Source organism: Budvicia aquatica DSM 5075 = ATCC 35567 (genome assembly GCF_000427805.1).
GTDB lineage: Bacteria > Pseudomonadota > Gammaproteobacteria > Enterobacterales > Enterobacteriaceae > Budvicia > Budvicia aquatica.
Window position 1 is genome coordinate 1 of record NZ_ATYS01000020.1, and the last position, 57671, is coordinate 57671.

Below are 57671 nucleotides of genomic sequence, written 5' to 3' on the forward strand. Positions count from 1 at the left end.
GAAGTCTCTTGATCAGGAGATCTGATCAAGAGACAGGTTTTTCAACGGGGTGACGACGAGAGTGTTCTATGCCATGTAATCCCACTCGAGAGTCATCCCTTTCTCCCGTTATCCCCGCGAAAGCGGGGATCCAGGTTTTAGCTAACAAGCTAGCGCTTGGCCTAAGGACTAGACCCCGTTTTTCAACGGGGTGACGACGAGAGTGTTCTATGCCATGTAATCCCACTCGAGAGTCATCCCTTTCTCCGTCATCCCCGCGAAAGCGGGGATCCAGGTTTTAGCTAACAAGTTAGCACTTAGCCTAAGGACTGGACCCCGTTTTTCAACGGGGTGACGACGAGAGTGTGCTATGCAATGTAATCCCACTCGATCGTCATCCCTTTCTCCGTCATCCCCGCGAAAGCGGGGATCCAGATTTTAGCTAACAAGTTAGCACTTAACCTAAGGGTTCGCCCCATTTTTCAACGGGAGGGACGACGATCGCGTTTCTTTGCTGACCTTCGGTTGGTTTAGATTAACTTCTTACGCACCCTGACGACAACCCATTCGGCCAATAATACAACCACTAAGATACTGACCAGAATGGTGGCAACTAACTGCCATTGGAACAGGTTCATCGCATCGTTTAGTACCACGCCGATACCGCCCGCGCCGACTAATCCTAATACGGCAGATTCCCGCACGTTAATGTCCCAGCGGAACAGTACGATGCTGAAGAATGCCGGAACAACCTGTGGCCAATAACCTTTAACTAAAATGCTGGGCATTGATGCGCCGGTGGCTCTTAGCGCTTCGATGCTACCCATATTGATCTCTTCCAGCGCTTCTGCCAACAGTTTTCCGACAAAGCCGACGGAGCGTAAGGCAACGGCCAGTACACCGGCGATAATGCCGGGGCCAAAAATAGCAACAAACAGCAGGGCCCATACCAGCGAGTTAACCGAACGTGAGGTCACCAAGAAAACCTGAGCTATCCAGTTTAGGATCCTTGAGTGGACCACGTTACGGGCATTTAATAACGCCAGTGGAATCGCCATTATCAGGCAGAGTAAAGTGCCTAAGGTTGCGATGTTTAAGGTTTCCATCAGGGCATGATGAATTGATGTCGGGTAAGCCGCGACATCCAATGGCCACATGCGTTCAAACATATCCATCATTTGAGTTGGTGCGTCATACAGAAACTCAGGAATCACCTCTACCGTTCTGACTGAGGCAATCAGCGAGGCCAGCATAATGAGATATACCAAATAGCGGGCGGCGCGCTGGAGAGGGGTAAAACGCTGATATTTTGGCGGTGTATCAGGTACCGATGGCTTATCCGCCAGAGATAATGACGTCATCATGCAAATACCCTCCGTACCAGATTAGATAAGGCTTCACCCAGTAAAATCAGGGCAATAATTGTAATCAGAATTGCGGTGACGAAGTCATAATCGAAGCGCTGGAACGCTGAGAATAGTGTTCCGCCCAAACCACCGGCACCCACTAAGCCCACCATGGTGGAGTTACGTAAGTTAGAGTCTAACTGGTAGGTTGAAAAACCAATAAATCGGGAGAAAACCTGAGGCAATACCGCAAATAAAATCACGCTGATAAAGCTGGCTCCGGTAGCCCGAATAGCTTCAACCTGCTTTAAAGAGATCTCTTCAATGGCTTCGGCAAACAGTTTGGCAATAAAGCCGATAGACGCAACGATTAGGGTAAGAATACCGGCCAGCGCGCCAAAGCCGACAGACTTAACAAACAGAATTGCGATGATAACCGGGTGGAAAGTCCGGCAGATGGCAATAACAACCCGGGCCGGAATACTGATAACGTTAGGCATCATATTACGCGCGGCGAACAGGCCGACAAACAGAGAAATAACGATACCGGCGGCGCTGGCGATAATGGCAATTTGCAAACTTTCCAGCAAGTCGTTCAGTAATAGTTCCCAGCGGGTAAAGTTAGGTGGAAACATGCGTCCGAGCAGGCGTTCGGCATGCTCCATACCGATAGCAATCCGCTCCATGCTAACGCCCATAATACTAAAGGCATAAATCACATAGGCGGCAACGACAACTGACCCCAGCCTGACCAGCCAGTTAGTCTTAAACGGGTTTTGATGGGTATTTATACCAGCCATGATTCACCTCCATAGATCTCTTTGAGGTGGCTATCGGTGATGCCCTGAGCCGGGCCGTCATAGACTATTCGCCCTCCGCTCATTCCGATAATGCGTTTGGCAAAGCGCTGAGCCAGCTTAACGTCGTGGATATTAACCAGCGTTGGAATACCTTTGCTGGCGGCCAGCGTATCCATCAGTTCCATAATTTCTACCGCTGTCTTGGGATCCAGAGATGAAGTCGGCTCATCGGCCAGTAAAATATGCGGGTTCTGCATCAGGGCTCGGGCAATACCGACTCGCTGACGTTGCCCGCCAGACAGGCTATCGGCACGCTGTGTGGCAAAATCGGTTAGTCCGACGTGATGGAGCAACTCAAAGGCCCGGTCGATATCTTCTTGCAGAAATTTACGCCGCCATGCCTGCCACGCATTCATATATCCCAAACGGCCGGTTAATACGTTTTCAATTACGCTTAGCCGTTCGACCAGATTGTACTCCTGAAATACCATGCCAATTTGGCGGCGCAGGTGGCGTAAGGCTTTGCCCTGAACTTTAACCAGATCGGAGTGTTGGAACAGAATCTCTCCGGTTGTTGGCGTAATTAATCGATTGATACAGCGCAGCAGCGTACTTTTCCCGGTGCCGGAAGGGCCGATAATGGCAATAATTCCCGGTTGCTCAATGGATATATTGATATCTTTTAGAATCGGCTTACCTGCACGGTAAGAGTGATTCAACTGGTTAATGGTTAAATAGTTCTTAGGTTGAACTTGAGGCTGGATTCCGGCTGATATTGTCATAGTAATAGGCCTCCTGCGGGATAGCGAATGGCTATCCCAGACAGTAAAAAGAAAGTAATGTGGGTAAAAGTGAAAGCTTGTCTATCCGAATGCGATTACTGCTTAGCAGGCGCCTCGGCTTCACGTTTCTTTTTCGCTGCGTCAGCGGCTTCTTTCTCGGCTAACTGCTGTAGGCCATTTTTGCTATAGGCAGTGCCGGTGGCTGAAGCGATTTCACGAACCACTCCCCAGTCATCTTTGTAGTTAATGGCATAGAAGCGATCGGCACCGCCAAAGGTTTCTTGCATTTCAGGCGGGAACCGATAGGTGGTAAAGGCATCTTTAATTTTGGCAACCAGCTCAGGATCTAAATCGTAAGCGTAACCAAAGGCTGAGGTCGGGAAGCGGGCGCTGGTATAGATTGTCCGGAAATCGGCTGCTTTAACGCGTCCGGCTTCTACCATGCGCTCATACACATCGGAGGCAACCGGTGCGGCATCGTAGTCACCGCTTAATACCCCCATCACTGATTGGTCATGCTTACCGGAATAAACCACTTTGTAGTCTTCATCCGGGGTAATGCCAATTTTCGGGAACAGTGCACGCGGCGCCAGGTTACCGGAGTTAGATGAAACGGAGGTATGGGCGACAACTTTGCCTTTTAGGTCATCCATAGTTTTATACGGGCTGTCGGCCTTAACCAGCACGATTAAGTTATAACCCTGGAACTCTTTTTCAGTGCCTTTTACCGCGATAGGAACATAGCCAGCCAGGTTAACCGCATAGCCGGTCGGGCCGGTAGAGAACCCGGCGATATGCAGCCGGCCTGAGCGCATTGCTTCGACCTGTGCTGAGTTTGAATGAACGGAATAATAAATCACCTTTTTGCCGGTCTTATCAGATAGATATTTCTGGAAGTCAGCAAAGGCATCCTTATAAACGGCAGGATCTTCTACCGGAGTATAGCTAAACACCAAGGTGCCCGGATTTTTCCACTCTTTAGGATCGGTCGGAGTATCGGCCACCATATCCCGATTTTCATCACAATAGCGATCGTCCAGATCTCCGCGATAGCTACAGGTTGCCGCCGAAACGGATGACATAAAGAGCAGACTGCCGGTCAATAATGCTGAGACGGATAACCACCGGGATAACTGTTTGGTTTTAAGTTTGGTCATTGTTACGTCCTCATTGATGCTATGTAGGGTAAGTTTTTTTGTTCTTGTATAACGACTAGGTCGTTTAGGTGTTCATTTATAACAAAGCAATAACAATGCCAACATAAAATTAACAATAACTGCGCGGTTCTAAAGGGACTCAGTTAGCCGTAAGGGGAAAAATAAGGACAAAAGTGTCCTTATTTTACGGTTCATGAGGACATTATTGTCCTCCCCAGGCTACGGAAGATGCGTTTATTCAAACCATGTTTCTTCATTTTGCGGTAAAGGGTTTTTCGGGTCAGGTTCAAGTGTGTGGCGACATCGTTCAGCTCTCCGGCGCATATTTCCAACGTAGAGATCAATATCTTCTTTTCGTAGGTATCCAGATGGTGTTCAAGATCGGCAATATCGACTACCGGTGCCGGTATTTCTTCATTCAGATTAATGCCGTCACCGGGGATCCCGAGTACGTAGCGGTTTGCCACATTCTTGAGCTCTCTGATGTTGCCCGGCCAAAGGTAGCTTAATAGCTTATTTTGTTGGCTAATTTTCAGCGTAGGTGTCTCCCGTTGATACTGGAGAGCGGCTTGCTGACAGAAGAATTCAAACAGCAACAAGATGTCATTCTCCCGCTCGCGCAGGGGAGGAATATGTAAGTTAGCCACATTGAGCCGGTAGAGCAGGTCGGAGCGAAAGCGCCCTTGGTGGCTGAGGGTAACCAAGTCCATTTTACTGGCGGCCAAAACGTGGATATTGACCGGAATTAGCTGATGGCTGCCAACGCGCTCAATAGTGCGGGTCTGGAGCACGCGCAGTAGCCTAACTTGAGCGACGAGCGGCATACTTTCTATTTCATCGAGAAACAGCGTACCGCCGTTGGCGGCTTCAATTTTACCAATATGTCGTTTTTGGGCCCCGGTAAAAGATCCTGCTTCATGGCCGAATAACTCACTCTCCAGTAAGTTCTCCGGCATTGCTCCGCAGTTAATGGCAATAAAGGGCTTATCAGCCCTTGGCCCGCTATGGTGAATAGCGTCGGCAACGACATCTTTTCCACTGCCTGTTTCGCCATAAATCAGGGTATCAACCTGAGCCTGAGCTAAAACCATCGCCTGCTGGCGGAGATATTGTATTGCCGGTGAGCGGCCAATAATTTTTTGCGTCATATATTCTGCGTGGGCTGACGCGGGCTGGCTTTGGCTATTCATTTGCAAATAGGCCTGACGGCGGTTAAGGGCAAGTTCAGTCTGGCGAAATAGCTGTTCTGAATTAATCGGCTTTTCCAAAAAGTCTTGGGCACCTTCTTTCATGGCCTGAATCGCCAGTGGAATATCCGCATGGCCGCTCATCAGGATCACCGGTAATTGATTATCCAGCTGTTGTACGGCGGCTAAAAGCTGGAGCCCGTCGATATCCGGCATGCGGATATCACTCAAGACGATGCAGGATGAGTGAGTAGCGATATAGTCCAAGGCTTCCTGAGGGCGGTTAAACTCCCGACAGCTGAAACCGGCAATACCCAGCATTTCAGCCAGACTCTCTGACATGCAAGGATCGTCATCAACAATAATAATTTCAATATTCATCATCAATCCTCTGTGTTGTCGCCTGATTCCGGTGGCGGAACTAATCTCAGCCTGAGAGAAAAACAGGTATAAGCACTGCGGCTACTGACCAGTCGGAGGTGTCCGCGGAGATCCTGCATAATGTTGTAACTAATCGATAAACCGAGTCCCAGACCGTTGCTGGCGGTTTTTTGTGAAAAGAATGGATCAAAAATGCGGCCGGCATGCTCAGGTGCGATCCCGCAGCCATTATCTATTACCAGTATCTCGACCCAGTGTTCAAGGCGTTGCCAGGCAATAATAATTTTTGGCTGAGCAACTGACGAGATGGCATCAATCGCATTAGACAGCAAATTCACCAGAACCTGCTCAAGGCGTATTGCTTCGGCCGAAGCCCAAATGTCATTCAGCGATTGATCCTTCTGCTCAGGATTAACCGGCTGAATCTGTAGGTCAATTCCCTGCTTGCTGACCTGAACCAACTCAATTGCGGCACATAGCACAGTTTTCAGGTGAACCGGAGAGAGGTTGTTATCAGCCTTTCTGGCAAAGCTTTTAAGGTGATGAGTGATATGGCTGACTTTATCCAGCAGTTGCCTAAGCTGGTCGATTTTGCGCTTTATCTGGGTAGCATCATTTTGTTGCAGGTAGTGGTTCAGGCTAAAGATATAGTTGCGCATTGCCGCCAGTGGCTGATTAATTTCGTGAGTAATCGAGACACTGAGCTGACCTAACGCAGCGAGTTTTCCTGCCTGAACCAGTTCTTCCTGAGCCAGCGCTAGCTGGTGTTCAGCCTGGCGGCGTTCATCAGTTTCTTGCTGTAGCTGCCAGCGGGTTTGCTCTGCCCGCAAAGCAGATTGCTGAAATATAGCCAGATCCTTAGCCATTGAACTAATTTCGTCGTTGCCCAGAATAATAATCGGGGTATTCAGCTCGCCTTTGGCGATGCTTTTCATATTGCTCTGCAAAGTGCGAATCCGATTAATAATACTGCGACGGACATACAGCCATGACAGCGTAATAACTAAAATAAGGCTGACCAATGACAGACCCAGCGTTAAGCGGCTAGCCTGAGCTACTGATTGAGTGGCGGCCGACAGTTCAGTATCAATAAGCCGGTTGACCTGCTGGCTGTAATAGCTGATTTGCTTGGCGAGTTGTTGCACATAGCGCTGGTTATTGGTCATCAGAAATGAGAGTTGATAGGAGAGATCCAGTTCCTGATTTTTATAGCTAAATAGCTGGCCCTCTCTGGAGGTTAAAGCCAGTAGCTGAATCAATTGTTGGTATTGCTCGGCAGACAAGCTTTTGTCAAAGGAGGCCTGACCTGCAATTTTCTTACCCATATCTTCTATGCGCAGAAAGGTGTAGTCGAGTTCGTTAAAGCTTTGGGCTGCGGCTACTTTTTCAATAAAGCCGGCTAAAAAAGCCAATTCTAACTGCCAGCGCTGGCGTTCAGGCTTCCCCTGATTAAATTGCTCCAGCCAAGGCTCAAATTGCAAATTCAAGCTTTGAGTTTGCTGATGGGTTCCGGCTATGGCTGATGCTTTCAGCGTTGCCACCTGATACAGCACCATAATAGTTTGTCGGATCTGGGTATTTAATTCGAGAAAGTAGCGGTCTCTGTCGGGGAGTTGGCGCATCCACTCATCCATTTGATTTAGCGTATGCAGTAACTCATTTTTGACCTGATCCCGTTCTTGTTGATTTTCGGCCATCAGCAGTGCAGAGGCTAGGCTAACAACCTGCCGGCTCTGGTCATTTAACTGGGTGGCGGCAAACAGCGCCCCGATATGATTCTGATGTAGGGTAGTAAGGCGGGATTCTAAGTCCGCATGGCTACGCAGGCTTAAGCCTGTCGCCATAAGGGTCATGGTTGCCAATAATGAAAATGCAAACAGCAAGCGCCCGCCAATACCAATACGCCAGTTCATAAACCGCCATAGAAAATAATGTCTGAATGTTACAATACTGGCGTATATGTTGTTTGTTTGTAAAATGAAGGGCGCAAATAGTGATAGATGAATCGTGTCACCAATGTGTTATTGGGCTGTGATCCAATATGCGATACCAATAAGAGGTACTGCTTTGATGCTTCTTGGCTATTTTGCAACCACGGTAGGGTATGTATCGCCAGACTGCGGGCAATTAATCAACGGATGAGTTAGCGGAAGAATGTTAGATTCTGGAAATGGGCTGCAAAAATAGTCGAAGTGAAACGTTAACTATCCTTATCCGTACTGATTAACCCCGATACTGAATGCCGTTTTACTAAGGTTGGATTAAATAAGTTAGTGACGTCCGGCAGCAGTTTTCCCTGTGCCAGCGCCAGCGCAAGTTCCGCCGCCTGAGTCGCCATAGAAACGACCGGATATCGGACGGTCGTCAGGCCGGGCCGGAGGTAGCGGGCAATCAGTACATCATCAAAGCCTATCAGCGACATATCTTGCGGAACCTGGATATTGTTATCGCTGAGCACTGAGAGTGCACCGGCAGCCATGGTGTCGTTGTAACAAACCACCGCAGTAATTTTTTGATTTCTCTCTAACAGTTCAATCAAGGCCTTTTCGCCACCGACCTCATCAGGCGAGCCGTAAGCAATACGTTTTTCCGTAATGGCAATTTGATGCTCGGTTAGTGCATCCCGATAGCCTTGCAGGCGGTCTTCGGCGTCAGAAATTTTATGGTCTGAACAGATAATGCCTATATTGCGGTGGCCCTGTTGAATCAGATAATTAGTTGCCAGCCGGGAGCCATAACGATCGTCTAATGCAACGCAACGACTTTCCAGCCCCGGCAGAATCCGATTAATCAGCACCATGCCGGGAATTTGTTGCATCAGCCCGCGTAATTCATCGTCTGACAAGGTTTTTGCATGGACTACCAGCGCTTCACACTGATGGCGGATAAGCTGCTCTATTGCCTGGCGCTCTTTGTGTTCATCGTGGTAACCGTTACCGATTAGCAAAAAGTTCCCGCTGGCGTAAGCCACTTGTTCGGTCGCTTTAACCATGGCACCAAAGAAGGGGTCTGATACGTCACAAACAATAAGACCTATCGTGCCGGTAGTTTGGCGGGCAAGCGCTCGGGCATTGGCATTAGGATGGTATTGCAGGCTTTCCATCGCGTTAAGCACCGCTTCACGGGTAACGCCTTTGGCTTTTGGTGAGTTGTTAATGACGCGAGATACCGTGGCAACAGAAACACCTGCCAGCTTAGCCACATCTTTGATCGTCGCCATAATGATTTCCCACCAAAATAAAAGTAAACGATTACATTGCTAAGTCTCACGGAAAATAAGGGTATTGGCAATATGTGAAAGCTAGAAATGAGAGAAAATACACGAATTACACGGTTAGTTACACTTTGTCGGTCAATGTTTCGTTTTGGCACTGGCTGGATTTGATTGAGTGAACTAAATTCAGTATCCCAGAGGTATTTATTGGTGAATATCCAACGTTCGCGTTGGAACCATTTACTGGATTACACCGACCTACGCGGATGCGTAGGTTTTTTTTTGCCTGTGAGGTGTTTTGGTCGTTTTTTATTCATTTGAAACGCGAATAATGCACTGTGAACAAGAAATAGATTGTCTTAGATAGTGAATGGATGCTATCAACGCATATCGCGCTGGCTATAGGGAAATTTCATATGATGGTCCGGTTTCTACGTTTTGTTTTTCGCCTCTTTTTTCGCGTTAGCGTCAAAGGTGATTTATCCAGTTTTAGCAAAGAGCGTTTATTGATAACGCCTAACCATCTTTCATTTCTCGATGGTGTTCTGCTCGGGCTTTTTCTGCCCATTAAACCTGTTTTTGCTATCTATTCCAACGTAACCGATCGTTGGTTTATTCGGATTATTCGGCCTTATATTGATTTTGCGCCGATGGACCCGAGTAACCCAATGGCAATTAAGTCCCTGATTCGACAAATCGAAAAAGGCCGCCCGATTGTTATTTTTCCGGAAGGACGAATCACAGTTACCGGTTCACTAATGAAGATTTATGACGGTGCTGCTTTTATTGCGGCAAAGTCGGATGCAACCGTTATTCCGGTCTGGCTTGAAGGTGCCGAGTTCAGCTTCTTTGGCCGTTCCAAAGGAATTTTTAAGCTACGCCTGTTTCCTAAAATCACCATTCACGTTCTTCCTGATACTAAAGTGTCTATGCCTGAAGCCCCGACGTCTACTGAGCGCCGTAAATTGGCCGGTGAGCATTTACATCAGGTGATGATGGATGGCCGTATGGCAACCCGTAAATCCAAAACGCTGTATGAAGCCTTCTTGGATGCTAAGTCCTGCTACGGCGGGGGCCAGACCATCATTGCTGATATCGCAATGAAGAATGACACCTATCGCACATTGCTAAAAAAATCTCTCGGCCTGAGTCGGATTATTGGCAAAGTCAGTGAGCAGGGTGAGCATGTTGGCCTGCTATTACCCAATACTATTGTTACGGCTGCCGCTATTTTTGGAACTTCTCTCAGCGGTCGAATACCGGCAATGCTTAACTATACCGCGGGTGTTAACGGTCTGAGCAGCGCACTGAAAGCGGCTGAAATTAAAACTATTATTACCTCCCGCCAATTTTTAGAAAAAGGTCAACTGACCTATTTAGCCGAGCAGGTTACAAACGCTAAGTGGTATTACCTTGAAGATATGAAAGATATGTTGACCCAGGAGGATAAATTCTGGGTCGTCAAACATCTGTTTTTCCCGCGTCAGGCAATGGCACCCCAAAAACCAAGTGATGCAGCCGTTGTGCTGTTTACCTCTGGGTCTGAAGGCAACCCGAAAGGCGTGGTTCATTCTCACAATAGCCTATTAGCTAACGTTGAGCAGATTCGCACCGTGGCTGATTTTACGCCAAAAGATAAGTTTATGTCGGCGTTGCCTCTGTTCCACGCTTTTGGTTTAACCGCGGGTCTGTTCACTCCGTTAATTACCGGTAGCCGGATATTTCTCTATCCTAGCCCGTTACATTACCGAATTGTGCCCGAGCTTATTTACGACCAAAACTGTACGGTGATGTTTGGTACTCCGACCTTCCTGAATAACTACGCCCGTTTCGCTCATGTCTATGACTTTGCCCGCTTACGCTATGTGGTAGCCGGCGCGGAGAAGCTGTCAGCGGCAACCCGTGAAGTTTGGCAGGAGAAGTTCGGTATTCGTATTCTTGAAGGCTATGGCGTGACGGAATGTGCTCCGGTGATTGCCATTAACGTGCCGATGGCGGCTAAGTCTCATACCGTGGGTAAAATACTGCCGGGAATGATTGCCCGACTGATTAAAGTGCCCGGAATCGAAGAGGGCGGCCGGTTGCAGGTTAAAGGCCCTAACATCATGAAAGGCTATCTGCGGGTTGAGAAACCCGGCGAGCTTGAGCCGCCTGTTGCTGAGAATCAGCAAGGCGAGATGGAAGAAGGCTGGTACGATACCGGTGATATCGTCACCTTTGATCAGGAAGGCTTCTGTACCATTAAAGGTCGGGTTAAACGCTTTGCTAAAATAGCCGGTGAAATGGTTTCGCTGGAAAGCGTTGAGCTGATTGCGAGAAAAGTCGCTCCGGATGCCGATCATGCAGCAACCGCAGTGACCGATCTGGCTAAAGGTGAATCGCTGGTGTTATTTACCACCTCGCAAGCGCTGGCGCGGGATGTATTATCTAAAGCAGCACAGGAGCTCGGATTGCCGGGGCTGGCTGTTCCAAGAGATATCAGAGTCATCAGCGCACTGCCATTATTAGGCAGTGGTAAACCGGACTATGTCACCCTGAAACGGCTGGCAGAAGAGCCAACGGAGTAAAGGCGTAAATATGACAACCATTGATGTTACACCTAAGCCGCTATTGAGTCGGGGCATGGTCGCGGTAACCAGCGCTCAGTTTTTTTCGGCATTTGGTGATAGCGCCCTGTTTTTTGCTACCTTAGGCATACTGATTCAGGAAAAATACCCGCTGTGGAGCCACTCCACGCTACAGATGTTATTTATTGTGGCTTATGTGGCGTTGGCTCCGTTTGTCGGGCAAATTGCCGATAGTTTTTCCAAAGGCAGAGTCATGATGTTTGCTAACGCCATTAAGTTATTAGGTGCGGCAATTATTATTGGCGGGCTGGATCCTTTTGTCGGCTATACCTTAGTCGGGATTGGGGCTACGGCTTACTCTCCGGCTAAATACGGCATTCTTGGCGAGATCACTCATGGCGATCAACTGGTTAAAGCTAACGGTCTGATTGAGTCTTCGACGCTGGCAGCCATTTTAGTTGGTTCGCTGATGGGGGGCTGGCTGGTCGATATCAGCCCTTACTTTGCGTTAGCGATGTGCTGTGTGGTCTATGCGGCTGCCGTTATCTCTAACTGCTATATTCCACGGCTGAAAGCTGCACGCCCGGGCGCACGCTGGAATCTGGTTGAGATGATTAAGCGCTTTGCTACCGCCTGTAAGGTGCTGTGGCAGGACGACGAAACACGCATGTCATTAGTCGGTACCAGCCTATTTTGGGGCGCGGGAATTACCTTACGCTTCTTACTGATCCTTTGGGTACCTATTGCGCTGCATATGGAAGGGTTACTTACCCCAACGCTATTAAATGCGATGGTCGCGGTGGGTATTGTGATCGGAGCAGCGGCTGCGGCTAAGTGGATTACGCTAAAAACGGTTAACCGTTGTATTCCGGCAGGCATCCTGCTGGGCATTGGCGTGGTGTGTTTTATCCTACAGGAAAGTTATGTTCTCTCTTACGTGATTCTTATGCTAGTCGGTGTGTTCGGCGGCTTCTTTATTGTGCCGCTAAATACCTTATTACAGGATCGAGGTAAACAGACGGTCGGTGCGGGCAATGCCGTTGCGGTACAGAACTTTGGTGAAAATACATCAATGTTACTGATGCTTGGCCTATATACGCTGGCCGTTAAAGCCGGAATGCCCGTTGTTGTCATTGGTTGTATCTTCGGCAGCCTGCTGGCACTGTCAATCGGCGGACTGTGGATCGTTCAGTTAATGAAAAAGAAGAAAATAGCTTAATGAGTTATTTCTAAGTCGCTATCCCGATGCTTGTCGGGATAGCGACTATTTCGAGCGGTGAATTCCGCGTAAGCAAACGTATAAACATAGCCCGCTTTCGTCGCTATAAATCAAAATATCTCGCCAACAGTGCCCGAGTAAATTCCTTCTTAAGGTAAAACCCCCTTGGCAGTGTCATAATCGGTTGCCCCTGTTCGCCTATGGCTTCGGTCAGGACTCTGCTGTTTGCTGCCTTAGGACGAATCTGAAGGACTTCTCCATGGCGTGCAGTGATAGATTCGACTTTGCCTAAGACGATCAGATCCATCAGCTCTTCCCAATCGTGACGAAGCTGCCGTTCTTCTTGCTCATTCGGACTCCAGAGCAGGGCGGTCCCGATCCTTCGTTCAGCGAGTGGAATACTTCTCTCTCCTTCAACCGGTACCCACAATACCCGACACAGTTTTTTCCTCAGGTGGGAGCTTTCCCATGTAATGCCGTTATTACCCGTTAGAGGGGCTACGCAAACAAAGGTGGTCTCCAGCGGGTTTCCTTTGGAATTAACCGGGATGGTTTTTAATTCAACGCCCAAATGAGGAAAGTCCTGTTCGGGTTTGCTACCTGCACTGGCACCAAGATAACGCTCTAGCAGCATGCCAACCCAACCCTTATCTCGCTTAAGATCTTCGGGGATCGGCATTCCGGCCAGGCTGGCCAACTCCTTCATGGTATATCCTGCCAGCGCGATTGCCCGCTGGTACAGCTCTGGTTCGCTGTCTGGAATAGTTAAAGGTAATAAATCATTATGCATGGCTAACCCATTCTTAACTGGTCTAAATACATACAATAAAAAATACAGGATAGATCTTTAAAATTACACTAGTGGATAACTAAACTAATTATGTGATTTATAAGATGAATTTATCATTCTAACCGCTATTTAAATTTGCCGCACTGGATTTTATATTTAATAAGCCACCGACAGTGAACAGGATCTTACACCATGTTATCCACAGATATCTTGGATAAGTGTACAAAAGTGGGATCACTGGTTCAATTTACAGCCTTGACGTGAGGCTATATTTGGGCATTAGCCACGCTGGTGTTCAACTTTTTACCATTATCTGTGGATAAAAACGACGGTGAGCATTTTTTACTCATGAAGGATCCGTTTAGAGATCTAAGTCACGTTTCTATAGGCTGTGTATAACTATTTTCGTGGTTATTATATTGAAAAATATAAATAATATTTTTATATCATTAGCAGGGGGAGATAATGTTATATCGGGTTCTACCCATATTGTTCTCCGGTTCTTCACATAGATACCCACAGTTAAAGTGAATAACATTGGGTGAAAATAGCGTAGCCTGTTTATAACTTTTAATTTTTGTACAAGTTATTCTTTTTGCAATTATCATCAGTCGATGTAAAGCAGAGGTTTACCGCCTGTACGTTGTGTGAAACAATCAGGCTATCTTTAAGATTTATGCTTATTTGAGGTAGTCCGGTGATCGATGATGATGGCTACCGCCCGAATGTTGGTATCGTAATCTGTAATAAGCAAGGACAAGTGTTGTGGGCTCGCCGTTATGGTCAGCACTCATGGCAATTTCCACAGGGGGGAATAAACCTCGGTGAAACGCCAGAACAAGCAATGTACCGTGAGCTTTTCGAAGAAGTTGGACTGAGTCGAAAAGATGTGCGGATCCTAGGTTATACGCGAAACTGGTTACGATATAAGTTACCTAAACGTTTGGTGCGTTGGGACACAAAGCCCGTATGTATTGGTCAAAAGCAAAAATGGTTTTTGTTACAGCTACTGAGTAGTGACGCAGATATCAATATGCAACGCAGCAGTACGCCTGAGTTCGATGGCTGGCGCTGGGTGAGTTATTGGTATCCTGTCCGCCAGGTTGTCTCATTTAAACGCGATGTTTATCGCCGCGTGATGAAAGAGTTTTCACCAATAGTGATGCCATTGCAGGAAGTTAAGCCACAAAAAACGCATCCGGCTTATCGCCGTAAAAAAGGATAGCGTACTTCCCGGCAGGTAAAATGATTGATCCGTTAGCCTCACCTAAAGCGTGGGGCTAACTTATTTTTAACCATCTGCGGTATATGGGAGCTTAAAGCCCATGACTGTCAGCAGATGTCTTAAAAAGTAAATGATTGTGAATACGGCAAGTGTGACGCCTATTGTCGGTTTTGCTATGCTATCATGACAAAATCTATGCGTTTTTTAACGTAAGACTAATCCCTAATTTAACCCCAAGCCAACATTGAAATGTACTGTGGTGATTGATGAATCCTAGCTTTTTGGAATTTCCTAAATTTGATCCGGTTATCTTCTCATTAGAGCCTGCGCTGCCACTATCGCTGCGCTGGTATGGCATGATGTATCTGGTCGGATTCGTTTTTGCCTTATGGTTGGCAAACCGACGCGCTAAAATGCCGAACAGTGGCTGGACTAAAGATGAAGTTGAGAATCTTCTGTATGCCGGCTTCCTCGGTGTATTTGTTGGCGGTCGTCTTGGCTATGTACTGTTTTATGATTTTCCTTCCTTTTTGGCTAATCCGCTTTATCTGTTTAAAGTTTGGGAAGGTGGAATGTCGTTCCACGGCGGCCTGTTAGGGGTGATTGCCGTAATGTTCTGGTTTGCTCACCGCACCAAACGCACATTCTTTCAGGTTTCTGATTTTATGGCTCCGCTGATCCCTTTCGGCCTCGGTGTTGGTCGGTTAGGTAACTTTATTAACGGCGAACTGTGGGGACGGGTTACCGACTTCTCATGGGCGATGTATTTCCCGACGTCGAGAATAGCTGACCAGCTATTTGTTGAACAGAACCCACAATGGCTACCGTTTATGAAAGACGGTATGTTGCCTCGACACATGTCACAGCTGTATGAAATGTTCTTGGAAGGCATAGTACTGTTTATTATTCTCAACCTGTTTATTCGTAAGAAGCGCCCGATGGGAAGCGTATCCGGGTTGTTCTTAATCGGTTATGGCTCATTCCGCTTTATCATTGAATTCTTCCGTCAGCCGGATGCTCAACTGGGGCTATTTAGCATTTTCAGTATGGGGCAACTGCTCTCTTTACCGATGGTAATCGCTGGTATTTTGATGATGGTTTGGGCATATCGCTGCCCTAAATCGAAGCAACAACAGGCATAAAAAACTATGAAACAGTATCTGGAATTAATGCATAAAGTCCTGAATGAGGGCGCGAATAAATCAGATCGTACCGGAACGGGTACGTTATCCATCTTTGGTCATCAGATGCGTTTCAATCTGCAGGATGGGTTTCCTCTGGTTACCACTAAGCGTTGTCATTTACGCTCAATTATTCATGAACTGTTATGGTTTCTGAAGGGCGAGACTAATATTGCCTACCTGCACGAAAATAACGTCAGCATTTGGGACGAATGGGCTGATGAAAATGGGGATTTAGGCCCGGTCTACGGTAAGCAATGGCGTTCATGGGGTGCCGCAGACGGTAGCCATATTGACCAGATTACTAAAGTTGTTGAGCAGTTAAAGAGCGATCCTGACTCCCGCCGGATTATTGTTTCAGCATGGAACGTGGGTGAACTGGACCAAATGGCGCTGGCACCTTGCCATGCATTCTTCCAGTTTTATGTTGCTGATGGAAAGCTGTCTTGCCAACTGTATCAACGTTCGTGTGACGTGTTCCTTGGCCTGCCGTTTAACATCGCCAGCTATGCGCTATTTGTTCATATGATGGCTCAGCAGTGCGATCTGGAAGTCGGCGATTTTGTCTGGACCGGCGGTGATACTCATCTGTATATGAACCACATGGATCAAACTCATTTACAGCTGAGTCGTGAACCACGTGCGCTACCTAAGCTGGTGATTAAGCGTAAACCTGAATCAATTTTTGATTATCGTTTTGAAGATTTCGAAATTGAAGGTTACGATCCGCATCCGGGTATTAAGGCTCCGGTAGCCATTTAATTACGCTTTATCCGCTAGCTACTGAATCCCTGATATGGCCCCGTCTATCGGGGTTTTTTTTAGCTTTTTTAACGTAGTTTAATTCAATTTCAGCGTAAGTTTCATTTGCATAATTAATATCGGAATAACTACACCAACGCTTAAGTCATCATAATTTTGCAGGCCAGCCCGCAGCGTTTTGCAACGGGCTAGTGGCTTAATAAAATGATTTAGCCTTGGCTTGCATAAATACCTTCCTGTTTTACGCCTGCGTAATTACTTTCGTTATCCTGCTGTGATGACAATAAACACGGATAATAATGAAAGCGGAATGACGCTAATCGAAATGATGTTAGTCATCGCGATTATGGCCATCTTAACCAGCAGCGGCTTAAATAGTTGGCAAAATTACCAGCAGAGAACTTTGTTGGAACAGGCCAGCGCAGGCGCATTAGCCTTTATGGCTCAGGTTCAATTTGCTGCCGACTGGCGAAATAGCGCCTATCGGTTACGTATTGGACGGCGCGGAAACGTCGGCTGTATTAGCGCAGGATTACAGGCTGAAAGCAGCGACTGTCACTCAGAGGTCGGTCTGATCTTTAGATTACCGGATCCGGGGCTGAGTTTGGAGATTGCCCAGTCTGATATTGGGCTGGGTTTTTATGGCCTGCGCAATACTGCCGGTAGCGGGCATTTAGTGGTGTCTAATCAGGCCGGTCGGGTGCGGTTAGTTATCTCAGCGAAGGGGCGATTGCGCCGCTGTAGTGAGAAAGTCGCCGGCCAGTCGCCTTATCTGCCGGGTATTGTTTCATGCTGATATCAGTTAAAAACAGTCAGCAGCAGGGTTTCTCTTTGCTGGAGATGTTGATTGCTATGCTGCTAAGCAGTTTGATGATGGTTAGCGTAGCGGCGATGTATCCGACTTTACAGCATCAGAGTCAATCCTTATACCGGCTATATCGCCTTGAGCAATCTATGCGGCAGGTATTGAGAGCAATAGGGAAGGATATGCAAAGAGCCGGGTTCTGCTATGCGCAAACTGCGGTAGGCGGTGGTAAAAGCATCAGGTTGAGTGCCCATCCTCAGTCTCCCCCAAACTCCTGCCTGTTAATTGAATATGATTTAAACCATAACGGTACCATTGAACCTCCCGGAACGGATAGTGCTGAGCAATTCGGCTATCGCTGGCTGGCAGGTAGTATTGAACAGTATCGTGGAGCCACTGGGTGTAGCGGAACCGGATGGGACAAATTGTTAGATCCGGCAGAGATCGTCGTGACTGAATTTCAGGTAATCCGCACAGATAGGGGTAATCAGCATTATTTCACCCTAACGCTGGCCGGTTACTGGCATAAATGGCCTGAATTACAACGACGGATGAGTACCCGTATCAAAGTGAAAAACCAGATATGAGTTTATATCCTTCAGTCGGTCTGCTGCGACAGCAAGGTTTTAGTACGATTGCCATGGTAATGATGCTGATGTTATTCGGCATGCTGATGCTGAACGGACTTAGCGGTCAGCTAACTACTCAGGTCAAAATTTATGGCGATGAGCGGCGCTATCTTAAAGCTTATAATCAGGCTCTTTCATCACTGGCATGGGGATTCTCACTGCAATGGCCGGCTGCTAAAGCTGGCTGGCAGTGTCAGCGATTAGCCAGTGACGGTTTATCGGCCTGCCTTCGTAGCACCGATAACAATGGAGTATTAATTCGCGGTTCTGGCACTTTAGGATTCGGCGAGCCTGATTTGGCGTTATTTCAACGAGGTCGCCAAAACGAAGGCGGGGACCCGGCTATTAATTTTATCCCACTTACCCATGGATATACTGATTTTTGCCCTTTGGCTTCACCTGCTGACTGTGAACCTTCTCTTGAATCAAAAATTAACGTTAACGGTTCGGGAGGCGGATGGTATCGATAGGTTGGATAAATTCGAAGCTGGCAGAGCCTGAATCGAGTGCCGGTTTCAGCCTGTTGGAAGTGTTGATTGCCATGGTGCTGTTTTCGATTTCTTTACTCGGACTGTTAAATTACCAGCAGGTTCTGATTGCTCAATTTAACCATTATGCCAACGCTCAGCACGCATGGCGTTTGGCTAATCAGGCGTTAGATATTTATCCGGCAGCTATTGAGAATGAACAAAAACTACAGGCAGGGTTATGGATGCTGAATGTTAATGCCATTTCTATGCCGTCAGGATGTGAAAAAGTTATTGCTCAGGTCACCGCCCCGGGCAATATTGATGTCACTTTAGTCAGGTGGATTTGTCGCTAAAAGCAGATACCGTTGCTGGTATATAAAGTCTTTAGCCCCTTGTAAAGACAGGGCTATTGATGGTTATTAATATGGTTATCGATCGGAGAACAGATTCTTAACCATGTGTGGCTGGGAGCGCCAATACTGTTTAGGCGCTGTAACCTGAGCACCTAATGCCGCTGCCGCATGCCATGGCCAGCGGGGGTTATAAAGAATTCCTCGCGCCAACCCGACCATATCGGCTTCACCGGTTGCGATAATGGCTTCTGCCTGTTCCGGCTCGGTTATCAGGCCGACGGCAATCGTCGGCATACCGACTTTAGCTTTAATCTGGCGGGCAAACGGAACCTGATAGTTAGGGCCTACGGGAATATGTTGTTGGACGGATAATCCACCGCTGGACACGTGGATATAGTCGCAGCCCAGTTCTTTAAGCTTATGGCACAGGATAAGGGATTGCTCTAAGTCCCAGCCGTTTTCAACCCAGTCGCTAGCTGATATTCGTACTCCGACCGCTTTATTCGCCGGGAAGACTTTTCGAATGGCAGAGAACACGTCCAACGTCAGGCGCATACGGTTTTCCAACGAGCCGCCGTACCGATCTTCACGGTGATTAGAAATAGGCGACAGGAACTGATGTAACAGGTAACCGTGGGCCGCATGAATTTCGATGAGGTCAAAACCCATTTTGTCAGCTCGTTTGGCTGAGTGAGCGAAGGACGCAACAATAGAATCTATGCGTTCTTTGGTAAGGGCTTCGGGCTGAGCCGAATTGCTATCAAAGGCAATCGCTGAGGGTGCAACCGGCTGCCATCCTCCATTTTCTGGTTTTACTGCCGGGCCGGATATCCATGGTGCCGGCATTGATGCTTTACGGCCTGCGTGAGCTAACTGGATACCTAACGGCATAGAGGAATACTTTTTTATTCCCTGAATAGTTTCTGACAGCGCCAGTTCTGTTTCATTATTCCACAGCCCGATATCCTGTGGTGAGATTCGTCCTTCAGGTTCTACCGCAGTAGCTTCTACAATCAATAAACCGGCACCAGAAACGGCTAACTGTCCTAAATGCATGGCGTGCCATTCGGTAGTTTTGCCATCGATCGCCGAGTATTGGCACATTGGTGCAATGATAATTCGGTTCGGAATAGTGACGGGACCTAGCTTAATCGGGGTAAATAACTGGCTCATATTTGACACCTCGTTAGAGTAAATGGTGGCCGATATCGATAGATTAAAGCGTTGCATGCCAAATGGCTGAAATACATTCAGCACACAATAATGTCGGATATTAAAAATAATATACCAGCATCATTAAGTGAAAGGGGCAGCCCTTCGTGCTATCTCACCGTAAAGTTTCAGGTGACTGCGAGCCGAATTATTTTGGCTGGAGATTAAGGCAGGCTGGCGAGGAATAATTTCGTCATTAATCGGTTAAAACAGGTATCCTGCTGTATTGCTTTACAGACCAGTCCATAAGATTGAAAATTGTCTTATAATTTAATCCGATTCGGCGCTTTCTAGCACCGAACGGACCGATATAACTCAGGAGCCCGGATGTTCACGGTTTATCACTCAAATCAGCTCGATTTGCTTAAAACGCTGACTACGGCACTTATCGCCGGTAAACCGCTGTCCGATCCTTTTGCCAGAGAAATTATTCTGGTTCAAAGCCACGGCATGGCCCAATGGCTACAAATTGAACTTGCCAACGAATTGGGTATTGCGGCAAATATTGAGTTTCCTTTACCGGCTTCCTTTATCTGGCAGATGTTTACCAAAGTGCTGCCGGGAATTCCTCAGGAAAGCGCATTTAGTAAAGATGCCATGACGTGGAAGCTGATGTGGCTCTTACCACCCATGCTTGAGCAGCCTGAGTTTTCGGCATTAAAAGGCTACCTGAGTGATGATGAGGATATGCGTAAGCGCCATCAGCTAGCCGGCCGGATTGCCGACCTTTTTGACCAGTATTTAGTTTATCGCCCGGAGTGGTTACAGCGCTGGCAACAGAATGAGCTGGTGAACGATCTTGATGATGCCCAGATTTGGCAGGCACCGCTATGGCGGGCATTGATTGATTACACCGAACGCCTGCAGCAGCCGGGCTGGCATCGGGCCAACTTATATCAACGCTTTATTGATACCTTGAACCAGCCGGATTTTTCCGCTGAGGTGCTACCTCACCGGGTATTTATCTGTGGTATTTCGGCGCTTCCGCCGGTCTACTTACAGGCCCTTCAGGCTCTGGGACAACATATAGATGTGCACCTGATGTTTACCAATCCCTGCCGCTATTATTGGGCGGATATTCAGGACTATGCCTTTTTAGCTAAATTGCAGGCACGTAAGCGTAAACATATTAAAAAAGGCCAGGATATTGGCCTGTTCCGGTCGCCGGAAACTGCGAGCTCGCTGTTTGATGAGCAGGGCAATCAGCAACTCAATAATCCGCTGCTGGCAAGTTGGGGTAAGCTTGGGCGCGATAATCTCTATCTGCTGGCTCAGCTCGATAAAATGCAGGAAGTCGATGCGTTTGTTGATATCGAATCTGACAGCTTATTGCATCGTATTCAATCAGATATTCTCTCGCTTGACGACCGGGCATTAATCATCAATAGCCCTGACTCCCCGCTGGACAGCTGTGATAAACGCATTCTTGATCCAGATGACCGTTCAATAAGTACTCACGTTTGCCACAGTGCTCAGCGCGAAGTTGAAGTTCTCTACGATCAACTGCTGGCGATGCTCGATAATGACCCGACGCTGACCCTGCGGGATATTATTGTGATGGTGGCGGATATCGATAATTACACGCCTTATATTGAAGCGGTATTCGGCAATGCTCCGGCGGATCGCTATCTTCCTTATGCGATTTCAGACAGAAGCGCCAGTCAGGCTCATCCGGTATTAACTGCGTTTTTAAGCCTGCTGGACCTACCGGATAGCCGGTTTACTGCCGAAGATATTCTCACCTTATTGGAAGTTCCGGCTCTGGCGATGCGTTTTCAAATTGATGAAGACGGGCTGCGCATTTTACGTCAGTGGGTTGAAGATTCAGGCATTCGTTGGGGCTTAGATGACGATATGGTCAGCGATCTTGAACTGCCGCCAACCGGCCAGCATACTTGGCAATTCGGCCTGACCCGGATGTTGCTTGGCTATGCGATGGATAGCCAGCGTGGCGATTATCAGGGCGTTCTTCCCTATGATGAATCCAGCGGTTTAATTGCCAGCCTCGCCGGTCAATTAGCCGAGTTTCTGATGCAGCTAGCCATTTGGCGCAACAAGCTAAAACAATCTAGAACGCTGACTGAATGGTCGCCGTTCTGCCGTGAACTGGTCGATTCATTCTTTATTACTGATGTTGAAACTGAGCCGGTATTAGCCCTGATTGAGCAACAGTGGCAAAAACAGATCGGTTTTGGCCTGGAGGCCCGTTATCAGGACCTCATTCCGTTAACTATTTTGCGCGATGAACTCTCTGCCCGTTTAGATAATGAACGTATCAGCCAGCGCTTTTTGGCCGGGCCGATTAACTTTTGTACGCTGATGCCGATGCGTTCTATTCCATTTAAAGTGGTTTGCCTTTTGGGAATGAATGACGGCGTTTATCCGCGAACATTACCGCCTTTAGGGTTCGATTTAATGGCTCGGAAACCGCTGCGCGGCGATCGAAGCCGGCGTGACGATGACAGATATCTGTTTCTTGAAGCATTGATTTCGGCTCAGCAAAAGCTCTATATCAGCTTTATCGGCCAATCGATTCAGGATAACAGCCCGCGCTATCCTTCGGTGCTAATCAGTGAATTATTGGAATATATATCGCAGAGCCATCGACTGCCTGACGACCGGCATCTGGACTTAGAGCAGAGTGCTTTGAAGGTATATCAGCATTTGCTTTGCCAGCACGCTCGCGTGCCGTTCAGTGAGCAGAATTTTGTTAGCGGTAGTGAGCAGCAGAGCTATGCCAGCGAGTGGCTACCGGCAGCCGGTAGAGCGGGTATTCCTCATGCAGAGTTTAGTACCGACCTGGATGAGCTGGAACTGAAACGGGTTGAGCTTGAGGATCTGCGGCGCTTTTACCGTAATCCGGTCAGGGCATTCTTTCAGCAACGGCTGAGAGTGAACTTCTCTCTGGATGAGACTGAATTGCCTGATGAGGAGCCTTTTCTTGTCGACAATCTGCAACGCTATCAAATGAACGTGATGCTGCTTAACAGCTTGATTGAAGATCAGGATCCTGCCGCTTTGTTTTCCCGAGCACGGGCCGCAGGAGAACTGCCTTTTGGGGCATTTGGTGAGCTATTTTGGCAGGGGCAAAGTGAAGATATGGCCGAACTGGCCGAGGTGGTTAAACAACATAAACTGCCCGCTCAAAGTATTGAGTTTGAGCATAATATTGCCGGTCTTGAAATAACCGGCTGGCTACATCAGGTTCAGGCTGACGGAATATTACGCTGGCGGCCGGCGGAGTTGTCGGTTATTGACGGCATGCTGTTGTGGCTTGATCATTTGGTGTATTGCATCAATGGCGGCAGCGGTGAAAGTCGTATGTTCGGGCGAAAAAATAGTGAATGGCGCTTTGCGGCCATGCCGACAGAACAGGCGGAAGAGATATTTGCTGAATGGTTAAACGGATATGTGCATGGATTGAGTACTCCGCTATTACTCTTACCTAAAAGCGCATGGGCATGGCTAACTAACTGCTATGATCAGAGTTCTGGTCGCATTTTGTGGGATGAAGAAATACAGCAAAAGGCCAGACAAAAGCTGATTCAGGTCTGGCAGGGCGGGCAGCAGGTTACCGGTGAAGGTGAAGACCCTTATCTGATGCGATTATTCAGGGTGATGGATGATAAACGTTACCAACAGATTATCAGCGATAGCCAACCCTATTTATTTACGCTGATTCGCCACAAGTTAGAAAATCAAAAATCTGGCTAAAAAAATGAACCCTGAGTTATCGAGCTGTCCAATGTTGATGTAGATCTCAAAATGGAGGTGCTGTGTTATACCTCCCGATTAGAGTCAGGTGTGATAACGTATTATTTTGCCTGTTAAAAGTTGTCATTAAGTCATTCCAAAAGGAAAGCCAATGCGAAAGTTGCATGCCTATATCACCGGTATCATATTTATTTTGTCTTGCTGGATCCCTGCGGTTTCCGCCGAGCAGGGCTGGCAGCCTGTTAGCGAAACTATTCAGAAGAGTGAGCGCGATACTCGCCAATATAAGGCGATTAAGTTAGATAACGGTATGACTGTGCTATTGGTGTCAGACGATTTAGCCAGTAAATCTCTTGCCGCATTGGCTTTGCCGGTAGGCTCCCTTGAGGATCCGGACAGCCAGCTTGGTTTAGCTCATTATTTGGAACATATGGTTCTGATGGGGTCTAAACGCTATCCGGAACCTGACAGCATCTCAGAATTTCTTAAAAAGCACGGTGGCAGCCATAATGCCAGTACTGCTTCTTACCGTACTGCGTACTATCTTGAAGTCGAAAATGATGCGCTGGCCCCGGCGGTTGATCGTTTAGCTGATGCCATCGCAGAGCCACTATTAGATCCGGTCTATGCCGATCGTGAGAGAAATGCGGTTAATGCCGAGCTCACCATGGCTCGTTCCCGTGACGGTATGAGAATGGCTCAGGTCGGTTCTGAAACCTTGAACCCGGCTCACCCGACGGCACGGTTTTCCGGTGGTAATTTAGAGACTCTGAAAGACAAGCCGGGAAGTAAATTACATGATGAACTGACGGCTTTCCATAAGCGTTACTATTCTGCCAATCTAATGGTTGGCGTGCTATACAGTAATGAATCTTTAGATAAGCTGGCTAAGCTTGCGGTAGATACTTTTGGTCGGATTGGTAATCATGATGCCAGCGTTCCGGCCATTACTGTTCCTGCGGCTACTGATAAAGAGAAAGGGGTGATTATTCACTACGTTCCTGCTCAGCCCAGCAAGCAACTGCGTATTGAATTCCGTATTGATAATAATATTGCTGATTTTCGTAGTAAAACAGATACCTATATCAGCTATTTGATAGGGAATCGCAGTGAGAATACCTTATCCGACTGGCTGCGTAAGCAAGGTCTGGCCGATAGTATTGGTGCTGGTGTAAACCCTGTCGTCGATCGTAACGGCGGTGTATTCAACATTGGCGTTTCTCTGACGGATAAAGGTTTGGCTAATCGTGATCGGGTGATTGCGGCCATTTTTGATTATCTGAAAGTGATACGCAAAGAGGGGATCCGTAAAGATTATTTTGATGAGATCGCTCACGTACTGGATTTGGATTTCCGTTATCCATCAATTTCCCGAGATATGGATTATGTCGAGTGGTTATCGGATACCATGTTAAATATTCCGATTTCTAACGTTCTGGACTCTGATTACTTAGCCGACCGTTTTGATCCCAAAGCCATTGCTGCACGTTTGGATGAAATGACGCCGGAAGCCGCTCGCATCTGGTTTGTCAGCCCGGATGAACCTCACAATAAAGAAGCTTACTTTGTTAATGCCCCATATCAGGTTGACCGTATTTCACCGCAGCAAATTTCTCGTTGGGTATCTGAAGAGAAGCGGCTCAATCTGAGTTTGCCAGCGCTTAATCCTTATATCCCTGATGACTTTAAATTAGTCCCAAGAACTGAAGCTAAAGACGGGCCTATTCAGGTATTAAATCAGGACAACATCAGAGCCTGGTATACCCCAAGCCAGTATTTTCCTTATGAGCCAAAGGCGAATGTGATTTTCGCCTTACGTAATGCTGAAGCATCAAACAGTGCCCGTAATCAGGTGATGTTTGCTTTAACCGGTTACTTAGCCGAACAGGCTTTGGCCCAAATCAGCTATCAGGCATCGGTCGGCGGTATCAGCATTTCTTCCGGTTCGGCCAACGGGCTACAATTTAATGTCAGTGGCTTCAATCAACGAATTCCACAATTGATGAGCGCTTTTTTAGAACAGTATCAGAAATTTGCTCCTACCAATGAGCAGCTTGTTCAGGCTAAGTCGTGGTATCGGGAACAATTGGATGCAGCTGAAAAAGGCAAGGCTTATGAACTGGCTATACAACCGATTCGTGCCGTGTCGCAGGTACCTTATTTTGAGCGGGAAGAACGCAGAAAGGTACTTGATAGCATAGCGGTTAACGACATCGTTCAATACCGCAATCAGCTATTAACCCAAGGAACGCCAGAGATGTTTGTTCTTGGCAATATGACGCCGCAACAGGTTAAACAGCTTGCCCTGAATCTTAAACAGCAGTTAGGCAGTGTCGGCACTGAATGGTGGCATGGCCAGAATGTGGTGGTTTCTCAGCCTCAGTTGGCTAATCTGATGAAAGACGGTAGCAGCACCGATTCGGCGCTAGCCGCGGTTTATATCCCTATCGGCTATGACGAAGTTCAAAGCATGGCCCGCAGTAATCTACTGACCCAAATTATTCAGCCGTGGTTTTATAATCAGTTGAGAACCGAAGAGCAACTGGGGTACGCGGTGTTTGCCTTCCCGATGAGCGTTGGCCGCCAGTCCGGTATTGGATTCTTACTGCAGAGTAATAACCAGACGCCGGCCTACCTTGAACAACGCTATCTCAACTTCTATCAAATGGCAGATAAGCGTTTGTCTGAGCTGAAAGAGGCTGATTTTAATCAGTATAAGCAGGCATTAATTAATGAGCTGGAACAGCGCCCGCAAACGCTGGATGAAGAAGCCGGTTATTACAGCAACGACTTTGGTCGTGGAAATACGCGTTTTGATACCAGAGCCAAAGTATTGGATCAGGTAAAGAAATTGACTAAGGATGATATTCATACCTTCTACCGGCAGGCTATTGTTGAGCATAACGGTCTGGCCGTTCTCTCCCAAATTATGGGGCAGGGTGAACTGAAAGCCGCATTTGCACAACCTAAAGGTTGGACCGAATATCCGAATGCATCAGCACTCCAGAAAACTCTGCCGGTTAAGGTTCAGAACTAATGACCGAGCGGTTGCCCGCAGCGCTTAATCCACTCACGCTCCCGCTGTACGGGGAGCGTCTGATAGAGGCTTCTGCCGGAACAGGAAAAACTTATACTCTGGCGGCACTCTATTTACGGCTGCTGCTCGGGCTAGGCGGAGAAGCCGCTTATCCAAGGCCTTTGTCCGTAGAGGAAATTCTGGTTGTTACCTTTACCGAGGCGGCAACGGAAGAGCTACGCAACCGGATAAGAGAGAATATTCATCATCTGAGAATTGCCTGCATTCGCCGCCAGAGTAGCGATGCTCTTTTAGAACATCTTCTGACGGAAATTCCGGACCTGGGTGATGCCTCTGCCTTGCTATTGGCCGCTGAACGTCAGATGGATGAAGCGGCTATTTATACCATTCATGGTTTTTGCCAGCGAATGCTTAGCCATAATGCGTTTGAATCGGGTATTTTGTTTGAACAGTCTTTAATTCAGGATGAGTTACCGCTGCGCCGTCAGGCTACCGCCGATTTCTGGCGTCGCCATTGCTATCCGCTACCTCTGCCGGTTGCTCAGGCTATTTGTGCCGTATGGAGCGGCCCTGAAAGCCTGTTGGCTGATCTATCTCCTTACCTGCATGGTGAGGCTCCTCAGCTGCGGCATCCGCCGTCTGAAGATGATATTTTACAGCGGCATCAGCAAATTATTGAACGAATCGAGGATGCAAAACAGCAATGGCGGCAGTCTGCTGCCGATCTTGAGTCGCTAATCAGCACTTCTGATGTTGATAAGCGTAGCTATAGTTCAAAACATTTACCCAACTGGCTGAATAAAGTCACGCTTTGGTCTGATGAAGAGACGCAGGGCTATCAGCTACCTAAAGAACTTAATAATTTCCGCCAGTCAGTTATTGATGAAAAAACCAAGAAAGGAACGCCGCCGGTTCATCCTCTGTTTACCGTTATAGAGCTGCTTTATGCCGAGCCTTTAACGCTGCGGGATTTAATTTTGGCTAAGGCACTCAGCGAAGTGCGCATGTCGGTACAGCAAGAAAAGCGTCGCCGGGCTGAATTAGGGTTTGATGATCTATTGAGCCGATTAGATATGGCGCTGCAGCGGCCTGATGCCGATGCTTTAGCTGAGGCGATACGGCAGCGTTATCCGGTTGCTTTGATTGATGAATTCCAAGATACCGATCCTCAACAATATCGGATTTTCCATAAGTTATACGGCGGGCGGCAAGACACCGGGTTGTTGCTTATCGGCGATCCGAAACAGGCTATTTATGCTTTTCGCGGTGCGGATATTTTTACCTATATGCAGGCCCGGAGTGAAGTAAGCAGTCACTACACCATGGATACCAACTGGCGTTCATCATCAGATATGGTGAACGCCGTTAACACTTTATTTCAACGAACCTCTTCTCCGTTTATTTTTAGTCAGATTCCGTTTGTGGCGGTAAAACCGGCCGAAAAAAATCAGCGCCTGAGTTTTGAGCTGCACGGTGTGAGCCAACCGGCAATGGGGATTTGGTTACAGCCGGGCGAAGGTTCCGGACAAAATGAATACCAGCAGTTGATGGCTCGCCAGTGTGCGGCACAAATCAGAGATTGGCTGGCAGCCGGTCAACAACAGCAGGCTTGGTTAGTCCGGGGTGATAAACGAGAACTCGTCGTTGCGGCAGATATTGCCATTCTGGTGCGGACCGGGAAAGAAGCCGCGCTGGTTCGTGATGCCCTGAGCGCGTTAGCTATTCCATCCGTTTATCTTTCTAACCGCGAGAGCGTATTTTCCACCGCGGAGGCTAAAGACGTTTTATGGCTGTTGCAGGCGGTGCTGACGCCGGAAAAAGATCGCGCCTTACGTAGCGCTCTGGCTAGCGGGCTGCTTGGGCTAGATGCCCGTCATATTGACGCCATCAATCAGGATGAGCGGCAGTGGGATGAATTAGTCGAAGAGTTCAGCCAATACCGTGAGCTATGGCTGAAAAGGGGCGTATTACCGATGCTCCGGGAAGTCATGTCTAAGCGGCAACTGGCCGAAAACTTATTAGTCACCTTGGGCGGCGAACGACGTTTAACCGACGTTATGCATATCGGCGAGCTGCTGCAAGAAGCCGCGCTAAAGCTGGAAAGTGAACACTCACTGGTACGCTGGCTGGCTCAGCAAATTGCCCAGCCAAACGTTCAGGCTGATAGCCAGCAACTGCGCCTGGAAAGCGATCGTAATTTAGTTCGTGTCGTGACGATCCATAAGTCGAAAGGGCTGGAATATCCTTTGGTCTGGCTGCCTTTTATTTGTGGCTTCCGGCCTCAAAGCCAGGCGTTATATCACGATCGTGAGACTTTTTCGGCCACGCTGGATCTCCAGCAAAGTGAGGACGCACTTACATTAGCAGAAGAAGAGCGGTTAGCTGAAGATTTACGTTTACTCTATGTTGCTCTGACCCGCTCAATTTACCATTGCAGTATTGGCGTCACGCCGTATTACTCCGGTGGGCGTAAAAAAGGCCATTCAGATTTACACCGCAGTGCGATTGGCTATTTATTACAGCAGGGCGTTGCCGGTGATTCTGCGCTGTTGGCTGAGTCATTGGCCGCGCTGGAACAGCATAACGGCATTCAAGTTTATCCGATCGCTGAGACGGATTCTGCCATCTGGCAGGATATTATCACTTTGCCAGAAAGCCTGAGCGCTCGGACATTTAGCGGGCATCGTCAGGATAATTGGCGGGTCACCAGCTATTCAGGGTTACAGCAACAGGGGGCGACTCATCATTATGATTTACTTCCGCGTTTTGATACTGATGCCGCCGGTGAAAAGAATGATAATAAGCAACCATTAATGAGCCCGCATACTTTCCCTAAGGGGGCTTCTCCCGGTACTTTCCTGCACGACCTGTTGGAGTCGATTGATTTCAGCCAGCCAATAGATGATGAGTTCCTTAGTGAGCGCTTGGTTATTCAGGGGCTGGACAGCGGTTGGCTGCCGGTTTTGAAACAGTGGTTGGAAACAATTGTTAGCGCCCCCCTTGAGAAGAGTTCAGGGATTAGCCTGAAGGGTATTTTAGCGCCTAACCGACAGGCTGAACTGCAATTTTACCTGCCTATTGGCCCGGCGCTGGAAGCCGCTAAGCTGGATGCTTTGGTTAAACGTTATGACCCTCTGTCTGTGCGATGCCCGGAGCTTAATTTCCGTCAGGTTCGCGGAATGCTAAAGGGATTTATCGATCTGGTTTTTTGCTGGCAGGGCCGCTATTACCTGTTGGATTATAAATCTAACTGGCTGGGTGAAAGCAGCGAATCCTATACGCCTGAGGCCATGAGTCAGGCAATGTGTGACCATCGGTATGATTTGCAATACCAGCTTTACTCTCTGGCTCTTCATCGCTATTTACGCCATCGGATTGCTGATTATGATTACCAACAGCACTTTGGCGGCGTGTTTTATCTCTTTCTTCGAGGCTTAGAGCAGGATAAACCTGAACAGGGTGTTTTCCATTGCCGGCCTGAATGGGCGTTAGTTGATGGTTTAGATCGTCTTTTTGCCGGAGAGAAGGAACCAGCCAATGTTTAGCCTGTTACAGAAAGCCGTTGAGGTTAATCTGCTTCGTCCGCTGGATATTCAACTGGCCCGCTTATTGGCCTCTGACAGTGAGCCCTGCTTGGCACTATTGATTGCTAAGTTAAGCGCTGAGGCCGGGGCTGGCCATGTCTGCCTGTCTTTAGGTTCACTGAATGAATTTTCACTGTTTGACGGACGAAATACTGAGCTGGCCGCTGAGATATGGCATAGTGCCGGTTTGCCGGATCACGGTGATTTTTTAGCTGCGGTTGCTGCTTCTCCTGCGGTGAGTGACGGTGGCCTGCCAACGCCTTTGGTGCTGTCCGGCGATCGTTTGTATTTGCAGCGCATGTGGCAGGACGAAGGCTTGATCGCTGATTTCTTTATGCTCCAGAGTCGGCCTGTTGATACTCAGGCTATCGGATTGACTGAACAAGCATTGCGTCATACGTTAGACCATCTATTTGAGCTTCAGCCTGATGATATTGACTGGCAAAAGGTCGCGGCTGCAGTCGCAGCCAGCCGTCAGGTATCAATTATTTCCGGCGGCCCGGGCACCGGGAAAACGACCACCGTGGCCCGCTTACTTGGGGCACTGATTCAATTAGCCGGGCAGTCTAAACTCAGAATTGCGCTTGCAGCACCTACCGGTAAAGCGGCGGCTCGCCTGACGGAGTCTCTTGGTAAAGCCAGCCAAAGCCTACCGTTAAGCGATGAACAGCAACGACAAATGCCAACTGAAGCCTCGACTCTTCACCGCTTGCTTGGCGTCCAACCGAATAGCCGCCGTTTGCGTTATCACAAAGATAATCCGTTACATCTGGATGTGTTAATTGTTGATGAAGCTTCAATGGTCGATTTGCCGATGATGGCGCGTTTGGTTGAGGCTTTACCCGCACACGCTCGGCTAATTTTGCTAGGCGATCGCGATCAGTTAGCATCGGTTGAAGCCGGTGCGGTGTTGGGGGATATCTGTCGGTTTGCAGAACAGGGCTATAGCACAGCCAGAGCCGGTCAGTTATCTGCTCTGACCGGATATGATATTCAAGGCTATGATTTACCCGATGCCGTTCCGGTTCGGGATAATCTGTGCTTGTTAAGAAAAAGCTATCGTTTTCATGAGCATTCAGGTATCGGGCAGTTGGCCATGGCGGTTAACTGCGGTGATGGTCGTGGCGCGATAGGCTGCTTTAGGCCTGACTATAACGATCTTGAGTGGCTGACAATGAGCGACAGCAATGATTATTTGCAGCTGCTGGACGTCTGTACTGAAGGTTATCGACAATATTTGAGTCAGATAAAAAATTCAGATCCGTTATTGATTTTGGCGCTGTTTAATCAGTTTCGTCTGCTGTGCGCATTGCGAAACGGTCCTTTTGGCGTTGAAGGGTTAAATACCCGCATTGAACAGACGCTACAGGCCAAGAAGCTGATTAATAAACTACCCGGACCGGGCGGAGTTTGGTATCCGGGGCGTCCGGTCATGGTGAGTCGCAATGATGCTTCTTTGGGGCTGTATAACGGGGATATCGGCATTACTCTGCGGGCTGATAATGGTGAAATTCGGGTTTATTTTCAACTGCCGGATGGTTCTGTAAAGGCGGTCCAGCCCAGTCGTTTACCTACTTGTGAAACGGCCTATGCCATGACGGTACATAAATCTCAGGGCTCTGAATTTGACCATACGGTGCTGGTTTTACCCGATAGTTTTTCTCCGCTGCTGAGCAGGGAACTGGTATATACCGCAATTACCCGAGCCCGTAACAGGCTAACCTTATTCGCGAATGAAAATATTTTTCTTGGGGCAATCAGAACGCCGACAGAACGCAGAAGCGGGTTGGCAGATCGTTTAGCGGTTAGGTTGATGACAACGTAGTTTTATTTGATCTCAATGGACTCAGGGCTTATGTTTTCTGGTTAAACAGGACCGACAGGTTGGTCCTGTTTAACCGTTATGGCGGCGTTATTATTCTATTGCTGCGTCGACTTCATCAATTTGCAGGCCCAGGCTCTCTAAACCACCTCCGGATAGATACCACAGGTCAGGCGTCAGGTAGATAATTTTGCCTTTACGGAATGCATTAGTGGCTTTGATCTTTTCATCATCCATCAGGCTGCGGTCTACTTTACCTTCTCCGATAGCCTCATTTCTATCGATGATAAAAATAACGTCAGGATTCTTTTCCGCAATGTAGTCCGGAGTGGCTGCCTGACGCTCATCACCCTGATTTTCATCTGCTTTTTTTACGCCCAGAACCTGATGGATAATAGAGGCGTAGCCATTAGAGGTGGACGCGCCGAATTTGCCGTTATAGTGAACCAACACCAGTGCCTTTTGACCTGAAGCCTCAGCTTTCTTTCTGACGTCAGCAATTTTCTTATCCAGAGCGGCCAGACCGTTTTCAACCTCGGACTGTTTTCCGAAGATTTGCCCGATAGTCAGAGCGTTCTTTTTAAATGAATCCAGATAAATTTTATTGTTGATGCTGAGATCAAGGGTTGGAGCAATCGCATTCAGTGAGTCAAAAGATTTACTTTGGCGTCCGGTAATCACGATCAGGCCGGGGTTGAGTTGTTTGATAGCGTCGAGATCTGGCTGTTTCATTGACCCGGCATCAGTAACCTTGTCAGTAGCATATTGCTGGAGATAGTGAGGGACATTCTTTTTAGGCAGGGCGGTAGTGACTTCAACGCCGATGGTGTCTAGGGTATCTAAAGTGCCAAAATCAAAAACAACAACGCTGGCCGGGTTTGTTTTAACTTCAGCGGTGCCTTTAGCATGAGTAACGCTAATTTTATCGGCCTCTTTTACCTGAACGGGAGTCGCCGGCTCCTGAATTGTTGTTGGTGCAACCGTTGCGTTGTCCGCGGGCTTTTGGTCACAGCCTGCCAGAACTGACGCTAACGTGGTTACAACGGCAAGAGATAAGATTTTCTTCATTACATTACCTTTTATTAATAGGGCTGTATGTTATTTATCTGTTGCAGTTTACCCGTATTAATCAATGAGATTCAATGTAAATGAGTATTGTTATCATTATAATTTGCATGAGTCAGCGATAAAAGAGTGAAAAAAGAAAAGTAGGGGCGGGTCTGTAAGGCTTACCGCAATAAATATTGGGTAAGCCTTTTTTGAGTTCTGGCGTTATTACACCGGAGTGACGAGAATTTTTGACCGACGCTGATAGTTATATAAGGCCTGTTTCTTCATCGGTAAATCATCAATATCTGCCGGCATAAAGCCCCGCTCCTGGAACCAATGTATGCTGTGAGTGGTAAGAACAAACAGCTTTTCCAGCCCCATCAAGCGTGCCTGACCGCTGACTTTTTCTAACAGTATTTCACCTCGCAGCGAGCTGCGATACTCCGGATGAACGGCTACGCAGGCCATTTCACCGATTTTTTCTTCCGGGAAAGGGTAGAGAGCCGCGCAGGCAATAGTCATATTATCACGCTCAATAATGGTGAATTTATCAATCTCCATTTCAAGCTGTTCTCTGGAACGACGAACCAGAATACCCTGCTGCTCTAGCGGGCGAATGAGTTCCAAAATTCCCCCGATATCATGGATGGTTGCCCGCCGCACTTGTTCAGCACTTTCCATAACGATCTGAGTACCGATACCATCACGGGAAAATAGCTCCTGTAACAGCGCTCCGCTGTCTTGATAGCTAATTAAGTGGCAACGACGCACTCCGCTGCGGCAAGCTTTTACCGCGCCGCGCAGGAAGCGTACGGTACCTGAATGGTAATCGCCGATAGCCTCATGATTCTCGAGATATTTTTGAGCATCGTTAGGAAATAATTCAGGAAGAATTTTGCCATTCTCATCTTCCACTCCCTGAGAAGAACAAAAACCAATCATTTTTTCAGCTTTAAGCTTAATGGCTAGCTGAGTGGCAACTTCTTCAGAGGTCAGATTAAAGCTTTCTCCGGTTACTGATACGGCAACCGGCCCCAGCAATACTATCGCACCGCTGTCTAGCTGGCGGTGAATGGCTTCTTCATCTATGCGACGGATACGACCAGAATGGCAGTAGTCAACGCCATCGTCGATGCCCAACGGCTGAGAGATGACGAAGTTACCGCTGACTACATTAATATGCGCTCCTTGCAGAGGCGTATTATTCAGACTCATTGACAGGCGGGCGGTAATATCTAACTGTAAGCGACCCGCAGCCTGCTTGACTAATTCAAGCGATTCGGCATCGGTAACTCTTGTATGTTTATGATAGATCGCCTGTTTATTATGAACGGCTAAATTAGCATCGATTTGTGGTCTGGCACCATAGACCACAACCAGCCGGATCCCCAGGCTGTGTAACAGACCGATATCATTAATAATATTGCTAAAATTCTCATGCTCAATGGCTTCTCCGCCCAGCATAATGACAAAGGTTTTGCCGCGGTGCGCATTGATATAAGGAACTGAATGGCGAAAGCCCTCAACCAGCTCAATACTACGTTCCTTCATGATAAACCTCTTGCATAATAATTCGTATTTTTTGTATTTTTATTCTATTTGGTGCTCGGAGGCAAGAAGAATATTTAACCGACACCGATTTATTGTCATTATCACTTACGTTAAATAATCAGCAACCTTGGTAATTTAACGTCTAATTTAAGCAGTAAGTGCTATTTTTCCCGATTTTGTGCTTCATGTTAGGGGTTAATTCCGAATAACATGCATGTTAAGCGTGACACGGTCGCTTCTCTTCGGTAGAGTTTTACGCCAACTTTCAATTTTGTTTTACCGTATCGCTTCAGCAGTACGCTTATTTCGGAGAATCATGTCTAGCTCTAAACCCGATTATTTACGCCGTCGTTTATTGCAAGGAGCCGCCGCGACGTGGTTGTTGAGCGTAAGTGGTGTCGGTGTGGCTGCGGCAACGTCCAGCGTTATTGCCGTTCGGGTATGGCCGTCTTCGACTTATACACGTATTACTCTGGAATCCAGCACCCCGCTGAAATATAAGCAATTCGCCCTGGCTAACCCTGACCGTATCGTGATTGATATTGAGAACGTACAGTTAAATAGCGTATTAAAAGGTATCGCGGGCCAGGTTCAGACCAGCGATCCCTATCTTAAAATGGCGCGTATCGGGCAGTTTGATCCCCAAACTGTACGTTTGGTGTTAGAGCTAAAACAAAATATTAATCCTAATCTGTTTACCCTTAAGCCTATTGCTGAATTTAAGAATCGGCTGGTGGTGGACTTATACCCTGCAAATAGCAATGCGGATGAAGCGGACGATCCGTTATTAGCCTTGCTGAAGGAATACAATAAAGGCGCGCTGGAAAAAGATCAGCCGGCTCAGGGCCCGCAGGCAGGTAAGGTCGGGCTCGATCGTCCGTTGGTGATTATGCTCGATCCGGGTCACGGGGGTGAAGATCCCGGTGCCATTGGCAAACGAGGTACGCGTGAAAAAGATATTGTATTGCAGATAGCCCGTCGGCTGCGGACTTTGATACAGAAAGATCCGAAAATGAAGGCCTATATGACCCGCAATGAAGATGTGTTTATTCCGCTTAAGGTGCGGGTAGCAAAAGCCAGAAAACTGCGGGCGGATCTGTTTATTTCTATTCATGCTGATGCATTCACTAATCGTTCGGCCAACGGCTCGTCTATTTTTGCGTTATCAACTAAAGGTGCGACCAGTACCGCAGCTAAATATTTAGCTCAAACTCAGAACGAAGCCGATGAGATCGGTGGTGTCAGTAAGAGTGGCGACCGTTATCTTGACCATACTATCTTTGATTTAGCCCAAACGGCGGCGATTAATAATAGTCTGAAGTTTGGTAAAGAAGTGCTTACCCGTATGGGAAAGGTCAATAAACTGCATAAAAATAAGGTTGAGCAGGCCGGTTTTGCGGTATTAAAAGCCCCGGATATCCCATCGATACTGATAGAAACCGCTTTTATTTCTAATCTGGAAGAAGAGCGTAAGCTGAGAACGGCAAAGTTCCAGCAGCAAATTGCTGAGTCCGTCTTTGCCGGGATCAAAGCTTATTTCGCCACGATCAAATACTAACTTCTTTATCAGTCAATGATAAACAGACGGGCACCGGTTTTGGTATAGGACTGGTGGGCTTCTGCGTTGTCTCCTACCTGATAGCTGGTTCCGGGCGTTAATGTAAACTTACGGCCATCTTCCAGCGTTGTTTCTAATTCGCCTTCCAGACAGAAAAGGACGTGGCCTTTTTTACACCAGTGATCGGCCAAATAGCCCGCCGTGTATTCAACGATGCGTACCCGAATCTGATTTTGCTGCTCGCCAAAATAACGGGTTTGCCAGAAAGCCATGCCTGTTTCGCCGGCATGTTCAGTTTTTTCAACATCAGCCCATTGAGTGATATTAAAAGGGAAAGGGGACATTTTCATCAGTATCGCCTGATTAATCTGGAGTAGGATTATTCACATTAGCAGATAAGAGAGGAATGAAAAGGGCAGATTTCAGATATAAAAAAACCTTGAAGGCGATGCCTGCAAGGTTCAGTAGTATTGGTTGCGGGGGCCAGATTTGAACTGACGACCTTCGGGTTATGAGCCCGACGAGCTACCGGGCTGCTCCACCCCGCGTCCGAAACTACGTTTGCTGTACTCTTTGCTCTATTTCTTACTTGTTGCGTTTCTTCAATACCGTAGCAACAGTATTAAATTGGTTGCGGGGGCCAGATTTGAACTGACGACCTTCGGGTTATGAGCCCGACGAGCTACCGGGCTGCTCCACCCCGCGTCCGAAACGACTTTTACTTCTACTCTTTCTACAGCGCTATCCGATTAATATTGCAGCTACAAGATTAAATGGTTGCGGGGGCCAGATTTGAACTGACGACCTTCGGGTTATGAGCCCGACGAGCTACCGGGCTGCTCCACCCCGCGTCTGTAGGAGGCGCATAATACTCTCTGTGTCACAGGTTGCAAGTGATTTTTTCCGTAAAGTTATAAAAACCCCCTATATTTGTTAATTCCGGCAATCTTTCTATCATTTACGTTGAATACTTCATTTATGAGGTCTTTCCTTTATACTTATGGGCTTGGTATTGCCCTGCAGCAATAGAGAGTTAACAAAAGTGAGTGGCGAAATGAAAGGATGTTGGGCTAAATATGTACTTGGCGGGATAATTATAGCGTTACTTGCCGGATGTGAGTCGCGCCCCACCGATAGGGGGCAGCAGTATAAAGACGGTAAGTTAACTCACCCGTTTGAACTGGTGAATAACCCTAACGCAAAGAACAAGCCGGTTAACGGTCAGGATTTCGCCCAGCAGGTTTCTGAAATTAGTAAAGTGTCACCTTCGCTGTATGCCAAACATCGTGATACCTATCAGGCCATATTTAAGTGGATGGTATCCGGTGCTGAAGGCGCTCAGTTAGCTCAATATAAAATAGATGCTTATCAGATGGAGGGCGTTGATAACTTTGGTAATGTTCAGTTTACCGGTTATTACACTCCGGTGATTCATGCCCGCCATACTAAACAGGGCGAATTTAAATACCCGCTGTATAGCATGCCGAGAAAGACTAAGAAAATGCGCCGTCTTCCCGATCGTGCCGGAATTTATGCCGGCGCGCTGGATGGCTTAGGCCTTGAATTAGCTTATAGCAATTCATTGGTCGATAACTTTATGATGGAAGTACAGGGCAGTGCTTATGTCGATTTTGGTGACGGTACTCCGCTAGTCTTTTTTGCCTATTCAGGGAAAAATGGCCGGGCCTATCATAGCGTTGGTAAAGTATTAATCGATCGTAATGAAGTGCCGCGTGAGCAGATGTCGATGCAGGCAATTAAAAAATGGACTGAAGAGCATAGTGAATCTGAAGTCAGAGAACTGTTAGAACAGAATCCATCGTTCGTTTTCTTCAAGCCAAGGCACTCAGCCCCGGTTAAAGGTGCCAGTGCGGTTCCTCTAGTGGCTAAAGCCTCCGTTGCTTCGGATAAAACATTAATTCCACCGGGAACGACTATTCTGGCGGAAGTGCCATTGTTAGACAATCAAGGCAAATTTACCGGTAAATATGAGATGCGGCTGATGGTTTCATTAGATGTTGGTGGTGCAATCAAAGGTCATCACTTCGATATTTATCAGGGAATTGGTGATGATGCCGGCCATGCAGCCGGTTTCTATAATCATTATGGCCGGGTTTGGGTTTTGAGTACCCCGCCGGACGCTGCAAGTAGTTTGTCTGTCGCTAAATAAATTTTGAGCAAGAACCCTGCCATACCAACCGGATCCTTTTGTGTTGTATGGCAGGTAACCCGTAGTATTAATATCCGCATTGAATGCTGCATCCGTCATTTTCAGGTATGAGGTCACTATGTCTGTCGGCTACTCCGAGGCTTATTTACACCGTTTTAGCGGCATTGCCCGACTCTATGGCCAGCCGGCTTTAATGCTGTTTTCTCAGGCCAATGTCTGTGTTATTGGCATTGGTGGCGTAGGTTCTTGGGCTGCAGAAGCGTTGGCGCGTAGTGGTATTGGTCACATTACTCTGATTGATATGGATGACGTTTGCGTGACAAATACTAACCGCCAGATTCATGCGTTGTCTAAAACGGTAGGGCAGCCGAAGGGGGAGGTTATGGCTCAGCGGATAACCGAAATTAATCCGGAATGCCAAGTTACCTGTATTGATGATTTTATTACCCCGGACAATGTCACTGAATATATTACGGATAAATTTGATTACGTGATTGATGCCATTGATAGCATCAGACCGAAAGCAGCGTTGTTGGCATATTGCCGTCGCTATAAAATTCCGGTTATCACTACCGGCGGCGCCGGCGGCCAGATTGACCCGACACAAATTCAGGTGGCTGACTTAGCCAAAACTATTCAGGATCCGCTGGCGGCTAAGCTGCGTGAACGCCTGAAAAGTGACTTTAATGTAGTGAGAAATAGCAAAGGGAAGTTGGGTATAGACTGCGTATTTTCGACTGAGCAGTTGGTGTATCCACAGCCTGATGGCAGCGTCTGCGCCGCAAAAAGTACCGCTGACGGCCCTAAGCGAATGGACTGTGCCTCTGGTTTTGGTGCCATCACCATGGTGACGGCTTCATTTGGATTTATTGCCGTTTCTCATGCACTGAAGAAGATGCTGGCTAAAGCTGAACGGCAGAAAAAAACGCCTTAGCCGCTGCTGCTTTTATTGGCAGGATTCAGCCGCTTTTTTTATCGCTGAAACCAGGGACTCTAAGCCTTGGGAACGGGATGCGCTGAGCTGTTGATGAATGCCTAACTGCTCAAAAAGTTTTAACGGATCGAGCGCGATAACTTCCACCGGGGTTTTACCCTCTATTTGGGTGAGCAAAATGGCTAAAATGCCTTTAACGATTCGCCCTTCACTGTCCCCGTAAAAATGCAGAGTGCCGTTATCCATTAACTGATAACCCAGCCAGACTCTGTTTTCACATCCTCTAAGTTCGAGCTGTTGTTGCTTAAGCTCCTCGGGCAGAGCCGGTAACTGCTTAGCTAATTGAATTAACTGGCGATAGCGGTCTTCCCATAGCGTTTTATGACTAAACATCTCAACAAGTTGATCGGTATTAATATCGGACCCAAAAGGATGAGGGGCTAGGATCTGCATGATTACTCCAACAAAGACAGCGCACGGATTAATGATTGGTAAAGTTTATCAACGTCATCGGGTTGGTTATAGGGGGCAAATGACGCGCGTAAGGTGCCACTGACGCCGATCGCATCTAATAGCGGCTGAGCACAGTGTTGGCCCGAACGGATGGCTACGCCTTGCTCTGACAGCAAGGTGGCAATGTCACTGTGATGGAAGCCTGCAATATTAAAGGCCAGCAGGCTGCTGTTTTGTGCCCGATAGCTGATAAAACCAGGAATAGTTGCCAGTTTCTCATAGGCTAATTGTGCCAGTGAACAAGCGTAATGTTCAGCCTGCACAATATCCTGAGTATTTAGCCATGATAACGTCGCGCCGAACCCGATGACTCCGGCAATATTTGGGGTACCTGCCTCAAAACATTCCGGTACTGACTGAGCTTCAAAACCGTCAAATGAGGCTTGAGTCAGCATTTTCCCACCGCCTTGCCATGGAGCCATTTCTGCTAACAAGGTACTTTTTCCATAAAGGACGCCAATGCCGGTGGGGCCGTATAGTTTATGGGCGGAAAAAGCGTAAAAATCGACGTCTAGCTGTTGAACATCGGGTGGTGAATGAACCACTCCCTGAGCTCCGTCTACGACGACGATAGTGCCGTTTTTATGCGCCAGTTCGATGGCAAGTTTTAGGTCGGGGCAGCCGCCGGTAACGTTAGACATATGGCCAATGGCCAATATTTTAGTTTTACCGGTCAGCAACTGTTCAAGCTGCGTTAAGTCTGGCAAATAACGTTGGTCTAGCGGGAGCTTAATTACTGTTGCACCGGTTTGCTGTGCCACCATTAGCCATGGAATCAGGTTGGAGTGATGCTCAGACTCACTGACGAGTATTTCGTCGCCGGCTTTCAGCCGCGGGCGGGCATAGCTTTGCGCCACTAAATTAATCGCTTCGGTCGTTCCTTTGGTCCAGACTATTTGTTGATGGCTTGCAGCATTAATCAGCTCTCTTACGCTTTCTCTGGCACTTTCAAAGCGATCTGTCGCATTTTGTGCTGCACTATGGGCACTACGATGGACCGTAGCACCATTATGAGCATAATATTCACCGGTTGCCTGAACCAATGTTAGTGGCTTAAGGGCGGTTGCTGCGCTGTCAAGATAACAACCGGCCTGATGTAATGCAGGGAACTGATGGCGAAACGCAGTGGGATCAAAAGATTTCATGGTGTCATACTTTAATGAGTGACCGGCAAATAGTCGCCGTGAATGATAAAGATTGTACTAGCCGCGAGAGCAAAGAACAGTGCTAATTTGGCACTATTTTAATGTATATCCGTCATACTCCAAGTAGCAGGGCGTTGAGCTAATGGGGTAACCTGAGTTATGCCTTAGTATATTCATCAGGGTTATTGGGTTCATCTCCGGGAGGTTGCTTGCTGCCCTCCTGCAATTTAGATTATTCTGGGTATCGTTATCAGTAGGCAATCAATGCAACGCACGATTTTTATCGGATTTATTCTGTTTAACCGTAAGGAATGTTTTATGAAACGTTTTATTGTTATCACCTCAGCGCTGTTATTCACCTTAGGGCTAGCGGGATGTTCAAGTCATTATGAAATGACGATGGCCGACGGTACCAAGATCATCACTGTGGGTGAACCTTCTCTTGACCAGAATTCCGGAATGTATACTTATGAAACCCGTTTTGACGGTGAACAACAGGTCAGTCAGGATCAGGTTAAAGAGTTTGTTAAACAGCCTTACTAAGCTGATATGCCAAACTATACCCGTGATATTTCAAACGGCCTCTTTGTTGGCTCAGCCTCGATGCAACTTGAATTATTTGGGGTAGAAAGATAAAAAAAAGCACCGCATTCGCGGTGCTACTGAAATCACTATGGACAGACAGGGTAAATGTTCAGAAAATGTATAAATCATTAATCCAATGTCATCATTGGGGTAATGATTGCACCCAACAAGTGTCAGGTAATTAGCAAACACAACATCACAACCACAAAGCCAAAATGCGCCCTTCATTCAAAAAAAACACATTCTTCGTTCCGGCTTATGGAGTGCCATCACTATAGGTATTTACTGGTATATACTCAACGGACAATTTATAATGTATCGCATTAGAAAAACTAATGATTAAATAGCGAGATGCGATCGCTCTGTAGCCCATACACCGGGATGTACTGTCAATTATATGAAACGATTACCCCCATTAAATGCGTTACGGGTGTTTGATTCCGCAGCCCGCCACCTTAGCTTTACTAAGGCATCAGAAGAGCTTTTTGTGACACAGGCCGCAGTTAGCCATCAAATTAAGTCATTAGAAGATTTTCTCGGACTGAAACTTTTTCGTCGGCGTAATCGCTCTCTCTTATTAACGGAAGAAGGGCAAAGTTACTATTTAGATATTAAAGAGATTTTTATTGCGCTGAATGAGGCGACCCGAAAGCTTCAGGCCCGCAGCGCGAAAGGGGCCCTGACGGTAAGCTTACCCACCAGCTTTGCCATTCAGTGGTTGGTGCCGCGATTGTCGGGCTTTCATGAAAGTTATCCCGGCATTGATGTACGAATTCAGGCAATCGATCGAGACGAGTGGAAATTGTCAGACGATGTTGACGTGGCGATTTTTTACGGCCGGGGAAACTGGTCAGGATTACGGGTTGAACCCTTATATGCTGAATATTTGATACCGGTGTGTTCGCCAACGCTGATGATGGGGAATAATCCGCTAAGTTCGCCAAAGGCGCTAGAGCACCATACGCTACTCCATGATGCATCGAGGCGTGACTGGCAGGCATATATTCGCCAATTAGGCGTACAGCATATTAACGTTCAGCAAGGGCCTATTTTTAGCCATACCGCCATGGTTGTTCAGGCTGCGGTTCATGGTCAGGGCGTGGCGTTAGTCAATAATATGCTGGCGCTGGCTGAGATAGAATCGGGTCGTTTGGTCTGTCCGTTCAATCATGCTTTAGCCAGTAAAAATGCTTTTTATCTGGTTTGTCATGACAGTCAGGCTGAACTGGGTAAAATAGCGTCCTTTCGGGAGTGGATTTTAGCCCTTGCTTCCAGTGAGCAGGAGAGCGTCCATTTACGTTACGAAGAGTAAATATCAGCAAAAATGAAAACATTCACTGTGGAAATTGGGTTTTATCAGTAGAATTCACACCAGTTTCTCTTAATTCAGAGATGACAGTAATAAGGTTAGTGATGATGACGGGTCGTTTGATTTTAATTTTTGCCGCAGTTAGCGGTTTTATCTTTGTTGCCCTTGGCGCATTCGGAGCCCATGGCCTGAGTAAAATACTTGATGCTCAACAAATGGCATGGTTGCGTACCGGCTTGGAATATCAGGGATTACATACTCTGGCTATTCTGGCGTTAGGCATTGCAGTTCAGCATCAGGGCAATATTTGGTTTCAGCGCAGCGCAACTTTCTTAGCGCTAGGGACAATTTTATTTAGCGGTAGTCTTTATTGGCTGGCGCTATCAACCACAAAAATGTGGGTGTACATCACGCCAATCGGAGGCTTCTGCTTCTTAATTGGCTGGGCACTTCTGCTAGTTGGTGCTTTGCGCCAGAATAAAAAGGTTTAACCGTGAATAAAATAGCATTGTATTGCCGTCCTGGATTTGAAAAAGAGTGCGCGGCAGAGATCACGGAGAAAGCCGCAGNGCTTGAAGTATATGGTTTCCCGCGGGTTAAAGATAACAGTGGTTACGTCATGTTTGAGTGCTACCAGCGTGAAGATGCTGAGCGCCTGATTAAAGAGTTGCCTTTTAACTCGCTAATTTTTGCCCGCCAAATGGTATTGGTTGGTGAATTATTACGTAATTTACCGGTTGAAGATCGGGTTTCGCCGATTATTGGTATGATTGACGGTGCGGTGGAAAATGCCGGCGACCTGCGGGTTGAAGTACCTGATACCAATGAAGGTAAAGAATTATTGAATTTTTGCCGTAAGCTGACGGTGCCGCTACGTCAGGCACTGCGAGCACGCAATATTCTGTTATCTAAAGAGAACAGCCATCGTCCGGTGATTCACGTATTCTTTATTGCCAGCGGTTGTTGCTATGTCGGTTATTCATTTAGTAATAACAATTCGCCGTTCTTTATGGGTATTCCGCGCCTGAGATTCCCTTCTGATGCGCCAAGCCGTTCAACGCTCAAGCTTGAAGAAGCATTTCACGTGTTTATTCCCGCTGATGAATGGGATGAACGTTTAGCCAGCGGTATGAGGGCAGTTGATTTGGGCGCTTGTCCAGGCGGCTGGACCTATCAACTGACTAAACGCAGCATGATGGTTGATGCCGTAGATAATGGGCCGATGGCACAAAGCATTATGGATACCGGGCAGGTGGTTCATCATCAGGAAGATGGTTTTCGTTATGAACCGACTAACCCTAATATCTACTGGGTTGTTTGTGACATGGTTGAGAAACCATGGCGGGTCTCGAGCTTAATGGCCGATTGGTTAATCAAAGGCTGGTGTCGTGAGGCTATTTTTAACCTGAAACTGCCAATGAAAAAGCGTTATGAAGAAGTTTGTCAGAATCTGAAAATGATAGAAGATAAGCTGAAAGAAAACGGGATTAACGCTCAGATTAGTGCTAAACAGCTCTATCACGATCGTGAGGAGATTACGGTTCATGTGCGGCGCATTTGGGCTTCAGTTCCCGGCCGCCGGGATGAACGCGACTAATCCGCTAATTATGGCCTCATTACTTACAGTAGTGGGGCCATTAATTTAATGATGACTTTGAACGCTAATTTATTGCTCCGCTTGCACTTTATTTATCCTCAATTGCTGAAGATTACCTTCCAGATGTATATCCCGCTTTAAGGTCGCAATATCACGGCACAAATAGGCCAGCGCTTTATGTTCGACTAACTTTTTTCGCCACTTCTCTGGCACGCTGTCTATCTGTTGGTAAATTTGGTCTAGAGAACCATACTGGCTAAGCAATGTTGACGCCGCTTTAGGGCCAATTCCGGCGATGCCCGGAATTTTACTGCTGCTGATACCGGCTAATCCCCAGAAATCTGTCAGCTGTAGGGGAGAGACGGAAAACTCTTGCTCTACAAAGGGCATATCTAACCAGCGCTTTTGAAAATAATCACGAATGCGTAGCGTCGGGGCCAGAAGCTGGCAGTAGCCTTTATCGGTTGACACAATGGTTACCTGATAACCTAATTGGCTTACCTTATGGGCCAGCGTAGCGGCCAAATCGTCCGCTTCATCGCCAATGGATTGCCAGCAGGCCACTCCGGCCTGTTCAAATGCTTCTCTAAGCTGTGGCAACTCCTCGGCAAGCGTATCCGGCATTGGAGAACGCCCGGCTTTATAGTCAGGATAGCGCTGATGACGCCAGCCGGTATTACGTTTTTCATCATCAAATACGGCAACGGCATGGGTTGGCTGGCTATGCTGTATTAACTGCTCTAAAGCACGTATACAGGTTTGCTGGCATGGAGAACCCTGAACCGCATGAATTCGGCGAATCAGATTTAGTGCATCAACAATCAGTAGGTGAATAGACATAATGAGTGGTGGAGCATCCTGTGTCTGCCGAAGACAAGCTCCGGCAGGATTAAAATAAACAGGGTTACCAGCGGATTATGAACAGATCTCATAACACGGGGTGTAAGCCGTGCCGGGGAGCTTCATCCTATGCTGGGCAACAAATCCCTGTAGCAGGCTATCCATGTGTTTCATCATTGCCGGATCGCCATGGATCTTAAAGCGGCCATATTGTTCAATCGCCTGAATACCGACGTCTTTAACATTACCGGCAACGATACCAGAGAATGCCCGGCGTAGTGCGGCTGCCAGCTGTTCCGGTGGTTGGTTCGGGTGCAGATTGAGATTTGCCATATTTTCATGGGTTGGCTCAAACGGATGCTGAAGGTCAGAGGCGATTTTGATTGACCAGTTAAAGCTATAAGCATCACCGTTAGCTCTGCGACTCTCTTTAACTGCTGACATACCGTGCTTCATTTGGCGAGCGACTTCTTCCGGATCGCCAATAATGATGCTGTAGTGCTTACGGGCGTCATCACCTAAAGTATTTTGAATAAACTTATCCAGTACGTGGAAATAGTCCGCACTCTCTTTTGGTCCGGTCAGAATCAGAGGGAGCTTCTGGTCTTTATTTTCCGGATTCATCAAAATACCAAGCAGATAGAGTAACTCTTCTGCTGTACCTACGCCGCCCGGGAAAATAATAATTCCGTGGGCGATGCGCACAAAGGCTTCCAGACGTTTTTCGATATCCGGCATGATAATCAGTTCATTAACTAACGGATTCGGCGGTTCAGCGGCAATAATCGAAGGTTCGGTTAAACCGATAAATCGACTGTCTTTATAACCCTGTTGAGCATGGCCAACGGCAGCGCCTTTCATCGGTGCTTCCATCGCACCAGGACCACATCCGGTGCAAATATTTAATTCACGCAGGCCTAGCTGATTGCCGACTTTTCGGCCATACAGATACTCATTTTCATTAATAGAGTGACCGCCCCAGCAAACCACCATGTTGGGTGCTTCTCCAACGTGTAATGCGCGGGCATTACGCAGAATCGAGAAGACTAAATTGGTTAAATGAATCGGGCTGTCCGGGCTAAGTTGCTGAGCTTTGTATGCCTGTGAGAGCTGTCCGTTCACAAACAGAATATCGCGCATAACGGCAAATAAATTTGCCTGAATAGAGCGAATCATTCGACCATCGACGAATGCTTCTTCCGGTGGGTTAATCAGTTCTAGCTTAACGCCACGTTCCCGGCGGAGTACGTTAATATCAAATGACTTATAGCGTTCAAGCAGCTCTTTACTGTTGTCTGTTTGGCTACCTGCATTCAGCGCGGCCAGTGAACAGTTACGGTATAAGTGATAAAGGTTGCTGCTGGCCGTTCGTTTTAAGGTATCTACTTCAAGCTGTGATAATAGATCCATTGAGCCTAATGGCGGACTAATATGTGTAATCAAACCAACTCCCTGATACTGATAAATAGGTCAGTAAGAACCCATTATTAAATCAAAACGCCCTGAGGCGAGATATAGATGAATAGTCAGATAAGTGTAATCACTGATTTTATCTGTTTGTACTACTTTACTGATGTTATGGGAACCATGAACAGTAAATTTATGCTTTTTACCTGCATTTACATAAGGATTGCGAAGTAGCACGTAATATTATGATTTTATAATGCATATTCTGTTCTAGACGATTAAATCACTCGTTTAATCATTGCCTGACTAGCCTTTCAACCGTCGGCCTAAAGGCTTCATTGGTTCTGTAAGGATTGATATCGAGCCCGCCTCGTCGGGTATAGCGTGCATATACCGTTAAATGAGTCGGGTGGCAGTAACTCTGGATATCATTAAAAATACGCTCTACGCACTGTTCATGAAATTCATTATGGTGGCGAAATGAGACCAAATATCGTAGCAGGGCTTCCCGATTTATCTTTGGCCCCTGATAGCTGATTTGGACCGAACCCCAGTCGGGCTGATTGGTGATCAGGCAGTTTGATTTCAGTAAGTGGCTGACTAACTGCTCTTTAACCAGCAACTTGGTGTCAGTAACCCCATGACAAAGCAGTTTGTCATCGAACTGGTAATTGTCGATCTCGATGGGCTGATCGTCGATACACTCACCGGCAAAAGCCCCGATGGACTGGCCTTCTAGTTGATCTAAACGGAATAGGGTTACGTTTACTTTGCCTTGTGCGCACTGAGATAAGTCACGCGATAAAACATGATTCACCTGTTCCCAGTTATCAAAACGCGTCTGATTAAAGCTATTCAGATAGAGCTTAAAGCTTTTAGATTCGATTAGATTGGCACTGTCCGATGAAATCCTGACTTCGCCAACGGCAACCTGTGGCAGACCGCGAGAATTCAGCCATGATAACTCGTACAGGGTCCATATATCTGCGCCGTGAAAAGGAAGGTTATCCGGGGTCAGCCCCAGTGGTTCACGGTTTAAACTACGAGGAACAGCCTGTAATAATGTGGCATCGTAGTTATCTATGTAAGCCGTTTTCTTGCCTAAGGTCAGATTCGAAAGCGCCTGATGGTCCTGATAATGGGAAGTCATACTATTACCCCGATATTGTATATATCTATATAATCGTAAAAATTAGCTATAGTGTAACGCAATCTTTGAGAGAAATATGACATATCCAGTAATCTCCGCATTAACTCAGTTTACCTCCTCCTTTATTGATTTGTGGCAAAAAGAGACCGGGCACGAACCGGCCAGTGACGAGCTTTATGGCGTTGCCTCTCCCTGTATTTTGACAACCCAAGACGAGGAGGTACTTTGGCTTCCTCTGCCTTTTGAGTCAGAGAAAACGCTGGCAAACGTGGCTCGTGCCATCGACATTGTCTTAAGAGATGAGTGTACTGCTTTCTATACTGAGCAATATGCGGGTGATATGGCTGGCAGTTTTAACGATCTTGAACTAACGTTAATTCAGGTCTGGAGTGACGAGGACTTTATTCGCCTTCAGGAAAATCTGATTGGTCATTTAGTGACTCAGCGCCGGTTAAAGTTATCACCTACGCTGTTTATTGCGACCACTGACTCAGAAATGGATATGGTTTCGGTATGCAACCTCACGGGTGAAGTGATACTTGAACATTTCGGAACTAAAAAACGTGAAGTACTGGCTCCTTCTTTGGCGGCATTCTTACAAGACTTACAGCCCCGCATAAAGAAAGCCTGATTAAAACTTACTTTTTGAACCTGATTTAGTCGATTTTTTTGATCCCTGAATCAAGTTTGCTTGCCAAACCTTCATTTTAAGATGCCCGTCTTACACGAAATGACCGACTCCTTGTAGGATATGTCTCACAAGCGCTGTGAGACATCACGCTTATTGCGTAAGCCTTCAATTTTAAGAACTCTTATTTATCAATGCATTGATCCGTTTTTTTGTGGCTTACGCCCGATTAAATTGGATGTGAGTCTCTGAGGTATATTGTGAGCATCGGGAAAATAAGCGATTCTATGTTCAAGGAAACGGAGCACTAAACCAAGGGATGTATCAGGACGATACAGGCTTTAGGATAAAGCAAAAGGATTAGCTTAGGAAGAGCTCTGGATGTCATCAGGAAGATGACAGGATAGTTTAAGGTTGAACTTACGGACACCTCCAGGACGGAGATAGAAAAGCTTGTCAGGATTGATAGGTGAGTCAGGAAGATTATCAGGGACAAGCTATCAGGATGATGGCAGGACAGTTCAGGATGAAACTAACGGACATCTCCAGGATGGAGAATCAGTACTTACAAGGCTGTGAGTCGTCAGGAAGACCAACAAGGATAGACCATCAGGATGATGGTAGGACAGTTTAAGGATTGAACTTACGGACACCTCCAGGACGGAGAATGAGAACCTACTAGGATAGTAGGGGGTCAGGAAGACTAGCAAGGATAGGCATCAGGATGATGCAGGGATGATGAGTCAGGACGAAAGTAGGACGCCGCAAAGGATAGCGTGGTTAGGATAACCAATAGGACACTGTTTTCAAGGATTGAGCAGGGAAGCAAACGAGTAGCTGGATTGCTATAAAACGAACAGGGCCCACTGTGTAAACAGTGGGCCCTTTTTCCTTTCTATTTTTATTCTCGTCAATTTTTACCCCTTGAGGCCAAGCTGGTATGATTACCCACTATTCGGGGCCTAGATTGCTCTAAAGTATTTTATTCGTTGATGGGAGAAGTATGAGCTTAGAAAATCAGGTATGGCAGTTGTTAACAGAGATAGAGCAACTGATGCAGGAGTCGACACTTTGGAACCCGGTACCTCCGGCGTTGACCGCCTTTGATAGTCATGAGCCTTTTTGCATTGATACCATGGAGCCTGAAGAGTGGCTACAGTGGGTATTTATTCCTCGCATGCGGGCAATTTTAGAAAGCGAGCAACCACTTCCGACTAATATTGCCATTACGCCCTATTTTGAAGTTTCATTTGCTAAGCGGTCTGGGGATTTCCAGCCCCTTATTGCTGCACTTCAAAACATCGACCAAGTGCTTAATAAAGAAAATAATCAATGTTAGATATCCTATATCAAGATGAGCATCTGGTTGCGGTTAATAAGCCTAGCGGTTGGTTAGTGCACCGTAGCTGGTTAGATAGGAATGAAAAAGTCGTCGTGATGCAAACGGTGCGTGATCAAATCGGTCAGCACGTTTTTACCGTGCATCGTTTAGACCGACCCACATCCGGCGTTTTGTTGATGGCGCTGTCGAGCGAGGTTGCCCATCAGCTTTCACAGCAGTTTGAACAGCACCAGATCAATAAAATTTACCATGCGGTGGTGCGCGGCTATGTGAATGAGTCAGGGACGATTGACTACGCCTTAGTGGAGGAACTGGACAAAGTTGCTGATAAGTTTGCGAAAGAAGATCGGGAGGCTCAGCAGGCTGTCAGCCACTACACGACATTGTCTCAGGTTGAAGTCCCTATTCGTGTCGGGCGATATGATTCTGCTCGCTATAGTTTAGTTGAGCTCAGCCCTGAAACCGGGCGTAAGCACCAGTTACGCCGACATATGGCTCATATTTCTCACCCGATTATCGGTGACAGCAGGCACGGAGATCTTCGTCATAATCGTGCCTTAGCGGAACATTTTGACTGCCAGCGCCTGATGTTACATGCGAGTCATTTAGCCCTAAATCATCCGGTAACCGGAGAGCGGTTAGTGATTTCTGCGCCTTGGGAACAACGCTGGCAGCATTTAATGAATCATTTTAACTGGCAAGAACAATGCCCTGCGTATCATGAGGTTGAATTTATTCGGCCAATAATACAGGATACAGAGCTTAGTTAATCCCCTTTTAGACGCAGAGAGAAACCTCATGGCAAAGATTGGAATTTTCGTTGGAACCGTTTATGGCAATGCGCAGATGGTTGCTGAAGAAGCGCAAGCAGTGCTTCAGGATCTTGGCAATGAGGTAACGGTATTTGATGAGGGAACGCTGGAAGAGTGGAAAGCGTATCAACAGGCATATGTGCTGGTTGTCACATCAACTACCGGGCAGGGCGACCTTCCTGATTCTATCGCCTCCCTGTTTTTTGATATAAAAGAACAGCTGGGCCATCAACCTGAGCTGAAGTACGGTGTGATTGCGTTAGGTGATAGCAGCTACGATAATTTTTGCGGTGCGGGTAAACAGTTTGATGCTTTGCTGCAAGAGCAAGGGGCGAGCCGCTTGGCTGATGTTTTACTGATTGATGCAACAGAAGTGCCTGAGCCTGAAGTTTTTGCCGCCGGCTGGATTGAGCATTGGGGCTCATTAGTAAAATAAGTATTTTTCAGGCAGCCAAAAATCATTAACTATGGCTGCCTAAAATATAAAACCCGATAGGGCGACTCTGCGCTTATCAGGTTTTATCTCCGTCATACTTCAAGCCGCATCTTTATTAGCTGCACCCAGCGACCTGAAGCCTATTTGTCTTTATGGGTAAGCTTTTCCAGATCGGCTTCTATTTCTGCAATTTTATGCGTTACCACTTGCTCTAAGTGGCGCAGGTCAGCAAGAATTTTTTGTTTGATATCCACTTCAATCTTTTCACCCTGACAAATCTGGTCTAATTCTTCTATTACGTAACGCAGATTAGGGCTGATTTCATGCACTTCTTTATACGATTTTTCAGCACCCGGATTGGCTAAAATAGTTTTACGTTGGCGCGGGTATTTAAATTTGACGCTTTTAGCAAAGAATTCACCTTTTTCTTTCCGAAAATAGATCTTCAAAATATCATTGCTGGCTTCCTGACGCAGACTGTAGCGATCAATCTGCTTTGGATTCGTAATGCCGAGACTGATGAGGTTATCGTACATAAGAATTCCTTCCTGATTTATTCAATGATTAAGGTGAAAAGCCAATAAAGTGGCGGTTAACGCTGCTCGATTATTGTCTTGCTCCGGCGCGCGTCATACTATGCACTTGGTACATTATCTTTATAGATAACGATTAATTAATCATTATAGCAGTAGATATTCAGGGAAGATGAAACCCCGAATACAATAATACTGAAAGACCTGTTGACTAGATTACATATTATTGACGTTGCTCACAGGGTTAACTCAATACAGGAGTTAAAGATGGAACCACAAAAGTCGGTGCCACCGGTTTTACCAAGGATGATTGATAATAAGCAGTTACCCTATTTCAAATACCATCCGAATCCAATTGAGACCGGTGCTTTTACAATCAGTACGCCTATTACCTGCGATTGTTGTAAGCAACAAACCTCTGTCTACTATACCAACCCCTTTTACTCGGCAAACGACGTTGAGTTCCTTTGTCCATGGTGTATTGCCGGCGGACAGGCGGCAGAAAAATTTAACGGTGAGTTTCAGGACTATTGCGGCATTGAAGGTATTTCAGCTAGCCCTGAACAGCCGGATTCTATCCATTTTGAGCGGCAGGCGATTGATGAGTTAGTTTTAAGGACGCCCGGCTACCGAGGGTGGCAACAGGAGGTCTGGCTCTCTCATTGTGGTGATTTATGTGCATTTGTTGGCTATGTCGGTTGGGATGAAATCAAGGATAAACTCGAGTTTTTTGTCGACCTGGATCGGGATTGTGAAGCGCTTCATGCGGGTAAGGAGGACCTACCCAAATACCTACGTAACAACGGTTCTTGTCAGGGATATCTATTTCAGTGTCTGCACTGCGGTAAATATCGGTTATATTTTGATTGTGACTAACGGGAGGCAAGGATGAAAAATAAGCTGCGTAAAATCCATGTGGATGACATTGATTTCTTCTGGCGGGTGGTATGGGATGATGATGCGGCTAACGGAGACTTTCTTTTTTTACGGGTATGGATTGCCGGCCATAAGGCAAAACCATGGATTACGGTTCACTATCAATACCATAATCCATGGTTTTTCTATGGTGAAATTATTACTACCCCAGAACCGATGAGACAAACTCATTTTCAGCTTAATGCCCTGATGCCGAAACAGGTGGCGGAGATTATACGAGCGGCAATGAAGTGGCTGGATAAGGAGTATTCCGACAGCTTAAAAATAGACGATACCCGTTTCCATGTTGATCGAGAAGGGCAATTGCATCGGGGGCTTTCGAAACAGGCATGAACAAAGAAACGGCAAGAATACTGATTAATCTACTAGAAAAACAAGGGATTGAATTCATTAAAGGGTTATCTGATGAAGAGGTGACTATTATTCATCATGATTTTGACATTCAGTTTCCACCAGACCTGATGTTATTTTTGCAAACGGCATTACCCGTTTCCGGCAAATTTATTAACTGGAGAGCGGGTTTAAGCTCAACGGTGAAAGAAATGGAGATCCGGGACCGGATAAACTGGCCTCTGGAAGGTATGTTCTTTGATATCGATAACAATGGCTTCTGGCCATCTGAGTGGGGGAATAAGCCGGATGATTTGCAACAGCAGCAAGAGATTGCTGAATATCATTACCGACAGTGGCCTAAGTTAATTCCTATCTATTCTCACCGCTATATTCCTTCGATGCCTAATGAAGACGGTAACCCGGTATTTTCAGTTTATCAGACTGATATCATTTATTACGGTTATGACTTGGCATCGTACTTTAAACATGAGTTTAGGCTAACGCTGCCAGCAGATTTAACATTGCCGGAAAGCCCAAAGCCAATTGATTGCTGGGATTATTTTTTAGAGTGATTTTACCCACGGCGACCGGTTAAAAATATAATGATAAATATCGAAAAGAAGTCGGATATTACTATTCCCTTCACCCAGATTGGTGAATGCGGATGGGAAACTCGGGTGCGAGCCATTTTGCTCTCTGTTGCCGAAAACTGGGAATGTTCACTGCCGGAAGTGAAAACTGAGCGCGAGATTGGAAGCCTTGAACAACGATTAGGAACTGCGCTTCCGCTCAACCTGAAGCTGTTTTATCAGACCTTTGGCATTGCTGATATCGGTGAACAACTGCAGAGTTTTGATGAGATGGGGTGGTTAAAGGATACCTGGGGAGCGATGGCTGAATATGGTCCTGACTTTAGTGAGCAGGATTTAGCCGCGTTGCCCTTTATGGTCACATTTAGTGATTATCTTGGAAACGGAAATATGTTTTGCTTTCATAGTGAAACCAAAGAAATTTACTATTTTGATCATGACTCAAAACCCTATCTGACGAAGATGTTTCACTGTATTGATGACTATTTAAAAGGGTGTTTAGTTTTTTGTCAGTCTCAACTTTTTGCTGATATTAGCCTTGAAAGAGATGCCGAGAGGTGGGCAGAAGAAATGCTTAATGAGCTCTATGGTGAAGACGTTGTCAGGAAATGGTATTACTGACATTGTGATTTTTTTATTGTCTAAAACCAATATCAAAAACAGCGGAGTGTGGTGCTAATCATGGATAAAAGAGCTAAAAAAATTTTATTTAGCACCTATTGGAAAAACGGTTGGATAGATAATAGTCAAAGAACAATAACCCGCGATGATTTTCAATATGCTAAAGAAAAAGGGCTGATGTTTGATCCTTTGACGACAACTCACGACCGTTGTTTGCACGATATTATCGCAATGCTATCTGATATTACTGTTGATCTGGTGGCAACAGCCTTTCTCAGTAGCCTTTCAAGCCGGCGTTTAGATCTGCGATCCGGCTTAGCCTCTTATTTTATCGCAAAGCAACTGACACCACATGTTTATACCCCGGTTTTAAACGGTCAATCTTACGATCTGGACGGAAATATTACCCATACCAGTTATACCTGTGGAGTATGCAGAGATCTCAAATACGGCATTATTGGACGTGAAAATTATCATGATATCGATCTGAACGTACTGAATTTTGAACGAATTAAATGGGGGGGTGTAAGGCATGGTGCACTGGATTATACCTTGTTTGATTTACAGCAACTCAGGTTGGCTGATATTCCGCAACCTTCAGCGGACGATGTGTCTATCTTAAATGCAATACTGGCGACGATCGCCGCGAGTAAGCCTGATGATTATCCCAGTATGTTGGAGAAGAATTTAGCGACGGTGATTAAGTCAACAAAAGATGAGCGGAAGGTGTTGATCGAGATCCTTGCCTGTATTGGTGTGCTACAACCAAGGTCTTACGAGCGGCCCAGCAGAGGGAAGCATGATTGGACTTATGTGACTTACTGGCGGGGCGAAGATAAATTTAACCCCGATGCGGTTAGCCAATATTTCGGGCGGTATCTGTAAATAAGCTTATCAAGAGATAAAAGAACGCGGGCCTTTAACCCGCGCTGTAGCGTTTTTGAGCGATTAGTCAATGGTGCGCAGGAGTTCGTTAATACCCACTTTGCCCAGAGTTTTCGCATCGACTTTTTTCACAATCACTGCGCAGTACAGGCTGTATTTTCCATCTTTAGACGGCAAATTGCCTGAAACAACCACAGAACCGGCAGGTACGCGGCCGTAGTGAACTTCACCTGTTTCACGATCGTAAATACGGGTGCTTTGTCCAAGATAGACTCCCATAGAGATCACTGAACCTTCTTCAACAATAACACCTTCAACTACTTCTGAACGGGCGCCGATAAAGCAGTTGTCTTCAATGATTGTCGGGTTTGCTTGAAGCGGTTCTAACACACCACCGATACCAACGCCGCCAGAAAGGTGTACGTTTTTACCGATTTGAGCACAAGAGCCAACGGTAGCCCATGTATCAACCATGGTGCCTTCATCAACATAAGCGCCGATATTGACATAAGAAGGCATTAACACGGTATTACGTGCGATAAATGCACCTTGGCGTACGCTGGCTGGTGGCACAACCCGGAAGCCTTCGCGTTGAAAACGCGCTGCATCATAATCAGCGAATTTCATAGGTACTTTATCGAAATAGCGGCTTTCTGCTCCGTCCATCACAACATTGTCATTAATGCGGAATGAAAGCAGAACGGCTTTTTTTAACCACTGATGTGTAATCCACTCACCGTTAATTTTTTCGGCTACCCGAAGTTCTCCACTGTCCAGCTTAGCCAGCGTAAGCTTAACGGCTTCACGGATGACAGTATCTGCATTTGCCGGTGTAATGTCGGCGCGACGCTCAAAGGCGGTCTCTATAACGGTTTGTAACTGCTGCATCTTTTTTCCTGATTTGGTATTAAGGGAATATTGCTACTTTGTATTAGCGCCATATTTATCCTTTGGATTAAGGGTTTCTGTCAACCTTTGTTTCAATTCTTCACATATTTCAGAAGATAGTGCCACGCGATCGCTATTAGTGAGAATGAATAAATCTTCTACCCGCTCGCCAATGGTTGAGATTCGGGCGCTGTGAAGCGATAAACCAAGGTCGGCAAACACTTCTCCGACGCGGGCTAATAGCCCCGGTTGATCCAATGCCACCAGTTCCATGTAGGTTCGCCGTTCACTATGCCCTGATAAGAAGTTCACATGGGTCGGTACGTTAAAGTGACGCAGTTTCGATGAGGCGACCCTCGGACGCGGACGTTCATAAACCGGTTGAGTTAATGCCCGTTCAATGCCCTCTTTAATCGCCGGATGGCGGTCTGGTGTTAATGGTTTTCCGTTAGGATCCAGGACGATAAAGCTATCCATTGCCATATCGTCACGATTAGTGAAAATTTGAGCATCATGAACGCTGAGATTACGCCGATCTAACTCACCGACCGTGGCCGCAAACAGATAGGGGCGGTCCTGGCTGTAGATAAAAATCTCCGTTCCTCCCCGGTTGGGTAGGGCACTGATTAATACCAGCGGCTGACCTTTGGGATGATTAACCAAATGACGTGCATGCCAGGCCAGTTGATTCGGGGTATGGCGTAAGAAATAGTCTGCCCGGCAGCGGCTCCATATTGCGTGCAATGCTTCTTCGTTAATATTTTCTCTGCGCAGTAATGCCAGTGCCTGAGCCCGGTGATGGCGAACTCGTTCCCTGAGATCCGGGCGGTACTGCATTCCCCGGCGTAACTGTTTCTCCGTAGCAAAGTAGAGTTCACGCAGCAGGCTCTGTTTCCAACTGTTCCATAACGGTTCGTTGGTGGCACAGATATCAGCCACGGTCAGGCAGATTAAATAGTGTAATCGGGTTTCCGTCTGAACTTCGCTGGCGAACTGTTGAATAACTTGAGGGTCCTGAATATCTCTGCGCTGGGCTGTAACTGACATTAATAAATGCTGCCTGACCAACCAGCTTACTAACTCGGCTTCATTTGAATTCAGTTCATGTAATTCGGCGAATGTCTTGGCGTCTTCAGCTCCCAGCGTTGAATGATCGCCACCGCGGCCTTTGGCTATATCGTGAAATAGCGCCGCCATTAACAGAAGAGATTGCTTTTGCAGGCGAGGATAGAGTTCGACACAAAGCGGGTGAGATTGCCGGGTTGCTTCATCGGCAAAGCTCTCTAATTTCATCAGTACCCGGATAGTATGTTCATCCACGGTATACACATGGAACAGGTCAAACTGCATCTGGCCGACAATATTGCCCCATTGAGGCATATAGGCGGCTAATACACTATGACGATGCATCGGAACAATGGCTCGCTTAACCGCGCCCGGGTGTCTGAGAATAGCCATAAACAGATCTCGGGCTTTGGGCAGATCACATAGCGGCTGGGTTAAGTGACGGCGGGCATAGCGCAGGTGGCGCAGGGTTGTTGAATAAATGCCTTTGATTTCAGGATGAATGACCAGACGATAGAACAGGCCTATTATCGTTTCAGGCTGTTCAATAAACAAATTAGGATCGCGTAAATCAATA

At 47.0% G+C, this 57671-nt stretch carries 49 protein-coding genes and 3 tRNA genes (1 of these 52 running past the window's edge); 29 read left to right on the plus strand and 23 right to left on the minus strand.

Annotated elements, in window-relative coordinates; all coding sequences use genetic code 11:
- Positions 1-509: 509 nt before the first annotated feature.
- The 7 genes from phnE (YWE_RS0109880) to galR all read right to left on the minus strand — a co-directional run bounded on the left by phnE (YWE_RS0109880) (position 510) and on the right by galR (position 8852).
- On the minus strand, positions 510-1343 hold the full coding sequence (gene phnE, locus YWE_RS0109880) for a phosphonate ABC transporter, permease protein PhnE (protein ID WP_211230999.1): 834 nt from the start codon (positions 1341-1343) through the stop codon (positions 510-512).
- Positions 1340-2125 (minus strand): phosphonate ABC transporter, permease protein PhnE, encoded by a 786-nt coding sequence (phnE, locus tag YWE_RS0109885; protein ID WP_029094380.1) that lies wholly within the window; start codon positions 2123-2125, stop codon positions 1340-1342. The genes phnE (YWE_RS0109880) and phnE (YWE_RS0109885) overlap by 4 nt, the downstream gene beginning before the upstream one ends.
- Positions 2113-2907, minus strand: a complete 795-nt coding sequence (gene phnC / locus YWE_RS0109890; RefSeq protein WP_051323273.1) for a phosphonate ABC transporter ATP-binding protein — start codon at positions 2905-2907, stop codon at positions 2113-2115. The genes phnE (YWE_RS0109885) and phnC overlap by 13 nt, the downstream gene beginning before the upstream one ends.
- 95 nt (positions 2908-3002) lie before the next feature.
- Positions 3003-4064, minus strand: a complete 1062-nt coding sequence (gene phnD, locus YWE_RS0109895; protein WP_051323274.1) for a phosphate/phosphite/phosphonate ABC transporter substrate-binding protein — start codon at positions 4062-4064, stop codon at positions 3003-3005.
- A gap of 191 nt (positions 4065-4255) precedes the next feature.
- Entirely contained in the window at positions 4256-5632 is a 1377-nt protein-coding gene (locus YWE_RS0109900) for a sigma-54-dependent transcriptional regulator (protein WP_211231001.1), read from the minus strand.
- Between the two features lie 2 nt (positions 5633-5634).
- Positions 5635-7545 (minus strand): ATP-binding protein, encoded by a 1911-nt coding sequence (locus tag YWE_RS27035; RefSeq protein WP_051323275.1) that lies wholly within the window; start codon positions 7543-7545, stop codon positions 5635-5637.
- A 287-nt stretch (positions 7546-7832) separates the two neighbouring features.
- The gene (gene galR / locus YWE_RS0109910; RefSeq protein WP_029094384.1) at positions 7833-8852 is read right to left on the minus strand and encodes an HTH-type transcriptional regulator GalR; all 1020 of its coding nucleotides are present in this window, start codon (positions 8850-8852) and stop codon (positions 7833-7835) included.
- Positions 8853-9262: 410 nt separating this feature from the next.
- Between galR and aas the strand changes: the two genes are divergently transcribed.
- Together aas and lplT are read left to right on the plus strand one after the other, a co-directional pair.
- Entirely contained in the window at positions 9263-11413 is a 2151-nt protein-coding gene (gene aas, locus YWE_RS0109915) for a bifunctional acyl-ACP--phospholipid O-acyltransferase/long-chain-fatty-acid--ACP ligase (RefSeq protein WP_029094385.1), read from the plus strand.
- 10 nt (positions 11414-11423) lie between these two features.
- Complete coding sequence (gene lplT / locus YWE_RS0109920; RefSeq protein WP_029094386.1) at positions 11424-12632, plus strand: lysophospholipid transporter LplT; 1209 nt, start codon at positions 11424-11426, stop codon at positions 12630-12632.
- A 103-nt stretch (positions 12633-12735) separates the two neighbouring features.
- On the opposite strand, the gene mutH is transcribed toward lplT, so the two are convergent.
- Positions 12736-13422 carry a DNA mismatch repair endonuclease MutH gene (gene mutH / locus YWE_RS0109925; protein ID WP_029094387.1) on the minus strand — a complete coding sequence of 229 codons (687 nt, stop codon included), beginning with the start codon at positions 13420-13422 and terminating at the stop codon, positions 12736-12738.
- Between the two features lie 697 nt (positions 13423-14119).
- Here mutH and rppH point away from each other — a divergent pair.
- The 7 genes from rppH to YWE_RS28975 all read left to right on the plus strand — a co-directional run bounded on the left by rppH (position 14120) and on the right by YWE_RS28975 (position 18847).
- Positions 14120-14647: an RNA pyrophosphohydrolase gene (gene rppH / locus YWE_RS0109930; protein WP_029094388.1), complete on the plus strand. Its 528-nt coding sequence runs from the start codon at positions 14120-14122 to the stop codon at positions 14645-14647.
- 266 nt (positions 14648-14913) lie between these two features.
- A complete protein-coding gene (gene lgt / locus YWE_RS0109935) occupies positions 14914-15789 on the plus strand; it encodes a prolipoprotein diacylglyceryl transferase (RefSeq protein ID WP_029094389.1) in 876 nt (291 codons plus the stop codon).
- Positions 15790-15795: 6 nt separating this feature from the next.
- Positions 15796-16590, plus strand: a complete 795-nt coding sequence (gene thyA, locus YWE_RS0109940; protein WP_029094390.1) for a thymidylate synthase — start codon at positions 15796-15798, stop codon at positions 16588-16590.
- A gap of 277 nt (positions 16591-16867) precedes the next feature.
- Positions 16868-17386, plus strand: a complete 519-nt coding sequence (locus YWE_RS0109945; protein ID WP_029094391.1) for a prepilin-type N-terminal cleavage/methylation domain-containing protein — start codon at positions 16868-16870, stop codon at positions 17384-17386.
- On the plus strand, positions 17380-17982 hold the full coding sequence (locus tag YWE_RS0109950; RefSeq protein ID WP_051323276.1) for a prepilin peptidase-dependent protein: 603 nt from the start codon (positions 17380-17382) through the stop codon (positions 17980-17982). The genes YWE_RS0109945 and YWE_RS0109950 overlap by 7 nt, the downstream gene beginning before the upstream one ends.
- Complete coding sequence (locus YWE_RS27040; RefSeq protein WP_051323277.1) at positions 17979-18494, plus strand: YgdB family protein; 516 nt, start codon at positions 17979-17981, stop codon at positions 18492-18494. Before YWE_RS0109950 ends, YWE_RS27040 begins: the two co-directional genes overlap by 4 nt.
- Positions 18482-18847 (plus strand): prepilin-type N-terminal cleavage/methylation domain-containing protein, encoded by a 366-nt coding sequence (locus YWE_RS28975; RefSeq protein WP_051323278.1) that lies wholly within the window; start codon positions 18482-18484, stop codon positions 18845-18847. The genes YWE_RS27040 and YWE_RS28975 overlap by 13 nt, the downstream gene beginning before the upstream one ends.
- A 75-nt stretch (positions 18848-18922) precedes the next feature.
- Here YWE_RS28975 and YWE_RS0109965 read toward each other — a convergent pair whose 3' ends face one another.
- Positions 18923-20020, minus strand: a complete 1098-nt coding sequence (locus YWE_RS0109965; RefSeq protein ID WP_029094393.1) for an NADH:flavin oxidoreductase/NADH oxidase — start codon at positions 20018-20020, stop codon at positions 18923-18925.
- A gap of 366 nt (positions 20021-20386) precedes the next feature.
- On the opposite strand from YWE_RS0109965, the gene recC reads away from it, so the two are divergent.
- From recC to recD, 4 genes are all read left to right on the plus strand, one after another.
- Complete coding sequence (gene recC, locus YWE_RS0109970; RefSeq protein WP_029094394.1) at positions 20387-23773, plus strand: exodeoxyribonuclease V subunit gamma; 3387 nt, start codon at positions 20387-20389, stop codon at positions 23771-23773.
- Positions 23774-23924: 151 nt separating this feature from the next.
- Entirely contained in the window at positions 23925-26810 is a 2886-nt protein-coding gene (gene ptrA / locus YWE_RS0109975; RefSeq protein ID WP_029094395.1) for a pitrilysin, read from the plus strand.
- Positions 26810-30355, plus strand: coding sequence for an exodeoxyribonuclease V subunit beta (gene recB / locus YWE_RS0109980; protein WP_029094396.1), 3546 nt, complete (start codon positions 26810-26812; stop codon positions 30353-30355). The genes ptrA and recB overlap by 1 nt, the downstream gene beginning before the upstream one ends.
- Positions 30348-32219, plus strand: a complete 1872-nt coding sequence (recD, locus tag YWE_RS0109985; protein WP_029094397.1) for an exodeoxyribonuclease V subunit alpha — start codon at positions 30348-30350, stop codon at positions 32217-32219. The genes recB and recD overlap by 8 nt, the downstream gene beginning before the upstream one ends.
- A 90-nt stretch (positions 32220-32309) precedes the next feature.
- Here recD and YWE_RS0109990 read toward each other — a convergent pair whose 3' ends face one another.
- Both YWE_RS0109990 and argA read right to left on the minus strand, forming a co-directional pair.
- Positions 32310-33284, minus strand: a complete 975-nt coding sequence (locus YWE_RS0109990) for a siderophore ABC transporter substrate-binding protein (RefSeq protein ID WP_029094398.1) — start codon at positions 33282-33284, stop codon at positions 32310-32312.
- Positions 33285-33491: 207 nt separating this feature from the next.
- Positions 33492-34820, minus strand: a complete 1329-nt coding sequence (gene argA, locus YWE_RS0109995; protein WP_174768740.1) for an amino-acid N-acetyltransferase — start codon at positions 34818-34820, stop codon at positions 33492-33494.
- Between the two features lie 313 nt (positions 34821-35133).
- On the opposite strand from argA, the gene amiC reads away from it, so the two are divergent.
- Positions 35134-36375 (plus strand): N-acetylmuramoyl-L-alanine amidase AmiC, encoded by a 1242-nt coding sequence (gene amiC, locus YWE_RS0110000; RefSeq protein WP_029094400.1) that lies wholly within the window; start codon positions 35134-35136, stop codon positions 36373-36375.
- Between the two features lie 8 nt (positions 36376-36383).
- Here the strand turns inward: amiC and YWE_RS0110005 are convergent, their stop codons facing one another.
- The 4 genes from YWE_RS0110005 to YWE_RS0110020 all read right to left on the minus strand — a co-directional run bounded on the left by YWE_RS0110005 (position 36384) and on the right by YWE_RS0110020 (position 37226).
- The gene (locus YWE_RS0110005; protein ID WP_029094401.1) at positions 36384-36725 is read right to left on the minus strand and encodes a DHCW motif cupin fold protein; all 342 of its coding nucleotides are present in this window, start codon (positions 36723-36725) and stop codon (positions 36384-36386) included.
- 121 nt (positions 36726-36846) lie between these two features.
- Positions 36847-36923 (minus strand) — tRNA-Met (locus YWE_RS0110010).
- Positions 36924-37003: 80 nt separating this feature from the next.
- Positions 37004-37080, minus strand: a tRNA-Met gene (locus YWE_RS0110015).
- A gap of 69 nt (positions 37081-37149) precedes the next feature.
- A tRNA-Met gene (locus tag YWE_RS0110020) sits at positions 37150-37226 on the minus strand.
- 203 nt (positions 37227-37429) lie between these two features.
- On the opposite strand from YWE_RS0110020, the gene mltA reads away from it, so the two are divergent.
- Positions 37430-38545 (plus strand): murein transglycosylase A, encoded by a 1116-nt coding sequence (mltA, locus tag YWE_RS0110025; protein WP_029094402.1) that lies wholly within the window; start codon positions 37430-37432, stop codon positions 38543-38545.
- A gap of 118 nt (positions 38546-38663) precedes the next feature.
- Positions 38664-39479 (plus strand): tRNA cyclic N6-threonylcarbamoyladenosine(37) synthase TcdA, encoded by an 816-nt coding sequence (tcdA, locus tag YWE_RS0110030; RefSeq protein WP_029094403.1) that lies wholly within the window; start codon positions 38664-38666, stop codon positions 39477-39479.
- 12 nt (positions 39480-39491) lie between these two features.
- Here the strand turns inward: tcdA and csdE are convergent, their stop codons facing one another.
- Both csdE and csdA read right to left on the minus strand, forming a co-directional pair.
- Positions 39492-39932, minus strand: coding sequence for a cysteine desulfurase sulfur acceptor subunit CsdE (gene csdE / locus YWE_RS0110035; protein WP_036015669.1), 441 nt, complete (start codon positions 39930-39932; stop codon positions 39492-39494).
- A gap of 2 nt (positions 39933-39934) precedes the next feature.
- Complete coding sequence (csdA, locus tag YWE_RS0110040; RefSeq protein WP_029094405.1) at positions 39935-41137, minus strand: cysteine desulfurase CsdA; 1203 nt, start codon at positions 41135-41137, stop codon at positions 39935-39937.
- A 318-nt stretch (positions 41138-41455) separates the two neighbouring features.
- Here csdA and YWE_RS0110045 point away from each other — a divergent pair, with 318 nt between their 5' ends.
- From YWE_RS0110045 to rlmM, 4 genes are all read left to right on the plus strand, one after another.
- Positions 41456-41680 (plus strand): YgdI/YgdR family lipoprotein, encoded by a 225-nt coding sequence (locus YWE_RS0110045; RefSeq protein WP_029094406.1) that lies wholly within the window; start codon positions 41456-41458, stop codon positions 41678-41680.
- Positions 41681-42119: 439 nt separating this feature from the next.
- Positions 42120-43034 (plus strand): transcriptional regulator GcvA, encoded by a 915-nt coding sequence (locus tag YWE_RS0110050; RefSeq protein ID WP_029094407.1) that lies wholly within the window; start codon positions 42120-42122, stop codon positions 43032-43034.
- 104 nt (positions 43035-43138) lie between these two features.
- On the plus strand, positions 43139-43522 hold the full coding sequence (locus tag YWE_RS0110055) for a DUF423 domain-containing protein (protein ID WP_029094408.1): 384 nt from the start codon (positions 43139-43141) through the stop codon (positions 43520-43522).
- Positions 43523-43524: 2 nt separating this feature from the next.
- The gene (rlmM, locus tag YWE_RS0110060) at positions 43525-44628 is read left to right on the plus strand and encodes a 23S rRNA (cytidine(2498)-2'-O)-methyltransferase RlmM (protein WP_029094409.1); all 1104 of its coding nucleotides are present in this window, start codon (positions 43525-43527) and stop codon (positions 44626-44628) included.
- A 69-nt stretch (positions 44629-44697) separates the two neighbouring features.
- Here rlmM and xni read toward each other — a convergent pair whose 3' ends face one another.
- From xni to queF, 3 genes are all read right to left on the minus strand, one after another.
- Positions 44698-45468, minus strand: a complete 771-nt coding sequence (xni, locus tag YWE_RS0110065; protein WP_029094410.1) for a flap endonuclease Xni — start codon at positions 45466-45468, stop codon at positions 44698-44700.
- Between the two features lie 75 nt (positions 45469-45543).
- Positions 45544-46911 carry a nucleotide 5'-monophosphate nucleosidase PpnN gene (gene ppnN, locus YWE_RS0110070; RefSeq protein ID WP_029094411.1) on the minus strand — a complete coding sequence of 456 codons (1368 nt, stop codon included), beginning with the start codon at positions 46909-46911 and terminating at the stop codon, positions 45544-45546.
- A gap of 259 nt (positions 46912-47170) precedes the next feature.
- Positions 47171-48025 (minus strand): NADPH-dependent 7-cyano-7-deazaguanine reductase QueF, encoded by an 855-nt coding sequence (gene queF, locus YWE_RS0110075; protein WP_029094412.1) that lies wholly within the window; start codon positions 48023-48025, stop codon positions 47171-47173.
- 76 nt (positions 48026-48101) lie between these two features.
- Between queF and syd the strand changes: the two genes are divergently transcribed.
- The 4 genes from syd to YWE_RS0110100 all read left to right on the plus strand — a co-directional run bounded on the left by syd (position 48102) and on the right by YWE_RS0110100 (position 51243).
- On the plus strand, positions 48102-48656 hold the full coding sequence (gene syd, locus YWE_RS0110080) for a SecY-interacting protein (protein WP_029094413.1): 555 nt from the start codon (positions 48102-48104) through the stop codon (positions 48654-48656).
- 1000 nt (positions 48657-49656) lie between these two features.
- Entirely contained in the window at positions 49657-49992 is a 336-nt protein-coding gene (locus YWE_RS0110090) for a YqcC family protein (protein ID WP_029094414.1), read from the plus strand.
- Positions 49986-50765: a tRNA pseudouridine(65) synthase TruC gene (gene truC, locus YWE_RS0110095; RefSeq protein WP_029094415.1), complete on the plus strand. Its 780-nt coding sequence runs from the start codon at positions 49986-49988 to the stop codon at positions 50763-50765. The genes YWE_RS0110090 and truC overlap by 7 nt, the downstream gene beginning before the upstream one ends.
- Before the next feature lie 28 nt (positions 50766-50793).
- Positions 50794-51243, plus strand: a complete 450-nt coding sequence (locus YWE_RS0110100) for a flavodoxin (RefSeq protein WP_029094416.1) — start codon at positions 50794-50796, stop codon at positions 51241-51243.
- A 140-nt stretch (positions 51244-51383) separates the two neighbouring features.
- Here the strand turns inward: YWE_RS0110100 and YWE_RS0110105 are convergent, their stop codons facing one another.
- Complete coding sequence (locus YWE_RS0110105) at positions 51384-51779, minus strand: DUF3461 family protein (RefSeq protein WP_029094417.1); 396 nt, start codon at positions 51777-51779, stop codon at positions 51384-51386.
- Positions 51780-52082: 303 nt separating this feature from the next.
- On the opposite strand from YWE_RS0110105, the gene YWE_RS0110110 reads away from it, so the two are divergent.
- The 5 genes from YWE_RS0110110 to YWE_RS0110130 are packed head-to-tail and all read left to right on the plus strand — an operon-like array spanning position 52083 to position 55141.
- On the plus strand, positions 52083-52652 hold the full coding sequence (locus tag YWE_RS0110110) for a CbrC family protein (RefSeq protein ID WP_029094418.1): 570 nt from the start codon (positions 52083-52085) through the stop codon (positions 52650-52652).
- A 12-nt stretch (positions 52653-52664) separates the two neighbouring features.
- Positions 52665-53045 carry a hypothetical protein gene (locus YWE_RS0110115; RefSeq protein ID WP_029094419.1) on the plus strand — a complete coding sequence of 127 codons (381 nt, stop codon included), beginning with the start codon at positions 52665-52667 and terminating at the stop codon, positions 53043-53045.
- Positions 53042-53617, plus strand: a complete 576-nt coding sequence (locus YWE_RS0110120) for a hypothetical protein (protein ID WP_029094420.1) — start codon at positions 53042-53044, stop codon at positions 53615-53617. The genes YWE_RS0110115 and YWE_RS0110120 overlap by 4 nt, the downstream gene beginning before the upstream one ends.
- Before the next feature lie 30 nt (positions 53618-53647).
- A complete protein-coding gene (locus tag YWE_RS0110125; protein ID WP_029094421.1) occupies positions 53648-54256 on the plus strand; it encodes an SMI1/KNR4 family protein in 609 nt (202 codons plus the stop codon).
- Positions 54257-54316: 60 nt separating this feature from the next.
- The gene (locus tag YWE_RS0110130) at positions 54317-55141 is read left to right on the plus strand and encodes a hypothetical protein (RefSeq protein WP_029094422.1); all 825 of its coding nucleotides are present in this window, start codon (positions 54317-54319) and stop codon (positions 55139-55141) included.
- A gap of 63 nt (positions 55142-55204) precedes the next feature.
- On the opposite strand, the gene dapD is transcribed toward YWE_RS0110130, so the two are convergent.
- Together dapD and glnD are read right to left on the minus strand one after the other, a co-directional pair.
- Positions 55205-56029 (minus strand): 2,3,4,5-tetrahydropyridine-2,6-dicarboxylate N-succinyltransferase, encoded by an 825-nt coding sequence (gene dapD, locus YWE_RS0110135; protein ID WP_029094423.1) that lies wholly within the window; start codon positions 56027-56029, stop codon positions 55205-55207.
- Positions 56030-56062: 33 nt separating this feature from the next.
- Positions 56063-57671, minus strand: the 3' portion of a protein-coding gene (glnD, locus tag YWE_RS0110140; RefSeq protein ID WP_029094424.1) for a bifunctional uridylyltransferase/uridylyl-removing protein GlnD. Its footprint extends 1073 nt past the window's final position; 1609 of the gene's 2682 nt are visible here — the last part of the coding sequence; its start codon lies off the right edge, out of view — the gene reads right to left on this strand; its stop codon occupies positions 56063-56065.

What these genes read in the sequence shown, in the direction of transcription:
- phnE (WP_211230999.1), bottom strand. Translation starts at nt 1,343, where the DNA reads ATGATGACGTCATTATCTCTGGCGGATAAGCCATCGGTACCTGATACA.
- phnE (WP_029094380.1), bottom strand. Translation starts at nt 2,125, where the DNA reads ATGGCTGGTATAAATACCCATCAAAACCCGTTTAAGACTAACTGGCTG.
- phnC (WP_051323273.1), bottom strand. Translation starts at nt 2,907, where the DNA reads ATGACAATATCAGCCGGAATCCAGCCTCAAGTTCAACCTAAGAACTAT.
- phnD (WP_051323274.1), bottom strand. Translation starts at nt 4,064, where the DNA reads ATGACCAAACTTAAAACCAAACAGTTATCCCGGTGGTTATCCGTCTCA.
- YWE_RS0109900 (WP_211231001.1), bottom strand. Translation starts at nt 5,632, where the DNA reads ATGAATATTGAAATTATTATTGTTGATGACGATCCTTGCATGTCAGAG.
- YWE_RS27035 (WP_051323275.1), bottom strand. Translation starts at nt 7,545, where the DNA reads ATGAACTGGCGTATTGGTATTGGCGGGCGCTTGCTGTTTGCATTTTCA.
- galR (WP_029094384.1), bottom strand. Translation starts at nt 8,852, where the DNA reads ATGGCGACGATCAAAGATGTGGCTAAGCTGGCAGGTGTTTCTGTTGCC.
- aas (WP_029094385.1), top strand. Translation starts at nt 9,263, where the DNA reads ATGATGGTCCGGTTTCTACGTTTTGTTTTTCGCCTCTTTTTTCGCGTT.
- lplT (WP_029094386.1), top strand. Translation starts at nt 11,424, where the DNA reads ATGACAACCATTGATGTTACACCTAAGCCGCTATTGAGTCGGGGCATG.
- mutH (WP_029094387.1), bottom strand. Translation starts at nt 13,422, where the DNA reads ATGCATAATGATTTATTACCTTTAACTATTCCAGACAGCGAACCAGAG.
- lgt (WP_029094389.1), top strand. Translation starts at nt 14,914, where the DNA reads ATGAATCCTAGCTTTTTGGAATTTCCTAAATTTGATCCGGTTATCTTC.
- thyA (WP_029094390.1), top strand. Translation starts at nt 15,796, where the DNA reads ATGAAACAGTATCTGGAATTAATGCATAAAGTCCTGAATGAGGGCGCG.
- YWE_RS0109945 (WP_029094391.1), top strand. Translation starts at nt 16,868, where the DNA reads ATGACAATAAACACGGATAATAATGAAAGCGGAATGACGCTAATCGAA.
- YWE_RS0109950 (WP_051323276.1), top strand. Translation starts at nt 17,380, where the DNA reads ATGCTGATATCAGTTAAAAACAGTCAGCAGCAGGGTTTCTCTTTGCTG.
- YWE_RS27040 (WP_051323277.1), top strand. Translation starts at nt 17,979, where the DNA reads ATGAGTTTATATCCTTCAGTCGGTCTGCTGCGACAGCAAGGTTTTAGT.
- YWE_RS28975 (WP_051323278.1), top strand. Translation starts at nt 18,482, where the DNA reads ATGGTATCGATAGGTTGGATAAATTCGAAGCTGGCAGAGCCTGAATCG.
- YWE_RS0109965 (WP_029094393.1), bottom strand. Translation starts at nt 20,020, where the DNA reads ATGAGCCAGTTATTTACCCCGATTAAGCTAGGTCCCGTCACTATTCCG.
- recC (WP_029094394.1), top strand. Translation starts at nt 20,387, where the DNA reads ATGTTCACGGTTTATCACTCAAATCAGCTCGATTTGCTTAAAACGCTG.
- ptrA (WP_029094395.1), top strand. Translation starts at nt 23,925, where the DNA reads ATGCGAAAGTTGCATGCCTATATCACCGGTATCATATTTATTTTGTCT.
- recB (WP_029094396.1), top strand. Translation starts at nt 26,810, where the DNA reads ATGACCGAGCGGTTGCCCGCAGCGCTTAATCCACTCACGCTCCCGCTG.
- recD (WP_029094397.1), top strand. Translation starts at nt 30,348, where the DNA reads ATGTTTAGCCTGTTACAGAAAGCCGTTGAGGTTAATCTGCTTCGTCCG.
- YWE_RS0109990 (WP_029094398.1), bottom strand. Translation starts at nt 33,284, where the DNA reads ATGAAGAAAATCTTATCTCTTGCCGTTGTAACCACGTTAGCGTCAGTT.
- amiC (WP_029094400.1), top strand. Translation starts at nt 35,134, where the DNA reads ATGTCTAGCTCTAAACCCGATTATTTACGCCGTCGTTTATTGCAAGGA.
- YWE_RS0110005 (WP_029094401.1), bottom strand. Translation starts at nt 36,725, where the DNA reads ATGAAAATGTCCCCTTTCCCTTTTAATATCACTCAATGGGCTGATGTT.
- mltA (WP_029094402.1), top strand. Translation starts at nt 37,430, where the DNA reads ATGAAAGGATGTTGGGCTAAATATGTACTTGGCGGGATAATTATAGCG.
- tcdA (WP_029094403.1), top strand. Translation starts at nt 38,664, where the DNA reads ATGTCTGTCGGCTACTCCGAGGCTTATTTACACCGTTTTAGCGGCATT.
- csdE (WP_036015669.1), bottom strand. Translation starts at nt 39,932, where the DNA reads ATGCAGATCCTAGCCCCTCATCCTTTTGGGTCCGATATTAATACCGAT.
- csdA (WP_029094405.1), bottom strand. Translation starts at nt 41,137, where the DNA reads ATGAAATCTTTTGATCCCACTGCGTTTCGCCATCAGTTCCCTGCATTA.
- YWE_RS0110045 (WP_029094406.1), top strand. Translation starts at nt 41,456, where the DNA reads ATGAAACGTTTTATTGTTATCACCTCAGCGCTGTTATTCACCTTAGGG.
- YWE_RS0110050 (WP_029094407.1), top strand. Translation starts at nt 42,120, where the DNA reads ATGAAACGATTACCCCCATTAAATGCGTTACGGGTGTTTGATTCCGCA.
- YWE_RS0110055 (WP_029094408.1), top strand. Translation starts at nt 43,139, where the DNA reads ATGACGGGTCGTTTGATTTTAATTTTTGCCGCAGTTAGCGGTTTTATC.
- xni (WP_029094410.1), bottom strand. Translation starts at nt 45,468, where the DNA reads ATGTCTATTCACCTACTGATTGTTGATGCACTAAATCTGATTCGCCGA.
- queF (WP_029094412.1), bottom strand. Translation starts at nt 48,025, where the DNA reads ATGACTTCCCATTATCAGGACCATCAGGCGCTTTCGAATCTGACCTTA.
- syd (WP_029094413.1), top strand. Translation starts at nt 48,102, where the DNA reads ATGACATATCCAGTAATCTCCGCATTAACTCAGTTTACCTCCTCCTTT.
- YWE_RS0110090 (WP_029094414.1), top strand. Translation starts at nt 49,657, where the DNA reads ATGAGCTTAGAAAATCAGGTATGGCAGTTGTTAACAGAGATAGAGCAA.
- truC (WP_029094415.1), top strand. Translation starts at nt 49,986, where the DNA reads ATGTTAGATATCCTATATCAAGATGAGCATCTGGTTGCGGTTAATAAG.
- YWE_RS0110100 (WP_029094416.1), top strand. Translation starts at nt 50,794, where the DNA reads ATGGCAAAGATTGGAATTTTCGTTGGAACCGTTTATGGCAATGCGCAG.
- YWE_RS0110105 (WP_029094417.1), bottom strand. Translation starts at nt 51,779, where the DNA reads ATGTACGATAACCTCATCAGTCTCGGCATTACGAATCCAAAGCAGATT.
- YWE_RS0110110 (WP_029094418.1), top strand. Translation starts at nt 52,083, where the DNA reads ATGATTGATAATAAGCAGTTACCCTATTTCAAATACCATCCGAATCCA.
- YWE_RS0110115 (WP_029094419.1), top strand. Translation starts at nt 52,665, where the DNA reads ATGAAAAATAAGCTGCGTAAAATCCATGTGGATGACATTGATTTCTTC.
- YWE_RS0110120 (WP_029094420.1), top strand. Translation starts at nt 53,042, where the DNA reads ATGAACAAAGAAACGGCAAGAATACTGATTAATCTACTAGAAAAACAA.
- YWE_RS0110125 (WP_029094421.1), top strand. Translation starts at nt 53,648, where the DNA reads ATGATAAATATCGAAAAGAAGTCGGATATTACTATTCCCTTCACCCAG.
- YWE_RS0110130 (WP_029094422.1), top strand. Translation starts at nt 54,317, where the DNA reads ATGGATAAAAGAGCTAAAAAAATTTTATTTAGCACCTATTGGAAAAAC.
- dapD (WP_029094423.1), bottom strand. Translation starts at nt 56,029, where the DNA reads ATGCAGCAGTTACAAACCGTTATAGAGACCGCCTTTGAGCGTCGCGCC.